47 protein-coding genes (1 of these 47 running past the window's edge) are annotated in these 56,137 nt (G+C 63.8%); 20 read left to right on the top strand and 27 right to left on the bottom strand.

Annotated elements, in window-relative coordinates:
* From WG900_RS16750 to WG900_RS16765, 4 genes are all read right to left on the bottom strand, one after another.
* A protein-coding gene (locus WG900_RS16750) for a translocation/assembly module TamB domain-containing protein (RefSeq protein ID WP_339968940.1) crosses the window boundary here: on the bottom strand, positions 1-1,636 show its 5' end (the start). The gene continues 2,600 nt to the left of window position 1, outside the view; only the first 1,636 of its 4,236 coding nucleotides appear in the window; the start codon lies at positions 1,634-1,636; its stop codon lies off the left edge, out of view.
* Positions 1,636-3,849 carry a BamA/TamA family outer membrane protein gene (locus WG900_RS16755; protein ID WP_339968942.1) on the bottom strand — a complete coding sequence of 738 codons (2,214 nt, stop codon included), beginning with the start codon at positions 3,847-3,849 and terminating at the stop codon, positions 1,636-1,638. The genes WG900_RS16750 and WG900_RS16755 overlap by 1 nt, the downstream gene beginning before the upstream one ends.
* A 147-nt stretch (positions 3,850-3,996) precedes the next feature.
* Entirely contained in the window at positions 3,997-4,884 is an 888-nt protein-coding gene (locus tag WG900_RS16760) for an MBL fold metallo-hydrolase (protein ID WP_339968943.1), read from the bottom strand.
* A 114-nt stretch (positions 4,885-4,998) separates the two neighbouring features.
* Positions 4,999-7,422 carry a TonB-dependent receptor gene (locus tag WG900_RS16765; protein ID WP_339968945.1) on the bottom strand — a complete coding sequence of 808 codons (2,424 nt, stop codon included), beginning with the start codon at positions 7,420-7,422 and terminating at the stop codon, positions 4,999-5,001.
* 760 nt (positions 7,423-8,182) lie between these two features.
* On the opposite strand from WG900_RS16765, the gene WG900_RS16770 reads away from it, so the two are divergent.
* Genes WG900_RS16770 through WG900_RS16810 form a run of 9 tightly spaced genes read left to right on the top strand, consistent with a single transcriptional unit; the run spans position 8,183 to position 19,166 of the window.
* Complete coding sequence (locus WG900_RS16770) at positions 8,183-9,277, top strand: putative urea ABC transporter substrate-binding protein (protein ID WP_339968946.1); 1,095 nt, start codon at positions 8,183-8,185, stop codon at positions 9,275-9,277.
* A gap of 40 nt (positions 9,278-9,317) precedes the next feature.
* Entirely contained in the window at positions 9,318-10,133 is an 816-nt protein-coding gene (locus WG900_RS16775; RefSeq protein ID WP_339968948.1) for an ABC transporter permease, read from the top strand.
* Positions 10,130-10,909 (top strand): ABC transporter ATP-binding protein, encoded by a 780-nt coding sequence (locus tag WG900_RS16780; RefSeq protein WP_339968950.1) that lies wholly within the window; start codon positions 10,130-10,132, stop codon positions 10,907-10,909. The genes WG900_RS16775 and WG900_RS16780 overlap by 4 nt, the downstream gene beginning before the upstream one ends.
* Positions 10,906-11,373, top strand: coding sequence for a CopG family ribbon-helix-helix protein (locus WG900_RS16785; protein ID WP_339968952.1), 468 nt, complete (start codon positions 10,906-10,908; stop codon positions 11,371-11,373). The genes WG900_RS16780 and WG900_RS16785 overlap by 4 nt, the downstream gene beginning before the upstream one ends.
* Positions 11,370-12,194 (top strand): urea amidolyase associated protein UAAP1, encoded by an 825-nt coding sequence (locus WG900_RS16790; RefSeq protein ID WP_339968954.1) that lies wholly within the window; start codon positions 11,370-11,372, stop codon positions 12,192-12,194. The genes WG900_RS16785 and WG900_RS16790 overlap by 4 nt, the downstream gene beginning before the upstream one ends.
* Positions 12,195-12,210: 16 nt before the next feature.
* Positions 12,211-12,846 (top strand): urea amidolyase associated protein UAAP2, encoded by a 636-nt coding sequence (locus tag WG900_RS16795; RefSeq protein WP_339968956.1) that lies wholly within the window; start codon positions 12,211-12,213, stop codon positions 12,844-12,846.
* Positions 12,843-16,439 (top strand): urea carboxylase, encoded by a 3,597-nt coding sequence (gene uca / locus WG900_RS16800; protein ID WP_339968958.1) that lies wholly within the window; start codon positions 12,843-12,845, stop codon positions 16,437-16,439. The genes WG900_RS16795 and uca overlap by 4 nt, the downstream gene beginning before the upstream one ends.
* Complete coding sequence (atzF, locus tag WG900_RS16805; protein WP_339968960.1) at positions 16,436-18,220, top strand: allophanate hydrolase; 1,785 nt, start codon at positions 16,436-16,438, stop codon at positions 18,218-18,220. Before uca ends, atzF begins: the two co-directional genes overlap by 4 nt.
* A gap of 13 nt (positions 18,221-18,233) precedes the next feature.
* A complete protein-coding gene (locus WG900_RS16810; RefSeq protein WP_339968962.1) occupies positions 18,234-19,166 on the top strand; it encodes a Vgb family protein in 933 nt (310 codons plus the stop codon).
* A 44-nt stretch (positions 19,167-19,210) separates the two neighbouring features.
* On the opposite strand, the gene WG900_RS16815 is transcribed toward WG900_RS16810, so the two are convergent.
* The 11 genes from WG900_RS16815 to WG900_RS16865 all read right to left on the bottom strand — a co-directional run bounded on the left by WG900_RS16815 (position 19,211) and on the right by WG900_RS16865 (position 27,986).
* Complete coding sequence (locus WG900_RS16815; RefSeq protein WP_339968964.1) at positions 19,211-19,543, bottom strand: UrcA family protein; 333 nt, start codon at positions 19,541-19,543, stop codon at positions 19,211-19,213.
* Positions 19,544-19,669: 126 nt separating this feature from the next.
* Positions 19,670-20,065: a hypothetical protein gene (locus WG900_RS16820; protein WP_339968966.1), complete on the bottom strand. Its 396-nt coding sequence runs from the start codon at positions 20,063-20,065 to the stop codon at positions 19,670-19,672.
* An 11-nt stretch (positions 20,066-20,076) separates the two neighbouring features.
* Complete coding sequence (locus WG900_RS16825; RefSeq protein WP_339968968.1) at positions 20,077-21,654, bottom strand: tetratricopeptide repeat-containing sulfotransferase family protein; 1,578 nt, start codon at positions 21,652-21,654, stop codon at positions 20,077-20,079.
* The gene (locus WG900_RS16830) at positions 21,651-22,592 is read right to left on the bottom strand and encodes a sterol desaturase family protein (RefSeq protein ID WP_339968969.1); all 942 of its coding nucleotides are present in this window, start codon (positions 22,590-22,592) and stop codon (positions 21,651-21,653) included. The genes WG900_RS16825 and WG900_RS16830 overlap by 4 nt, the downstream gene beginning before the upstream one ends.
* Positions 22,593-22,679: 87 nt before the next feature.
* The gene (locus WG900_RS16835) at positions 22,680-23,618 is read right to left on the bottom strand and encodes a LysR family transcriptional regulator (protein ID WP_339968970.1); all 939 of its coding nucleotides are present in this window, start codon (positions 23,616-23,618) and stop codon (positions 22,680-22,682) included.
* A gap of 129 nt (positions 23,619-23,747) precedes the next feature.
* On the bottom strand, positions 23,748-24,350 hold the full coding sequence (locus WG900_RS16840; RefSeq protein ID WP_339968971.1) for a hypothetical protein: 603 nt from the start codon (positions 24,348-24,350) through the stop codon (positions 23,748-23,750).
* A gap of 38 nt (positions 24,351-24,388) precedes the next feature.
* On the bottom strand, positions 24,389-25,387 hold the full coding sequence (locus tag WG900_RS16845; protein WP_339968973.1) for a sterol desaturase family protein: 999 nt from the start codon (positions 25,385-25,387) through the stop codon (positions 24,389-24,391).
* Between the two features lie 388 nt (positions 25,388-25,775).
* A complete protein-coding gene (locus tag WG900_RS16850) occupies positions 25,776-26,057 on the bottom strand; it encodes a hypothetical protein (protein WP_339968975.1) in 282 nt (93 codons plus the stop codon).
* 34 nt (positions 26,058-26,091) lie between these two features.
* Positions 26,092-27,096 (bottom strand): NAD(P)/FAD-dependent oxidoreductase, encoded by a 1,005-nt coding sequence (locus tag WG900_RS16855; RefSeq protein WP_339968977.1) that lies wholly within the window; start codon positions 27,094-27,096, stop codon positions 26,092-26,094.
* 7 nt (positions 27,097-27,103) lie between these two features.
* Positions 27,104-27,700, bottom strand: a complete 597-nt coding sequence (gene folE, locus WG900_RS16860; protein ID WP_339969027.1) for a GTP cyclohydrolase I FolE — start codon at positions 27,698-27,700, stop codon at positions 27,104-27,106.
* Between the two features lie 52 nt (positions 27,701-27,752).
* On the bottom strand, positions 27,753-27,986 hold the full coding sequence (locus WG900_RS16865) for a hypothetical protein (protein WP_339968979.1): 234 nt from the start codon (positions 27,984-27,986) through the stop codon (positions 27,753-27,755).
* Between the two features lie 144 nt (positions 27,987-28,130).
* Here WG900_RS16865 and WG900_RS16870 point away from each other — a divergent pair, with 144 nt between their 5' ends.
* Genes WG900_RS16870 through WG900_RS16880 form a run of 3 tightly spaced genes read left to right on the top strand, consistent with a single transcriptional unit; the run spans position 28,131 to position 30,428 of the window.
* On the top strand, positions 28,131-28,721 hold the full coding sequence (locus WG900_RS16870) for a PAS domain-containing protein (protein WP_339968981.1): 591 nt from the start codon (positions 28,131-28,133) through the stop codon (positions 28,719-28,721).
* A gap of 16 nt (positions 28,722-28,737) precedes the next feature.
* The gene (locus tag WG900_RS16875; RefSeq protein WP_339968982.1) at positions 28,738-28,902 is read left to right on the top strand and encodes a DUF2256 domain-containing protein; all 165 of its coding nucleotides are present in this window, start codon (positions 28,738-28,740) and stop codon (positions 28,900-28,902) included.
* A complete protein-coding gene (locus tag WG900_RS16880) occupies positions 28,899-30,428 on the top strand; it encodes a cryptochrome/photolyase family protein (RefSeq protein ID WP_339968984.1) in 1,530 nt (509 codons plus the stop codon). Before WG900_RS16875 ends, WG900_RS16880 begins: the two co-directional genes overlap by 4 nt.
* Before the next feature lie 78 nt (positions 30,429-30,506).
* Here the strand turns inward: WG900_RS16880 and rsgA are convergent, their stop codons facing one another.
* From rsgA to WG900_RS16910, 6 genes are all read right to left on the bottom strand, one after another.
* Positions 30,507-31,439, bottom strand: coding sequence for a ribosome small subunit-dependent GTPase A (gene rsgA, locus WG900_RS16885; RefSeq protein ID WP_339968986.1), 933 nt, complete (start codon positions 31,437-31,439; stop codon positions 30,507-30,509).
* Between the two features lie 366 nt (positions 31,440-31,805).
* The gene (locus WG900_RS16890) at positions 31,806-34,517 is read right to left on the bottom strand and encodes a glycoside hydrolase family 2 TIM barrel-domain containing protein (protein ID WP_339968988.1); all 2,712 of its coding nucleotides are present in this window, start codon (positions 34,515-34,517) and stop codon (positions 31,806-31,808) included.
* A gap of 24 nt (positions 34,518-34,541) precedes the next feature.
* Positions 34,542-35,618, bottom strand: coding sequence for a Gfo/Idh/MocA family protein (locus WG900_RS16895; protein WP_339968989.1), 1,077 nt, complete (start codon positions 35,616-35,618; stop codon positions 34,542-34,544).
* A gap of 34 nt (positions 35,619-35,652) precedes the next feature.
* Complete coding sequence (locus tag WG900_RS16900) at positions 35,653-37,263, bottom strand: carboxylesterase/lipase family protein (RefSeq protein WP_339968991.1); 1,611 nt, start codon at positions 37,261-37,263, stop codon at positions 35,653-35,655.
* 63 nt (positions 37,264-37,326) lie between these two features.
* Positions 37,327-40,251 carry a TonB-dependent receptor domain-containing protein gene (locus WG900_RS16905; RefSeq protein WP_339968993.1) on the bottom strand — a complete coding sequence of 975 codons (2,925 nt, stop codon included), beginning with the start codon at positions 40,249-40,251 and terminating at the stop codon, positions 37,327-37,329.
* Between the two features lie 136 nt (positions 40,252-40,387).
* Complete coding sequence (locus WG900_RS16910) at positions 40,388-41,287, bottom strand: LysR family transcriptional regulator (protein WP_339968995.1); 900 nt, start codon at positions 41,285-41,287, stop codon at positions 40,388-40,390.
* Between the two features lie 163 nt (positions 41,288-41,450).
* On the opposite strand from WG900_RS16910, the gene WG900_RS16915 reads away from it, so the two are divergent.
* From WG900_RS16915 to WG900_RS16935, 5 genes are all read left to right on the top strand, one after another.
* Positions 41,451-43,328 carry a sulfatase-like hydrolase/transferase gene (locus tag WG900_RS16915; RefSeq protein ID WP_339968997.1) on the top strand — a complete coding sequence of 626 codons (1,878 nt, stop codon included), beginning with the start codon at positions 41,451-41,453 and terminating at the stop codon, positions 43,326-43,328.
* Between the two features lie 342 nt (positions 43,329-43,670).
* Positions 43,671-44,192: a PepSY domain-containing protein gene (locus WG900_RS16920; protein WP_339968999.1), complete on the top strand. Its 522-nt coding sequence runs from the start codon at positions 43,671-43,673 to the stop codon at positions 44,190-44,192.
* Between the two features lie 15 nt (positions 44,193-44,207).
* Complete coding sequence (locus WG900_RS16925; protein WP_339969001.1) at positions 44,208-45,392, top strand: carbohydrate porin; 1,185 nt, start codon at positions 44,208-44,210, stop codon at positions 45,390-45,392.
* Positions 45,393-45,438: 46 nt separating this feature from the next.
* Positions 45,439-45,735 carry an isocitrate/isopropylmalate family dehydrogenase gene (locus tag WG900_RS16930; RefSeq protein WP_339969002.1) on the top strand — a complete coding sequence of 99 codons (297 nt, stop codon included), beginning with the start codon at positions 45,439-45,441 and terminating at the stop codon, positions 45,733-45,735.
* Complete coding sequence (locus tag WG900_RS16935) at positions 45,728-46,984, top strand: glycerate kinase type-2 family protein (protein WP_339969004.1); 1,257 nt, start codon at positions 45,728-45,730, stop codon at positions 46,982-46,984. Before WG900_RS16930 ends, WG900_RS16935 begins: the two co-directional genes overlap by 8 nt.
* Before the next feature lie 82 nt (positions 46,985-47,066).
* On the opposite strand, the gene trxC is transcribed toward WG900_RS16935, so the two are convergent.
* Genes trxC through WG900_RS16960 form a run of 5 tightly spaced genes read right to left on the bottom strand, consistent with a single transcriptional unit; the run spans position 47,067 to position 52,449 of the window.
* Entirely contained in the window at positions 47,067-47,516 is a 450-nt protein-coding gene (gene trxC / locus WG900_RS16940) for a thioredoxin TrxC (protein ID WP_339969006.1), read from the bottom strand.
* Positions 47,517-47,521: 5 nt separating this feature from the next.
* On the bottom strand, positions 47,522-47,833 hold the full coding sequence (locus tag WG900_RS16945; RefSeq protein ID WP_339969008.1) for an ArsR/SmtB family transcription factor: 312 nt from the start codon (positions 47,831-47,833) through the stop codon (positions 47,522-47,524).
* Positions 47,830-51,051 (bottom strand): efflux RND transporter permease subunit, encoded by a 3,222-nt coding sequence (locus tag WG900_RS16950; protein WP_339969010.1) that lies wholly within the window; start codon positions 51,049-51,051, stop codon positions 47,830-47,832. Before WG900_RS16950 ends, WG900_RS16945 begins: the two co-directional genes overlap by 4 nt.
* Positions 51,048-52,073, bottom strand: coding sequence for an efflux RND transporter periplasmic adaptor subunit (locus WG900_RS16955; protein WP_339969012.1), 1,026 nt, complete (start codon positions 52,071-52,073; stop codon positions 51,048-51,050). Before WG900_RS16955 ends, WG900_RS16950 begins: the two co-directional genes overlap by 4 nt.
* Before the next feature lie 40 nt (positions 52,074-52,113).
* Positions 52,114-52,449, bottom strand: coding sequence for a rhodanese-like domain-containing protein (locus WG900_RS16960; protein ID WP_339969014.1), 336 nt, complete (start codon positions 52,447-52,449; stop codon positions 52,114-52,116).
* Between the two features lie 194 nt (positions 52,450-52,643).
* On the opposite strand from WG900_RS16960, the gene WG900_RS16965 reads away from it, so the two are divergent.
* Genes WG900_RS16965 through WG900_RS16975 form a run of 3 tightly spaced genes read left to right on the top strand, consistent with a single transcriptional unit; the run spans position 52,644 to position 55,429 of the window.
* Positions 52,644-53,924 (top strand): NAD(P)/FAD-dependent oxidoreductase, encoded by a 1,281-nt coding sequence (locus tag WG900_RS16965; protein WP_339969016.1) that lies wholly within the window; start codon positions 52,644-52,646, stop codon positions 53,922-53,924.
* 11 nt (positions 53,925-53,935) lie between these two features.
* On the top strand, positions 53,936-54,139 hold the full coding sequence (locus WG900_RS16970; RefSeq protein ID WP_339969018.1) for a YgaP family membrane protein: 204 nt from the start codon (positions 53,936-53,938) through the stop codon (positions 54,137-54,139).
* A gap of 12 nt (positions 54,140-54,151) precedes the next feature.
* A complete protein-coding gene (locus WG900_RS16975; protein ID WP_339969020.1) occupies positions 54,152-55,429 on the top strand; it encodes a TolC family protein in 1,278 nt (425 codons plus the stop codon).
* A gap of 170 nt (positions 55,430-55,599) precedes the next feature.
* Here the strand turns inward: WG900_RS16975 and WG900_RS16980 are convergent.
* Positions 55,600-56,137: IS6 family transposase (locus WG900_RS16980; RefSeq protein WP_339969022.1), on the bottom strand; the 538-nt coding region annotated here is incomplete at its 5' end.

Here is a 56,137-nt window from a genome sequence, read left to right on the forward strand (position 1 = left end):
CCGAGGCGTTGCCGCCGAGAAAATCGCGCACTGCCGGATTGACCAGACTGGTCGAACGCGCGCGCACGGTGCCGGTCAGCACAAAGCCCTGCCCCGTACGCTTGAGGTCCGCCGTGGTGCTGACCGCGAAAATGCCGACGCTATCGACGACATAGCGATTGATGCGGCCTTCGAAGGCCCCGGTATAGAGCCCGCGCGCGGTATCGGCGAGGAGTACCGCTTTGGCATCGATCCGGTCGGAGCGGATTTTCATGTTGTCGGAAAGAATGCGCGTGCCGTCAAAGGCAAGGTCGCCGGCCAGCCGGACATTGTCGAGCCTGCCGCCTGCCACCGCATCCAGCCCTTCGATCCGCGCGACCCGCGCCGCAACCGGCACGATCGCCTGCCGCCCATCGATCCGCGCGGTCCCGTTGGCGTCGAGGCCATTCAGCACGACAGTGCTGATGGTGAGCTGCCCCGCTTGCAGGCGGTAATCCACCTTCGGCCGGGCGAAGGCTTCGTTCAGCGTCAGCTGAGCCCGCAGCGCGCGGCCCGACAGGTTGGGCGCGAGCGCGGCGGGGCGCAGCAGCAGGATGTCGAGCTTGAGGTCGTCGAAGGTGTTATCGGTGAAATCGGCGATACCGTTCGGGGTGATCGAAAGCGCCGCTGAGCGCAGCGAGCCTGACAGCGCGGCGCGGCGGCGCTCGAGCTTGGCAGTCAGGTCCATCTGGGTAGTGGCGTCAAGCAGGACGGCCGGCACGCCGCCGAGCAGGCGGCCGAGTTCCGCCGGGCCTTTGACCGCGAAGGTCCCATCGCGCGCGCTCAGGGCGAGGCGGGCGAACGGTTTACCGGCAAGATCGGCATTGAACGCGCCGTTCCACGCGGCCCAGTCGCCTGCACCGTCGAGCTTCAGCGACAGCGTTTCGCTGATCCCCGCTAGCGCGCCGATCACTCCGCCCTTGGGCGCGTCGAGCGACAGTTTCAGCGCGAGCCGGTTTGCCTCGGGCACGGCATCAAGCACGAGGTCGAGCCGGTCACCCGCAAGCCCGCCCGGCGCGGCGATGGTGACGGCCTGTGCAGCCAGCCGCGCGCGGCGGTCGGCGATCCGGGCGTTTCCGACAAGCCTCAGTTCGCGCCGCTCGCCCGAGACGGCGGCTTCGGAGACCAGCCGGTCAATTCGCAGCGCGCCGATGTCGATATCAAGATCGGGCAGGAGCGGCCCGGCACGGGTTGACGGCTTGAACGCGGGCACTCGCATCAACACCACTTCGGCGGCGCTGGCCGAGCGCAGGTTGATGTGATTCTTCAGATAGTCGAGCGGCCGCCAATCGACCTCGATCACCGGCGCGCGCAGGAAGGCGCCGCGGGTATCATAGGCAACAACATCTACCAGCCGCGCCTTGCCATAGAGCGAACCTTCGATCCGGCCGACGCTGATTCGCAAGCCATTGGCGAAGGTCGTGCCCGAAATCTGCCGGGCGACATAACCGCGCCCCGGCCCGCTGTTCACCCAGACCACCAGCGCAGCGGCGAGCAGGACCAGCGCCGCCAGTCCAACCGCCGCCCAGCGCAAGGCCCGCCGCAGGACCGGTCGGCGAGCGGCCTGGGGGGCCTGCTCGGGCGCGTTCTCAGGCAGGGGCGGCGTTTCGGCTGCCATCAGAAGGCCTGCCCGATCGAGACATAGACGTTGAGCCAGCCCTCACCCGGCCGGCGCGCGAGCGGCATCGCCAGATCGACGCGCATCGGCCCGAAATTGGTATAGAGCCGCGCGCCCAGCCCTACGCCGGCGCGCAGGTTGGAGAAGTCGGGAAGCGAGGTCGCATAGGACTGGCCGACATCGGCAAAGGCGACCACGCCGTAATCGCCGAAACGGTAACGCACTTCGAACGCCGCCTCGTTCAGGCTGCGCCCGCCGGTGGGATCGCCTGCTGGATCGAGCGGCCCGAGCTGCTGATAGGCAAAGCCGCGCACCGATCCGCCGCCGCCCGCAAAGAGCCGGCGCGATGGCGCGAGGTCATCGAGGTCAACCCCCTGGATCGAAGCGACGCGCACCCGGCCTGCCACGACCAGGTTCTTGCCAACCGGGTAGTAGGCCGAGCCATCCAGTTGAACCCGCGCATAGGGGGAAAATCCGCGCTGCAGCGACCCCTCGGGCTCGACCAGCGCCGTCACGCGAAAGCCTTCCTTCGGGTCGAGCAGGCTGTCAGTGGTGTCCAGCCCGATCTGCCCCGTCAGTCCGGCGATCGCGTATGTCCGCCGCTCCCGCGCGCCGAGCGTGAAGTCATAGACGCTCTCGTTCGTGCCGATGATCTGAGCGCCATAGGCAAAGGTCAGCCGCTTCTGCCACAGCGGGGTGGAGTCATAACTCACCCGCGCCGCCAGCCGCCCGGTATAGGCGGAGAACGCGTCGTAACTCGAATGGTTGAGGTCCAGCCCAAGTTCGAAACTGCGATCGCGCTGGCCCGCGTTCGAGCGGCGGAAGGTGACGCCCGCGCCCTGTTCCTGCGTACCCGCCACGCCGCTGACGATCAGCGCGCCTTCGGGCGGGAACAGGTTGCGGTGCGTCCAGCTGCCCTCGATGCGGAAGCCCTCACCCGTGTTGTAACCGGCGCTGGCGGCGATCACGCGCGGCGGGCCGGCTTCCTGCTGGACTGCCAGATCGACGACTTCGGTGCCGTCCGATCCAGGCTTTCCGGTGCCCTTCGGCTCCACGCCGATGGAGCGGAACAGGCCGGTGGCGATCATCGCCTGGCGCAGGTCATCGACCTTGCGGCTGTCGTAAAGTTCGCCAGGCTTGAATCGGGCGAGCACCTCGACATGGGATGCGCCAAAGGCCTCCTTGCCGCTGCTGACAATCGCCCCGAACGAGCCACGCGCACCAACGGCGACCGGCAGGGTATAGTCCGCCCCGCCGGTGTCCTGATCGAGCAGCACGTCGCGCTGGCCGACGGTGGCGAAAGGATAACCGTTCTCAGGCAGCGCCAGCGCCACCTTTGCCTCTGCCCCCAGCACGCGTTCGGCGATCACCGGTTCGCCCACCTGCAGGGCCAGATTGTCGCGGATGAGCGTGGCAGGGATAGTCGGCGCGGCATCGATTTCCACGCTGGTGAAGGCGAAGCGTTTTGCGGGCACCACATCGAACACTACGGTCAGGGGCTTGCCGGCTTCGGCCTGCGGCTGTTCGATGCGGCTGGTGACGCGGCTGTCCATCCAGCCTTCGGCGGCGAGCAGCTTTTTCAGGAGGACAATGTCTTCCCCGGCGCGGCTCGAAACCTGCGCGGCGTTCGCAGCCTTGCCCTTGCCGCCCTTCAGCGCCGAGGCACCGTTAAACCTGCCCTCCAGCCCGTCGGCCACGGCAGCATCGCCAAGGCCGTTGACCTGGACAAGGTAGGCGACTTCTACATCGCGCGTGTCCTTCTCGGGTTCGGCAAAAGTGGTCGGCTCGACTTTGAAGCTTTCGAGCGGCGCGAGCGGTGCCACAAGTTCGGCATCGCGGACCGGTGCGCTGCCGATTGGCGCAGGCGCGGTCGTTGCGGCCTCGGCGGCGGGGACAGCAATCGTGGTGGGTGCAGGGTTCGTTTCGCCGGGCTGCTGGGCGGCCAACCGTCGCTCGAACTCATCGATCGATTCCAGCGGGCGCGAAAGCTCGGGATCGTCGGCAGGCGAAATGGCGGGGATCGCCTTTTCGAACTCGGCGTCAGGAACGATAGGCTCGGCGACGGGCAAATTGGCCCCGGGCGGCGGCGCGGGAACCGTGATCGGTCCACCGGCTGGAGGTATTGCCTGAGCGGCCCGGGCCACCGGCACGGCGAAATGCGCCGCGCCTGCAAGCAGCGAGATTGCTAACAGCCGGGTGTGCCCCAAAGTCATTCCGCCCGCCGGTGTTCGCTTTCGAGCGCCAACGGCGCTGTCCGGCAGGGGCCGGACCCGGTTGCAATGCACCTGCTTTCAGATTGTTCCAACCCCCGGTAAGATAATTCGGGTGTCCTGCGGGCTCTCTAGAGTTGCGCGGAACAGCTATTGCGGTCGCGGCGCGACTGGCATGATGATGAAGTCCGGGCCGATTTGCGGGACATCGGGCTTGTCCAGCGGCGCTTTCAGACCCGCCCGCAGCTGGCCAATGCTGGCCCCGGGAAGTTCCAGCGCATGTTCGTCCGGATGGCTGGGTGCCTCGTGCCCATAGTCCTTGCCGGGGGTGCGGGTCATCTCGATATGCGCGCCGAGCGCCCAGCGAACCGGGTGCCGCGCGGCAAAGCGGACGAGCCGATCGATGCTGGCGCGATTTTCAGCCATGAAATTGACCGGCACGTAGAGCCGGCCCGGATACAGCGTATCGCCCGACAGCAGGATCTTGAGCCGGGGGTCATAGACCATGATCGCCGCTGACTGGTGCCCCGGCGTGGGAATGATGCTGAGCGCGCGGCCGCCAAGGTCGAATTTTGCGATCTCGTCCGGCCATGACTTGATGGCAAAGAAGCTGGCAACCTCAGCTGGCTTGAGACCGACGACAGTGGTGTCTGCCCGCTCGCGGAATGCGGCATCGCCGGCAACGTGATCGCCGTGGCTGTGGCTGTGCGCGACGACGAGCGGGATGGACTTGCGCCCGCGCGCCGCCAGCCAGCCCGCGATAAGGCGGTCAACGGTCGGCCGGATCTGGCCATCCTTCGCGCCGCTATCGATCAGCAGCGCCTTGTCACGCCCGAACAGCAGATAGAGAAAGGGCGCCTCGAAATTGGTCTTGATCGATTGCCGGATGACGAACGTGTCCGCGTCCAGGGCCTGGACCTGCGTGACCGGCTCCTGATCGAGCGTGCCACCGATCCAGCGTTCGGCAAACAGGGGCGGAGACGCGGCTTGGGCGGTAACCGGGGCGAGGAGAAATAGGGCAGTGGCTGCACGCAACATGGCGCTTGTGGCACTCAATCGGAACTGCGCCGGAAAGAATGCCATCATGGTTTCGTCTTTCCGTCAAAAGGAAGGGGCCTGCACCCAGGCAGGCCCCTTAGTCGGCAGGTCTCGTCAGTAACGGAAGCGGAAATCGACGCCCACGCGCCGCGGCGTCAGGATGCCGGTGGCGTAATAGCGTTCGACCACGCCGGTGCGGACCACGTTGTAAGAGCTGCGGTCGTTGCCGATCGAGGTGATCGCGTACTTGTTGAAGATGTTGTCGGCATAGAGGCCAACGTCGAAGTGCTCGCCGTGGTAGGTCAGCGATGCCCGGTGGGTCGTGTATCCGGGGATCACTTCGCCGTTACCGCGCAGACCAACGCGCGAGTAGATATCGCCCGTATAGGTCGTCGCCCAGGTCGCCTCTATGTCGGTACTGTCGCTCAGCGGCTGGGTGTACGAGATCTGCGCGCTCGCCGAATGCTTGGTCGAACCCGGCAGGCGGTCGCCCTTGAAGGCATCGGCTTTGCCGTCTGGCTGGGTGGAGTCCGACACGATGTTCGGCGCATTCTCTACCAGATGGGCATCGGTGTAGGAGTAGGTTGCCTGGAACTTAAGGTTTGAGGTGATCTTCGCCCGGGCGGTGAACTCGAAGCCTTGCGATACGGCATCGTTGGCATTGACCGTGATGCCAACGGCACCATTGACCGTCTGTGAAGGCAGCTGCAGCCCGGTCCAGTCGATATGGAAGACCGATGCGGTGAGCTGCAGGCGCTTGTCCAGAACCGAGGCGCGGACACCCAGTTCCATATTGCGCGTCTTGTCCGGATCGTAGGCCAGCTCGTTGGGCAAGGCGCAGACATTCTGACCGGCGGGCAGCGGCAGGATGCAGGGGGCAACGCGGTTGACGTTGCCGGTGCGATAGCCGGTGCTGTAGGTGAAGTAGGTCATCAGGTCGTCGCTGAACTTGTAAGAGGTGTTGGCCTTCCACACCATGCCATCGGCTGCGGTCGAACCTGACTTGATTCGGCTCGGGTCAAACTGGATCAGCGGATAAGGCGTGCGCCGACGACCGCCGCCGGTCAGCGGCGTATCGGTGCCGCCTTCGGCAAAGGCATCGTATTTGAAGTAACGCAGGCCGCCGGTGACTTGCCACTTGTCCGAAATTTCGAACGTCGCTTCGCCGTAGGCGGCCTTTTCCTTCAGCTTGGTATTGACGAAGGAAATGTATTCGAGGTCATCCGGGCGGAAAACGCCGAAAAAGTTGGCCATGCCAGGGGTATATTCCTGGTAGTTCTGGTTGCGGCGCAGGTTGTTGTAGAACCCGCCGATCACCCAGCTGAGCGGCCCGCCGTGGGTTGATACGAGGCGCACTTCGCCGTTGAACTGGCGGTATTCGTTGACCGACTGGTTGAACGAGGAAAATGTCGGGAACGCTTCGTAGCCATAGTCAAGGTCGAGCAGCAGGTCGGTGTTGTCGCCCTTGTTGTTGGAGGTCTGCTTGGTCCAGGCCGCCGTGGCGACGAGCTGGGCAAAGCCGAAGTTGAAATTGGTCTCGACAGCCATCAGGTCCGAAACGCGCTTGGTCGGTTCAGTGTAGCGCTTGGTGGATTCATACGGACCCGAACCGAGCACGCCGGCCTGGGTCGACTGGCCGCCTTCGGTCTTGGTCTGCTGATGCGCGTAAGTGAGGTAGACCTTGAAGTCGGGATTGAGCTGCAGCAGCAACTGGTTGCGCGTGGTGAAGGTGCGCTCGTAGTTGAGGTCCTTCTTGGAATAGAAGTTGGCGTCGCGCTGGGCCTGTGTGCCGAAGCCGCCCTGAGCCGCGGTGGTGCCGCGCACCGGCTGCGGGTTGGAAATGCCGGGGGTCCTCAGCAGGTAGTTGTAATCGATGAAGCCCGGGTTGTCGTAATAGCCGACGGTCGAGCGCAGGGCGATGTGGTCTGAAATGATCGGGATGTTGATCGTGGCGTCCGCATTGACGCCGGGATCGGAGCTCTCGGATTGGGCGAACATGCGCATGTGCGCGGCAATCGACCAATCGCTCGAATTGGGGCGATTGGGCATGTAGCGCACCGCACCAGCCAGAGTTCCCAGGCCATAAAGTGTGCCTTGCGGGCCTTGAAGGACTTCAACGCGGCTGATGTCGAGCAGCTTGAAATCAAGGTAAAGCGGCACTTCGCCCATGTAGACGCCGACCGCGTTGTCGAAGTTCGAACCGACCGTGCTGGTATCGGCAGAAGAGATACCGCGCATGATGATCGTGCCGGTCGATTTCGGACCGGTATCGGTGACGGTCAGGCCAGGCGTGAAGGCCGCGAGTCCCTTGACGTCGTCAATGCGCTGCTTTTCGATGTCTTCGGAGCTGACCGCGCTGATGTTGATCGGCGCGTCCTGCAACGATGTCTCGCGACGCGTCGCGGTGACGACAATCGCATCGTCATCGCCGACTTCGGTCGCGGTGTCTTCAGCCGGAGCCGTTTGTGCAAAAGCCTGCGTCGTCCCCATGCCCATCAGCATGGTTGCGCAAAGCAAAGTGTGGCGAACAAGTTTCATAAGTCACTCCGGCCCCAAGAGGTTTGAGCCTTTCCTGAAGTGACATCCCCCCCGTTGACGCTCTGGCCCTTTAGCTAGGCCGGCACCTTGTCGGTCGTTCTGATTGTCGTCGTCTTCGGTATGCTGCGGTTCGGGATGCCGTGTAGGACGGCCCCAACCGGTTCATGCAGTCTGGAATTGTGCCATGGAAAGGCCAGCCGGTTCGCCAGACAGACGCTCCCGACGAGTGCCGGTGCGGTGCCGTTGGCGGCATTACGGGTGGTCAGCCTACGATCCACGAAACCCTCATTATCGGCCAGCGAGCGCCGGCATGTGCTTCCCTTCGTTTCGCCGCTTCATCGAGCGACGACGATCAAGGTATGGATATTACGGAATGCGTCAAGCGTAATAATTCCGCACCTGCTCAGTATGATTCCAAATCGTGCTGCACTGCACAAATTCGTGCTTTTTTAGGTTTTGTGGCGTGCTGGTCCGGTTGCAGATTCGAGCTGGCCCCCGTTCGATGCACCTCAGCAGATGGCGATGAATTTCGAATCGCAACCCGATTCGTACGGTAACGTTGTTGGGCCAAGGGGGCAGGAAACGTCAGGATTCTCGCTGGACACTCAATCATTCGGGCTGCCCGTGAGCATCAACCCGGCAGATTCGCCGCCTGATACCCCTACCCAAGAAAAATATTACGAGACGTTCAAAAGGTAATATTTTCGATGGACAAGCGATTCGATCAGCGCAATGCTGCAGTGCGAAAGGGGATCGAATCATGATCACGAAATTTGGCAAGCTGATCGCCAGGACGAGTGGAATGGCGCTGATGGCAGGAGCGCTCGCGCTCGCCTCGTGTTCCCCTTCAACGCAGGCTCCGACAGAGCCCAAGACCGAGTTCAACATCGGCTGGTCGATCTATGCCGGATGGATGCCTTGGCCCTATGCCCAGCAGTCCGGGATCGTGAAGAAGTGGGCCGACAAGTACGGCATCAAGATCAACATCGTGCAGGTCAATGACTACGTAGAATCAGTCAACCAGTACACGGCCGGCAAGTTCGACGGCGTGACCCTTGCCAACATGGATGCGCTGACCATCCCGGCGGCCGGCGGCAAGGACACCAGTGCGATCATCGTCGGCGATTATTCGAATGGCAACGACGGCATCCTCCTCAAGGGCGCGGGCGGCCTCAGCGCGATCAAGGGCCAGTCGGTCTATCTCGTCGAGCTTTCCGTCTCGCATTACCTGCTGGCGCGCGGCCTTGAAAAGGCGGGCCTGCAACCGGCCGACGTCAAGACGATCAACACGTCGGACGCCGATATCGTCGGTGCCTTTTCCAGCCCCGATGCGAAAGCCGCCGTCGCCTGGAACCCGCAGCTTTCGGTGATGAAGGGTGGCGCAGGCGTGAAGGAGGTCTTCAGCTCGGCCCAGATCCCCGGCGAAATCCTAGATCTGCTGGTCGTCGATACCGCCACGCTCAAGGCCAATCCGAACCTTGGCAAGGCGCTCGCCGGCATCTGGTACGAAACCGTCGCGCTGATGAAGCGGCAGGACGCGCAAGGCAAGGCGGCGCGGGCCGCCATGGCCAAGCTGGCCGGCTCTACGCCCGAGGACTTTGACAGCCAGCTGGCGACGACATTCCTCTATGACGATCCGAAGGCAGCCGTGGCGGCAACCTCGTCTCCCACGCTGATGCAGAACATGAAGCTGGTGCGTGATTTCAGCTTCACCAAGGGCCTGTTCAAGGGGGCGGCGAGCGCCGATGCGGTCGGCATGTCGTTCCCGGGCGGAAAAACCCTCGGCGATCCGGCGAAAGTCACGCTGCGCTTCGACGAGAATTTCATGAAGCTCGCCGCAGACGGCAAGCTCTGAGCGATCCTGACGCGAACTCTGGCCGAAGCACGATGACAGTATGCGCTGGGTAAACCGCCAGGTCCGACGAGGGGAAGGCATCCTGCTCGGGGCGCTGCCGATCCTGCTGCTGGTGCTGCTTTACCTGTTTTTCGCAGCGCAGCGCCACGCCATCAATCCGGCCGACAAGATCCTGCCGCTGCCCGGCGCCATGGCGCAGGCCCTGTCCTCGCTGCTGTTCGTGCCCGACCAACTCAGCGGCAAGCTGCTGTTCTGGGCGGATACCGGGGCGAGCCTTTACCGGCTCGGCATCGGGCTCGGCATCGCGACGCTGACCGCGCTGGTCGTTGGCCTCATCCTCGGTGTCCTGCCGACCGTGCGCGCGACTTTCAGCCCCTTGGTGACCGGGATCGCCGTCATCCCGCCGATCGCCCTGCTGCCGATCCTGTTCATCGCGCTTGGCCTTGGAGAGACCGCGAAGATCGCGCTGATCGTCATCGGCATCACCCCGGTCATGGTCCGCGACATCATGGCCCATGTCGCCGCCCTGCCGCGCGAACAGATCGTCAAGGCGCAGACGCTGGGGGCAAATTCATGGCAGATCATCATCCGGGTCGCCTTGCCGCAAGCCATGCCGCGCCTGCTCCACGCGATGCGTCTGGCTCTGGGTCCGGCATGGGTATTCCTGATCTCGGCCGAGGCGATCGCCTCCGATGTCGGGCTGGGCTACCGGATTTTCCTCGTCCGCCGTTATCTGTCGATGGACGTGATCATCCCCTACGTCGCGTGGATTGCCTTGCTGGCGATCATCATGGACGTGGCCCTGCTGGCGCTCAGCCGCCGCATGTTTTGCTGGGCACACGAGGCGGGCCGATGAGCGCGCTGCTTTCCCTCCAGAACGTCTGGGTCGAATACGGCGACAAGGTCGTGCTCGAACAGATGGACCTTGATGTCGAGGCCGGATCCTTCGTCTCGATCATCGGGCCATCAGGCGCCGGCAAGTCCAGCCTGCTGCGCATCATCCTTGGCCAGGAAGCGCCGACGCGCGGGACCATCCTGCTCGATGGAGCGCCGCTGGCACCCGAATGCGGACCCGACCGGGGGGTGGTGTTCCAGCGCTATTCGGTGTTTCCGCACCTGTCAGTCCTGCGCAACACGGTGTTCGGGCTCGAATGCGAAAAGGCGCCACTGCTGGCGCGGCTGTTCGGCCCGGCCCGGCGCGCCGCCGAAGCCGAAGCCGCCGCGATGCTCGATGCCGTTGGCCTGGGTGACAGTCTGCATATCCACCCCGCGCAGATGTCGGGCGGCATGCAGCAGCGGCTGGCGATCGCACAGGCCCTGATCAAGCGACCGCGCATCCTTCTCCTCGACGAGCCCTTCGGCGCGCTCGATCCCGGCATCCGGGCGGACATGCACGTGCTGATCCGCCGGCTGTGGCAGGAATATTCGCTGACCGTCATCATGGTCACGCACGACATCCAGGAGGCCTTCAGCCTCGGCACCCGGGTGCTTGCGCTCGACAAGTGGCGACACGATCCGCACGCGCCGCACCGCTTTGGCGCGACCGCTGTCTATGATCTGCCGCTGCGCCGGAATGGCGCAGGCAAATCGGCTGGAGAAACTGAAAAAATGGAAGAGAGGATTGGGGCATGAGCGAAACAACCAGTCTCGCCCGACTCAGCATGAGCCTGCCGGGCGAACTGTTCCGGCAGCTCGACATGATGGTCGAGGAGCGCGGCCTACCATCGCGATCACAGCTGATTGCCGAGCTGATCCGTCATGCGCTGGCCGAGCACGAAGCCTATACGCGGCCTGACGAGATGCTCGCCGGCACGATCACCATTGTCTATCGCGGCGATCGCGGGCGGGTGCGCCATCAGCTGGCCCAGACCCAGGCCGACTACCTGCGGGAAGTGATTTCCTCGCAGCACGTCTTTCTTGAGGACGATCAGTCGCTTGAGGTCCTGCTGGTTCAGGGGCCGGCGTCCTTGCTCAAGGAACTGTGCGACGCGCTGCGCCGGGTGCGCGGCGTGCACCAGCTGCAACTGGTCACCACCACCGCCCTGTTGCCCCCGCTTTACGAGCAGGACGGATCCGAAAAGGGAGCCGCTGCATGAGCGAAGTGCTCGCCAATCCGCTGGCTGCCCGCGATCACGCGCGGCGCATGGCCGGAACCGTGGTCGAGGCCATGCCGGTCCTGCCGCCGATCGCCGACGATCTGCCGGAAGAGGCCTCGCCCGCCGACCTGCTGTGGGAAGAGACCATCGCGGCGGGCGGCTATGCCACCCGGCGGCTGGCCCGCGGCGCGCGGCTGCGGCTGATCGACGTGCAGGGCGATGCCTGCGCCTCGCTTCTGCTGTTCAATGCCGAAATGCCGACCGAGCGGCTCAATGTCGCCGATACGGTCAAGATCCAGTGGAACGCCTATATTGGCGCGGGCAAGCTGCTGCTGTCCGACATGGGCCGGGTGCTGATGTCGATCACCGAGGACAGCGCCGGCACGCACGACACCTTTTGCGGCGCCTCGAACGCGGCGACCAATGGCGCGAAATATGGCGACGGATCGAACAGCGGGCCGCATCCCAACGGCCGGGATCGCCTGCTGCTCGGCGCGGCCAAGCATGGCCTGACGCGCCGTGACGTCCATCCCTGCGTCAACCTGTTCAAAGGCACGCGGATCGAAGCGGACGGCACGATCACGCCGCTTGTCGGGCCGTACGAGCCGGGCCGCAGCGTGATCCTGCGCGCCGAGATGGACGTGATCGCGGTGATCGCCAACTGCCCGCACGTGCTCGATCCGCGCGCGGATTGGACCGTGACCCCGCTGCGCGCAACGGCGTGGCGCGGGCCAGTCACGCCCGCACACGACGCTATCCGCAATGCGACGCCCGAAGGCCTGCGCGCCTTCGAGAACGTCGACGACTATTACCGCCGTTAACAAGGAACAGGTCCGCATGAGCGTCGATCCCCACCTCTCTGGTTTGACCGGCACGATCCTGCACGACGTGACCGTGCCCGCCCGCGCGCCGTGGCTGCACCATGTCGCGGCCGGGCAGACGCTGCGTATCGTCGATCTGGAGGGGAATCAGGCGGTGGATTTCCTGCTCTACAGCGCCGCTGACGATGCCGAGCGCTACAGCGCGCAGGATACCGTGGCTGCGCAGGGCAACCTGTTCCTGCGCCAGGGCACGGTCCTGCGATCGAATGAAGGCCGCGCGATGATGACTATCGCGGCAACCTCGGTCGAATATCATGACACCATCGGCGGCGCTTGCTCCTGCGAGTCCAACACCCTGCGCTATGGCCATCACACCAAGGCGCAGCACGCCTGCGTCGAGAACTTCCTTGAGGCCAACCTTGCCGAAGGGCGCGGCAAGCGCGACATGGTGTCGAACATCAACTTCTTCATGAACGTGCCGGTTGAGGCGGACGGTTCGCTGGGCATCGTCGACGGCATTTCCGCGCCGGGACTGACAGTCGATCTCAAGGCCGAGATGGACGTCGTTGTTGTTGTTTCGAACTGCCCGCAGATCAACAATCCCTGCAACGCCTTCAACCCCACGCCCGTCCGCATGATCGTTGCCGGATGAGCTTCGACACGGTCCTGATTGCGAACCGGGGGGCGATTGCAACTCGGATCATTCGCACCCTGCGGCGCATGGGCCTGCGTTCGGTTGCGGTCTATTCCGAGGCCGACGAAGGCTCGCTGCATGTCTCCGAGGCCGATGAGGCGGTCTGCATCGGCCCGGCACCGGCGGCGGAGAGCTACCTCAACGTGGCCGCGATTCTCCAAGCGGCCCGCGCCACCGGCGCCGGGGCCATCCACCCGGGCTATGGCTTCCTGGCAGAGAATGTCGATTTTGCCGAAGCCTGCGCGGCGGCCGGAATTGTCTTCATCGGGCCGGCGCCGGACAACATCCGCACCTTCGGGTTGAAGCACACGGCCCGCGCGCTCGCCGCTGCCCAAGGCGTGCCGCTGGCCCCCGGCACCGACCTGCTGACCGGCGAAGACGAAGCCGTGACTGCTGCGCGGGACATCGGCTTTCCCGTCATGCTGAAGGCAACCGCCGGCGGCGGCGGCATCGGCATGCGGATCTGCGAAGACGAAGCGGCGGTGCGCGAGGGCTTTGCCGCCGTCGCCCGGCTCGGTCAGAACAACTTCGGCGATGCCGGCATCTTCCTGGAACGCTACATCCGCCGGGCGCGCCATATCGAGGTGCAGATCTTCGGTGACGGCGCCGGGCGGATCATGCCGCTGGCCGAGCGCGACTGCTCGCTCCAGCGCCGCAACCAGAAGGTCGTCGAAGAGGCCCCCGCCCCTCTGCTGCCCGAAAGCGTGCGAAGCCAGTTGATCACCGCCGCGACCCGGCTGGGACAGGCGGCAAACTACCGTTCTGCCGGGACTGTCGAATTTCTCTACGACGCCGAGCGCGAGGAGTTCTTCTTCCTCGAAATGAACACCCGGCTGCAGGTCGAGCACGGCGTTACCGAGGAAATCCTCGGCATCGACCTTGTCGAATGGATGATCCGGGGCGGCGCGGGCGACTTTGCCTTCATGGAGGCTCCGCCGCCGGTACCAACGGGTCATTCGATTCAGGTGCGCCTCTACGCCGAGGACCCGGCGCTCGACTATCGCCCGACGACCGGCACGCTGACGCGGGTCGAATTCCCGGCAAATATGCGGGTCGAGACGTGGTGCATGGCCGGCAGCACGGTTTCTGCGTGGTACGATCCGATGCTGGCCAAGCTCATCATCCATGCCCCGACCCGCGATGAAGCGGTGGCGGCCATGCAGGCCGCGCTGGACCAAGCCCGCGTCGATGGCATCGAGACCAACTTGCGCTGGCTGCGCGAGGTCGTGCGCTCGCACGCCTTCGTCAGCGGCGAGGTTTCGACCCAGTCGCTCGCAGCGATTGCCTATAACCCCCGCAGCGTCCGCGTGATCGCCGGCGGAACCGCAACCACCGTGCAGGACTGGCCGGGGCGGCAGAAATACTGGGCGGTCGGCGTCCCGCCCTCTGGCCCAATGGACGACCAGTCATTCCGCATCGGCAACCGCCTGCTCGGCAATCCTGAGGGCACGGTGGGACTTGAAGTCACCATTTCCGGACCGACGCTCTTGTTCAACGCGCCGGCGCGCATCTGCCTGACCGGGGCTGACTTCGGAGCGACGCTCGGCGGATTACCGGTGCCCCCCGGACAGGCGCTCGACATCGCCGCCGGGCAGACGCTCGCCCTCGGCCGCGCGGGCGGCGGCGGCATTCGCGGCTACATCCTGTTTGCCGGCGGGCTTGATATTGCACCCTACCTCGGCAGCTGCAGCACGTTTGAGCTCGGCAAGTTCGGCGGCCATGCCTCGCGGCGCTTGCTGGCCGGGGATACGCTGCACATGGGTGATGAGGTTCCGGGCCAGGCCCTGCCCGCCGCGGCCCTGCCCAGCCTGTCAAACGAGTGGACCCTGCGCGTGCTTTATGGCCCGCACGGCGCGCCCGATTTCTTCACCGATGGCGATATCGAGGCCCTCGTCTCGGCCAACTGGCAGGTGCATTACAACAGCAACCGCACCGGCGTGCGGCTGATCGGCCCGAAGCCGCACTGGGCCCGCAAGGATGGCGGCGAGGCGGGGCTGCATCCGTCGAACATCCACGACAATCCCTATGCCATCGGCGCGGTCGATTTTACCGGGGACATGCCGATCATCCTCGGCCCGGACGGACCATCTCTGGGCGGCTTTGTCTGCCCCTTCGTGGTCATTGCGGCGGACCGCTGGAAGATCGGCCAGCTGGTCCCAGGTGACACCCTGCGCTTCGTCCCCGTTAATGCCGGCGATGCGGCGCTGGCCCACATGCTCCAGCAAAAGCTGGTCAGTGAAGGCACTGCACATTCCGAAGGACCGGCGCGCCCGATTGAAATCCTGTCGCCGATCCTCGCCGAAACCCCGGCCGGTGGCGGGCGGCCGGCAGTGGTCTATCGCCAGCAGGGCGATCGCAACATCCTCGTCGAATATGGCCCGATCGTGCTCGATATCGAGCTGCGGATTCGCGCCCACGCCCTGATGTGCGAGCTGGAACGACTGGCCCTGCCCGGGGTGATCGACGTGGTGCCGGGCATCCGTTCGCTGCAGCTGCATTTTGACGGCACCAGCCTGGACCAGAAGGCGGCGCTGGCCGCGCTGATCGCCTGCGAGGAGCGGCTGGGCGACCTTGGTGATTTCTCGATCCCCTCGCGCGTGGTCCACCTCCCGCTCAGCTGGCGCGATCCCGCGACGGTCGAGACGATCGAGAAATACATGAGCGCGGTGCGCGATGACGCGCCGTGGTGCCCGGACAATATCGAGTTCATCCGCCGCATCAACGGCCTGCCCGATGCCGATGCCGTGGAGAACCTGATCTTCGAGGCGAACTACCTCGTGCTCGGACTGGGTGATGTCTATCTGGGCGCCCCCGTGGCCACGCCGGTTGATCCCCGGCACCGGCTGGTGACCACCAAGTACAACCCCGCGCGCACCTGGACCCCGCCCAATGTCGTGGGCATCGGCGGGGCCTATATGTGCATTTACGGCATGGAGGGGCCGGGCGGTTACCAGTTGTTCGGCCGCACGGTCCCGGTGTGGAACACCCACCGCCAGACCGATGCCTTTATCGAGGGCAAGCCGTGGCTGCTGCGCTTTTTTGACCAGATCCGGTTCTATCCGGTCAGCGCCCAAGAACTGGCCGACTGGCACCGCGACCTGCCCAACGGGCGGCGATCGCTGCGGATCGAGGAGTCGGAATTCCGCCTTTCGGAATACCGCGCCTTCCTCGCCGCCAATGCCGGGGACATCAGCGAATTCGAAGCCCGGCGGCAGTCCGCTTTTGAAGCCGAGCGGGCCGAATGGCAGCGGCGCGGCGAATTCGACCGGGTCAGCGCGCTGGTCGAAGCCGATGTTCCCGAAGTGACGGCCATCGAAGTTCCCGACGGCGCGGACCTTGTAGAGGCTCCGTTTGGCGGCAGCGTCTGGAAACTGATGGTTGCCGAGGGTGACGAGGTCGAGGCCGGGGATGTCATTGCAGTGATCGAGGCGATGAAAATGGAATGTGCGGTGGAAAGTCCGGGCAGCGGCACGGTTGCCGCGCTGTACCTCAAGGAGCGTCAGGCGGTGCAGCCCGGCGCGCCGATGATGGCCTTGCGGAGGCACCCGTGAGCGGTTCGGTGCGCGACCCGCTCGCCCGGCGGAGTGTTTCGGCCATCGCTGCGGGGGTGAACGCGGGCACCGTCAGCGCCGCCGAGGTGGCGCAGGACACACTGGCGCGGCTGGCGGCCTATGATCCCATCCAGCCGCAGGTCTGGATCAGCCGGCCCGCGCCGGAACAGATCCTCGCGGCGGCGCGCGCTGTCGATGCGCGGGTGGCAGCGGGCGAAGTCCTGCCGCTCGCCGGGGTGCCATTCGCGGTGAAGGACAACATCGATGTTGCCGGCATGGAAACCACCGCGGCCTGCCCGGCCTTCGCATTCCAGCCGGAAGAATCCGCAGCAGTCATCGAACGCCTGCTCGATGCGGGCGCTATATGCATCGGCAAGACCAACCTCGATCAGTTCGCCACCGGCCTTAACGGCACGCGCAGCCCGCACGGTGCGCCGCGCAATGCCTATAACCTGGCCTATGTCAGCGGCGGATCGAGCTCGGGATCGTCGGTCGCCGTGTCGGCAGGTCTGGTGGCTTTTGCCCTGGGGACGGACACGGCAGGATCGGGCCGCGTGCCGGCTGCTTTCCAGCACCTGATCGGGCTCAAGCCCACCAAGGGACGCTGGTCAACGCGCGGCCTGCTGCCCGCTTGCCGCACGATCGATTGCATCACGGTGTTTACCGACGATCTGGCCGGCGCGCGCCTGATCGACAGCGTGATCGCCGGCTATGACCGGGCCGACTCCTATTCGAAGCCGCTGGCGGACAAGCCGCTCGGCCGCAGAAGGATCGGCGTGCCCCGGCGCGAACAGCGCATGTGGTTTGGCGATCTTGAGTCCGAATATCTCTATGACCGGGTGCTTGAGACGCTCGGGCAGGACGCCGAGGTCGTCGAGATCGATCTGGCGCCGCTGCTCGAGGCGGCACAGTTGCTTTACGGCGGGCCATGGGTGGCAGAACGCACGGCAGCTCTCGCAGACCTGCTCGCCAACAATCCGGGCGCGATCGATCCCACCGTGCGCGAAGTGGTCGAGCCGGGTCTGGCAATGAGCGCGGTCGATCTGTTCAACGGCATCTACCGCATGGCCGAACTGAAACGCCACGCTGACGAGCAGTGGGAGTCGGTCGACCTGCTGGCCTTCCCGACAACAGGCACCACCTACCGCGTCGCCGAACTGCACGCCGCGCCGATCGCGCTCAACAGCGCCTTTGGCCTGTACACCAACTTCGTGAACCTGCTCGACATGGCCGCCGTCGCCGTCCCCGCCGGGACGCGGGCAAATGGCACGGGCTTTGGCATAACGCTGATCGGACCGGCGGACACCGACCTCGCCCTGCTCGATGCGGCGGAGGCCTATCTTGCAAGTGCGCAGCTTCCGTCACCACCGCCGTTAGACTTGGAGGGCAAAATGCAGACCGTGAAACTCGCCGTTGTCGGGGCGCATCTGGAGGGTATGCCGCTGCACTGGCAGCTGACCTCCCGCGATGCCAAGTTCGTCGGCGCCTTTGAAACCGCGCCCGATTACCGGCTCTATGCCATCGCGGACAGCGTGCCGCCCAAGCCGGCGCTGGTTCACTGCGCAGACGGCGCGGCGATCAAGGTCGAGGTTTACGAGCTGGGCGTCGCCGAATTCGGCAGCTTCGTGGTCGAGGTGCCGCCGCCACTGGCGATCGGCACGGTTACCCTGTCGGATGGCACCAGCGTCAAGGGCTTCGTCGCCGAACCGCGCGCGCTTGATGGCGCGCGTGACATCACCAGCCTTGGCGGCTGGCGCGCCTATATCGCCGAAATCAGCTAGGAAGGAACTGGCCATGTCCAAGTCGCATATCATGTTGGCAGCTGCCCTTCTGGGCGGCGGCACGGCACATGCTGCCGCCGCTGATGCCCCGCCCGAGCAGGTCATTCCGGTGCCCGGCTTCGCCGATTTCATCGCGGTGGACGGCAAGTCCATCTGGGTCACCAACCGCACCAAGGTGGAGCGCTGGTCGCGCGAGGGCAAGCTGGCGGAATCGGCGATGACGCGGGCCTGCGGGGCGATGACGGTGTTCCAGAAATCGCTGTGGGTGGCCGATTGCAAGGACGGCGCGGTCATCCGCATCGAATCGAAAACCGGCAAGCGACTTGCCGCCATCCCCACCGGAATCGCCAACCGCGCGGGTGAGCTGAATGTCGTTTCCGGGGCCGGATCAATCTGGATCGCCAGCGACGATGCCGGCGTGGTTTCGCGCATCGATCCCAAGACCAACACGGTCGTAGCCACAGTGAAGGTCGATTCCGGCACTTGGTATCTGGCCTACGGCTTCGGGGCGCTCTGGGCGGTCAGCAGCAACCAGCAATCGGTCCAGCGGATCGATCCGAAGACCAATTCGGTGACCAAGCGGACGGCGCTGGGCAAGACGCCGGGCTTTCTTGCGGCCGGTGTCGGCGGCGTATGGGTTCAGGAGCAGGGCGACGGTACGGTCGCGCGCGTCGATCCGCGCAGCGGCGAGGTGACGGGCCGCGCCAAGGTCGGCGAAGTTCTGAAGTACGGAGACATCGATACCGGCGGCGGCAAGGTCTGGGTGCGAACGACCGAGGAGCAGACCTTCGTGGTAATCGACCCCAATCGCATGACGACTGTCGCTCGGCTCGGAAAGCCGGAGGGCAGCGGGGCGCTGCGCTATACCTCGTCGGGCATCTGGACTTCGGCGCATGACGTGCACACCATCACCTGGTGGCCGGCGCCGGCAAAAATCGCGAAATGAAATTTTCCGCGCGGTGCCAGCGCACCGCGCGGAAATTCAATCGCTTAGCGGGCAGCCAGACGGACCGCCGAAGCGCCCGATGCCTTGGCAAGGCGGGCTTCAACCTGCGAGCGCACATCGGCAACCACGCCTGCACGGCAAGCGGCAGACTTGGCTTCGAGCGCAAGGTGCACGCCGGCAAGACGGTCACCGCAAACGGCACGGGCGGCTTCGTCCATGCGGATGGCGAGGCGCTGCTGACCATCGGCGGTGCCGAGATCAATGCCCTTGAGGCTGAGAACAGCCGAGTCCTGGGCGAGCGGATTGTCGGTGGTAGTTGCGGCAGAAGCCGAGGTCGCGAGTGCGAGAGTGGCGAAAGCCACGAGGCCGATTTTCATCATCATCTCCTGTGAATGGAATGGGGCATCGCTCTTCGGCGACTGCCCCTCACATAGAGAGAGTCGATGAAACTTTCAATAGATAACACAATATTGGAATATTATTACTTACGTCGGACTTGGTTATTACTTCACCCGGACTTCGAGCAGGGCCAGATTGGTCGTTCCGCCAAGCAATCCGATTGGCAAACGCGCTTCCGCAGAAGTCTGCACGGCCCCCGCCGCATCGATAGTGGAAACCTCAATGGTGCGGGCATAGCGCTGCGACCAATCGCGGATCTGGTCGACCGGCAGGCTGACCTTCCAGTTGCGGTTGCCCTGCACCGATACGGCATGGCCATTGATCAAAACGGCTTCGGAGCCTCGCTCGCGACTGCCCGAGATCATCAGGCAGTTGCCCGCCTCGCAGGACACCACCTTTGTTGTGGGAGCCGAAGCGGCGAGTGCGGGGGCGGCCATTCCACCGGCAATGATGGCGATCGCCGGCAGCGCGGAACGGGCCAGGAATCCGGGGAGAGGCATCGGCTTTCCTTTCATTCGACCGGAATTCCGGCCTGTTCGAAAAATGCGCGAACGGGTTCGAGCACCGCCGCATGGCGCTTCCAGCGGGCGACGGAATCGGCGTAGATCGGCCGCCGAACCTGGGCCGCGCTGGGGGTGGAAACCGGGGCGCTGTTGGTGTGGAATTGCAGGCAGACATCCGACCAGCCCAGCCCGCAATGGGCGAGCAGCCGCCGGGTCTGGCCTTCCTGATCTGCCACCAGATCTTCGTAGCGCACTTCCAGCAACCGCTCGGGAAATGCCGCGCGCCAGGTGGCCATCAGCCGGTCGAAACGGACGTAATAGGCAGCGATGTCGAGCAGGTTGTAGCTGTAGTCGTAGTACCGCGAACTGACGGCAAAGAGATTGCGAAAGTTGCTCAGCACCGTGTCCATCGGGCTGCGGCGCAGGCAGACGATACGCGCTGCGGGGAGCGCCTTGGCGATGAACCCCGCGTACTGGAAATTGCCGGGAAACTTGTCAGTAAAGCGCGGCTTGGCATTGCGGCGCAGGTGCTGCGCGCGGCCCAGATAGGCGCGGCCGATATCGCCCATGTCGCAGGCGGCGGCGGCCAGGATCGTCTCGGGATCAAGAACGGTCCGGCTGCGCGTGCCCGACGCCAGCTTCACCGCGAGCGGCATGGCCTGCAATTCGCCCGCGCTCTCGACATCGGGATGCGAGGACAGGATGCGATCGACCAGCGTCGTGCCGGTGCGCGGCATGCCGATGATGAAGATCGGCGCCTCATCTGGCGCGCCGCTCGCGGAAGTTTTCGCCAGCGCCGGCCAGCTTTGTTCGATGGCATCGAAGGCGGCCGCATCGCGCGCGAAGCTGTAAGGGAGCGAACGGCGGTGTTCGGCATTGGCGGTGCAAAGCCGGTCCAGCGCGGCGTCAGCCTCGCCGATGTCCTCAAGCTCCTTGGCCAGTGCGTAGCCGAGCAGGAGCTTTGCGTTTCCGGGGGCCGCCTTGCCAATCGCCGCCGCCAGCCGCTGGGTATGGTTGCGACCCGGCGTCTGCTTGCGCAGGCTGGCCAGCAGGTGGTGCGCGCGGGCATCGCCGGGGAACAGCCCGAGCAGTTCTTCGAGCGCCGCTTCCGCATCGTCGACCCGGCCCAGGAAGTTCAGTGTCGTCGCCAGGTTGTAGCGGTACTCGGCGCTTTGCGGGACGAGCCGGACGGCCTCTTCGAAGTGCGGCAGGGCGGCGGCATGATCGCCCAGCCGCGCATAGACGCAGCCCATGGTGTCCCGGCTGAGGGCATCGCTGGGCGGCGTCCGCTCTGCCGCACGCATGGTATCGGCAGCATCGCCTTCGCGGCGGACGAGCGTGAACAGCTTGGCGAGCTGGGCCTGATATTCGCCCTTCGGAGCGATGGCGACGGCGCGGCCCACATGTTCGATGCCGGCATGGATCCGCCCTGCACCCGATTCGGCGATGCCCAGCAGGAAATGCCCTTCGGCGTCCTCCGGATGGTCCGCCACCAGCGTTGCGGCGAACTGGTGTGTCGACTGGAGATCCCCGCGAGACAGTGCGCTGCGGGCGGCGCTGATCCTGGAAGATCGGCTGGCGATCATGCCGGCGCCGCGCCTCCCGTATTATTCCGGCGCGCCTTGTAGCGATCGATCAGCGGCTGGAACGGGAACATCGTCTGCTCCCAGATGCTCAGCCGCTTGCGATCGTCCTGACCGACCAGAACGCCCTCGCCTTCGCGGTACGTGCCGAAGATCCGGTCGAGCAGGATCAGCGAATTGCCGTAATTGCAGCGGGTGTTCTCGTAAGCGACCGAATGGTGCAGGCTGTGGTGGCGGATCGTGGTGAGGAAGAACGAATACCAGATCGGCGGGTTCGCCCGGACATTGGCATGGGCGAAGGTGGAAACCACACCGCCGAGGTTGAAGGCGGCGAACATCGCGGTCTTGTCGAAATCGAGCAGGGCAATCACGCTGAGGCTGATCAGGAACAGCTCGATCGGATTGCCCACCGCGCCCTTGGCGGCATTGAGCTGGGTAATGTGATGATGCGGCGCATGGGTCAGCCAGAACGGCGTCCAGTTGTGCATCAGCCGGTGCATCCAGTACTGGCCGAATTCGATGATCGTGAAGACCAATACGACCTGCACCAGCCACGGCAGCTGCGTGATGGCGGGGGTGGCAATCCCGAGCCAGGCCTTGGCGGCCAGCAGCGGATTTTCAGCCAGCCGCACCGTCAGCCACGAAATCACCGTGGCGCTGAGCACGACATAGAACAGGTCGGTGAAGAATTCCTGCCGGTTCAGCCGCCAGCCCGCGTGCCGCTCGTGCACCTGTTCGAGCCCCAGCACGATGAGCATGATCAGCGGCGATGTGACCGTCAGCGTCCACTCGTTATCAAGGATCGGCTGGGGAGCCTGCGACCAGAACAGCAGGACTGCCGCCACCATCAGCGGCGGCAGCAGATCAAACATCTTGTCCTTCAGGGTTTGAGCCGCGGCAGGGGTGCTTTCTGCAGGGGCTTCGATTTCCAATGCTGGCATGGCGCAGCTCCGTTGCTCACGGCAAGTCTGCGCTGCGCTGCAGCATGAAGGGAGGGGCAATTAATCGATGAAAGGCATAGATCAGGCCTATGACCTCTGCTTCGCCCGCACCCGGCGGAGCACTTCGTCCCAGAACAGCTGCGTCGCGGTGTCGCGCGCAGGCTCGCTGCGGGCCAGCAGGAAGATGTCATAGCTCGGCTCGAAATCGGCATGGAGCAGCGGCCACAACCGGCCCCGCGCCACTTCCGCTTCGGCAGCAAGAACCGGCAGAAACCCGATGCCGACGCCGTGAAGGATCAGTCGCCGCGCCTCGTTGATGTCCTCAGCCACGCCGCTGACATTGGTGCCCAGTCGGTAGCGGCGGCGAAGGTGCGTGATCAGTTCGATCTCGTCCTCGCCGGTCAGCACGAAGCCCTCGTCCTTCAGCTCGCCGAGCCGCGTCACGTGGTAGCCGAAATAGGGATTGGTGCGCGAGCAGTAGAGCTGTTGGCGTTCGACCAGCAGCGGCTCGTACATCAGGCTGCCCCGCACGCTGCTGTCATAGCCGACGCCAATCTCGACCTCGCCCTGCTCAAGCGAATCGAGCACCCCGCGCCAGGGCGAGACGCGGATCTCGATATGGATCGCCGGGTTGCGCCGGTGAAAGCTGGCGATGGCTTCGTCAAATTCGGGCGAGACGAGGCCCGAGATGATCTGGATGCGGACAATGCCCTCAACCCGGCGCGTGGCCTGGGCGATCTGGTGCGGCACCATCCGCGCGGCCTCGAGCATTTCCTCGCACAGCGCCATCATCGCCTTGCCGGCGGCAGTCATTTCCACGCCGGTCGCGGTGCGGTGGAGCAGTTCGGTGCCGACATGCTCTTCGAGCCGTTTGAGCGCCGCGCTGATGCTGGGTTGCTGGCGGTTGAGCTGGCGCGCCGCCGCGCCGATGCCGCCGGCGCGAACGATGTCGACGAAGGTCCGCATCAGGTTCCAGTCGACCCGGCTGGCGAACTTCCTGTCGATCACCGGTATCCGGTCACTCATGCTGGCTTCCCTGTCGCCGGCCACGAGTCAGTTACGGCCGCTGCAACCGGATTAGCATTGCCAGCAGGCCGGGGCATAGATCGAATTGATGCACGGACCGCACTTTATCATAAAGTCGCTTATGACCTGTCAGTCCGGCTGGTCTTCCAGGCGCCTGAGGAACAACCGCTTTACCAGCCATGCCTCGAGAATGCGGCCGATCACGTAAAGCGCGGCGAAAATTCCGGCCAGCACGTAAGCAGCGGTCGACGATGGCTTCCTGCGGCTGGGCTCGCCCTGCTTGGGCTTTTCAGGGGCCGGCGCGCCGAGGAACTTGTCGATCGGATGCAGTTCCGGCAGCGGCTTTGCCTCGGCCTCCTTGGCCTTTGCCGCCGCCTCTGCCGGCGTTGGTTCCGGCTTCGCCGTCCAGATGGCGAGCTGACCGAAAAAGAGGAACAGCAGCGGGGCGAGGAAGCTGAACAGCAGGAACCGGCTGCTCAGGTGGTAATGCAGTACGCCGTCACCTGCGACCGAGTCCACCTTGAGCACGCCCCTGTCAAAGACCGCCATCTTGTCCTGCGAGGCCGGATCGGTCTTGGTGAAGGTCAAGGTGTCGCCAGAGCGATCGTGCCAGGTATAAGGCTCGAGAAACAGCGGGCTGAGCTTGGCCAGCGCCTCTTCGCCCGATTGCCCCTTGGCGAGCGGCAGGCTGCCCCGGACATTCCAGATCCAGTCGATGAAGCGCGTGTTCATCACGGTTCCTGCGGTGTTGCTGAGCGGAAGGCTGGCCATCATTCTGCCGCCACGGCTGAAGTCGGGGTGCCGTACTTGTCCCTGCCGTATTTTTGCTTGATCGCTTTCCAGCCCTCAGTGAACGGAAAATGCATGACCTCGCGGATCGACATGCGGCGGCCGCCTTCCATTCCCAGCAGCTCGGCCTCGCCATCAACACAGGTGCCGAACATCCGGTCGATGAAGATGAACGTGCCCGAGTAATTGCTGCGGGTCGCTTCATAGTCCTGCGAATGGTGCACGCTGTGATGCTCGGTCGTGTTGAACAGGAAGCGCCACCATTTCGGCGTGTTGAAGCGCACGTTGATGTGCTGGTACGTGCCGATGGCCAGACCGAAGGCGCCGGCGATCAGTGCGGCGCGGGGCAGGAAATCGAAGAAGCCGCCGATGCCCAAGCCGATCAGGAACAGCTCGGTCGGGTTGCCCACCGCGCCTTTGTTGATGTTGAGCTGGGTGATGTAGTGGTGCGGCGCATGGCTCAGCCACAGGGGGTGCCAGTTGTGCATCCCGCGGTGCATCCAGTACTGCCCGAAATCGAAGATGAAGGCGATCAGGAAGGCCTGCAGCAGCAGCGGCAGTCCGGTGAACCACGCAACCTTGTCGAAATCGAAGCTGCTCTGGATCAGCTTGATCATGGCATCGCTGCCGATGTAGCTGCCGACGATGCGGAGCACGGTGTAGCCCAGCCCGACATAGAACAGGTCGGTGACCAGTTCCTTCCACGTCAGTTGCCAGCTTCTATAGCGCGGGTTGACCCATTCGAGGCCGAGCAGCAGCACCTTGAAACCGATGCCGATGCCGATGGCGGTCGATGCCTTGGCGATCGAAGCGGGCGCGTAATACCAGAAGGCAATCAACCCGAAGAGCACCGCCGGCTGGAACCAGGTAAAGAAGAGCTGCTTGAATGGCCCGCCTTCGACTCGGGGGATGTTTTCCCAGCCGACCGTCACCGGTGCCTCGGCACCTATGATCCGCTTACCAACGCGAACTCCGTTCATGCCCTTGCCCTCGCATGTTTTCTTTCCGGACCACCTGCGGTAGACCTGAAGAAACCCTGAGGAGCGGTACGCTTTGCACCAGCTCCGTGATGCGACACAGCATTGGGAATGCGCCCCCATCATGCCAGATGTCAAATTTCTATTGAGGGCATAGACAAGGTCTATGGGTTGTGTGGAATTGCGGGTTCTAGGCGATTGGGGCCGCACCAGATGCGGGGAGCATCAGACGCAAGGCAAGCGGCGTTTCCGATCAAAGCCGGAAACGCCGCGAAGTGTGATGACCTCAGGTCAGGACCATCGACAGCAATCCCACATGGGCCAGAAGCGCAACCATCGAGGCAAGGGTGACCTGCCGGGAAACCAGAATACGGTTCATGGCCGACGTCCCTTACTTGCGGGCCAGCGGCGCGAAGAGCTCCGGCCGCTTGCTGGCTGCGATGTAGGTTGAGGCGGTAATGGCAAAGGCAGCAATCAGGACCAGATGCCCGATCACGCTGAATGCGAAAACCGTATAGCTGCCAATTGCCAGCGAGAATGAAACCGCCCACATCCAGCCGAGCATTTGAAATACCATGTGCCGGACGCCAAAATCGGGAATATGCCGAAGTGGGCTGCGTTCGTGATCGAATATGAAGGCCCAGGCCCGAGCAATTTGACTTTGCATTTCCAAGATCCTCCAAGAACTATTCGGAGAGCCTAGGCCTTCATGGCAAGATGGGAACATGACCTTTAGGGCATGTTATGCCAGTCAACTGCACGCTCCCGATCACCGGGCCCGCGCCCTTACACATGGCGGCGAGCTTTCGGCCGGACAGCCACGCGCTTTCCACCCGCGGACCCATCAGCCAGTCGCCGCAGGCGCCAAGGCCAAGGTCCGGGTTCCACAAGGCCCCGTCGCCCGTGCCGACCGAGAGTGCGTAGCGCCAGCGATGCGCTGTTGCGACAAGTGGCTCGGGGATGATGCAGCCTGCCGCCTGCGCCAAGGCACGGTGCAGCAGACCGGCAACTTCGTCCGCAGGGGCTTCGAGCCAGGCAGCGGACCAGGTCGCGCTGGCCTGAACCACCCATGCCTCGGGACCGGATCGCCCGGGCTTGGCGCTGTTGCGGGCGGCCCAGGCAATGTCGCCCCGATTGCGCATAACCGGGGGCACGCCTGCAAGCGGGTGATCGAAGACGAACATACCGGTCCAGCAGGGCTGCGAGCGCACCATCAGCGCCTTGCGCGCCATGGCAAAGTCGTGAAGTGAAAGCAGCACTGCGGCCTGCTCTGCCGGAATGGCCAGCACCGCCGCATCGTACGGGCCGGTCTCGCCAGCGGGACCTGTCAGCCACCATGAACCGGCCCGGCGGACCATTGCCGTCACCTGATGTCCCCAGGCCACATCGTGAGCAGCGGCCATCTGGCGGGTTACCGCGTTCATCCCGGGTACGCCGACCCAGGCATCGGTTCCCGACTGCGGCCAAGGTGCCGCCACGCCCGAACGCTGCCAGCTATCGACCAGCCTCTTGAAGCCCGGATCGCGCGCGGTGAAGTATTGCGCGCCGTGATCGAAAGCCGCCTCGCCCAGCGGGGTTTGCACCCGCCGGGTCGACATGCGGCCACCCGGCCCCCGTCCCTTGTCGAACAGCACCGGGCAATGCCCTGCATCCTGCAACGCATCGGCGCAGGAGAGGCCGGCAATACCAGCGCCAATGATTGCAATGTTCACTTGGCCATCAACACTTGTTCATCAGCGCCAGCACTTCCTTGCGGCTTTCCGGATTGTCCAGAAAGCAGCCAAGCATCCGGCTGGTGACCATGCCGACGCCGTGCGTCTTGACCCCGCGCCCGGTCATGCAGCCGTGCTGCGCCTCGATCACCACGGCCACGCCCTGCGGCCTCAGGTTGTCCCAGATCGCCTGGGCAACCTGCGCCGTCAGCCGTTCCTGCACCTGCAGTCGCTCGGCATAGCCATGCAGCACGCGGGCGAGCTTCGAGATGCCGACAACGCGGTCCGTGGGCAGATAGGCGATCGAGGCGGTGCCGGTGATCGGCGCCATGTGGTGTTCACAGTGCGACTGGAACGGGATGTTCTTGAGCACGACAATCTCGTCATAGCCGCCGACTTCGGCGAAGGTGCGCGACAGATGCTCGCCCGGATCCGCGTCATAGCCCTGACAATATTCGCGCCACGCCCGCGCCACGCGCTTGGGCGTATCGGCCAGCCCCTCGCGGTCAGGATCGTCGCCGGCCCAGCGGATCAGAGTGCGGATCGATTCCTGGATTTCTTCGGGAACGAAGATCTTGCGCTCGTCGGGATCGAACGCGTCCATTTTAGTCACGTAGTTCACTGGCTCTTCCCCTTCATCTTCGATCTGGAAACTGTCACTTCGACCCGGCCAGCGCCCCGATCAGCACGATCAGGAGCACGGCCACGGCCTGAAAAAGCACCCGCTGGGTCATCAGCCGGTTTTGCTGCACGCCAAACGCTTCGCCTGTCGCCTTGTCGGGCCGGTTCAGATTCTCGGCATCGCGCAGGAAGGCCCCCAGCCCGCGAATAAGCGCGGTTGCGGCGGCGATCAGGAAACCGCCGATCAGCAGGATGATCACGAATGTCATGGCAAGGGCCTTTGGATGCCGCGAACCGCCCGAGGATTCAGGCGGGTCTGGGACTATCCTCCTTCTCGCAGGAACTGCCGCCGGGCCAACCTGTCCAAAAGGGCACTTTGCGAGCATCGGGCCTTCGGCTAGACCAGTGTCAGCATGTCACTCTCCACCATGATCGGGACCAGTCCCATAGCGGCCGTGATCAGCAATCCGCGGCTGCCGGACAATCCGATCGTGGAATGCAACGAATCCTTCGTGGCGCTGACGGGCTACAGCCGCGAGGAAATCGTCGGGCACAATTGCCGCTTCCTCTCAGGTCCGGGCACCGAACCCTGGCTGACCGAAATGCTGCGCAACGGCATTCGCCGGCGCCAGCCAGTCATGGTCGAGATCCTGAACTACAAGAAGGGCGGCACCCCTTTCCGCAACGCCGTGATGGTCGTGCCGATCTTCGATGCGGCCGGAGAGCTGGAATATTTCCTCGGCTCGCAGGTCGAAATTGCCGACGATGTTGCCCGCGCCAATGAAGCGCGGCGCGAGGCGGCGCACAACCGGGTGGCGGCCCTCAGTCGCCGCCAGCGCGAAGTGCTGATGCAGATCGCCGCCGGCAAGTTGAACAAGCAGATCTCGTTCGACCTGGGCCTCAGCGAACGCACCGTAAAGATGCACCGCGCGGCGGTGTTTGCCGCGCTTGGCGTGCGGACCAGCGCCGATGCGATCCGGCTGGCGATCGAAGCCGGCTACTGAGACCGGCGCCGACAGAGTGAAAACCCGCAAGAAGTCCGACTTCCCGGCCAAGACCTGCGCCACCTGCCAGCGCCCGTTTGCCTGGCGCAAGAAATGGGCGGCCGTCTGGGACGAGGTTCGCTATTGCTCTGACCGGTGCCGTGGAAGCCGTCCGAAGTCCGGTGCGGGCCAGCCTGAATGACAGAGCTGCGCCTGGTCCTTGGCGACCAGCTGTCGCCGCGCCATTCGTGGTTCGATGCCGCCGCGCCCGATGCGGTCTACGTGCTGATGGAGGTGCGGCAGGAAACCGATTACGTCCGCCACCACGCGCAGAAGATCATCGCGATCTTCGCCGCCATGCGGGACTTCGCGCGGCACTTGCGCGAACAGGGCCACCGGGTTGATTACATCGCCATCGATGATCCGGCGAACCGGCAGTCGCTCACCGCCAATCTCGACCTGTTGATCGAACGCCACGGTGCCACCCGGCTGGCATGGCAGGCCCCCGACGAATGGCGGCTCGACCGGCAACTCGCCGACTATGCCGCCAGCCAGACCATCCCGGCGCAGATGGTGGACAGCGAACATTTTCTCTCCGCGCGTGACGAGGTTGCGGAACAGTTCGCGGGGCGCAAGCAGTGGCTGATGGAAAGCTTCTACCGCCGGATGCGCCAGCAGCACGGCGTGCTGATCGACGGTTCCGGCAAGCCGGTTGGCGGGCAATGGAATTTCGATGCCGACAATCGCAAGCCCTGGGCCGGCGATCCGCCCGAGCCGCAGGACACACGCCCGCGCCATGATCATTCGGCCTTGTGGCAGGCGATCAAGGCCAGCGGCGCGGGCAGCTTCGGCGCCCCGCACGAGCAGGATTTGCGCTGGCCGCTGAACCGGGACGAAGCGCTGGCGATGCTGGACAGCTTCATCCACCACGCCCTGCCGCGCTTTGGCGATTTTCAGGATGCGATGAGCAGCAAGGCCGCGCAGCTGTTCCATTCGCTGTTGTCTTTCGCGCTCAACGTGAAGATGCTGCACCCGCGCGAAGTCATCGATGCGGCGGCATCGGCTTATCATGGCGGCCACGCCCCGCTGGCGGCGGTCGAGGGATTTATCCGCCAGATCCTCGGCTGGCGGGAATATGTCCGCGGGGTCTATTGGGCGCGAATGCCGGACTATGCATCGGTCAATCATTTCGGCCACGACCTGCCCTTGCCGGACTGGTTCTGGACCGGGAAGACCCGGATGCGCTGCCTTGGCCATGCGCTGGAACAATCGCTGGACCGGGCCCATGCCCATCATATCCAGCGATTGATGATCATCGGCAATTTCGCCCTGCTGGCCGGCATCGATCCGCAGGCGCTGCACCGCTGGTATCTGGGCGTCTACATCGACGCTTTCGAATGGGTTGAACTGCCCAATACGCTGGGCATGAGCCAATATGCCGATGGCGGACTGCTGGCGACCAAGCCCTACGTTTCATCCGCCGCCTATATCCACCGGATGAGCGACTATTGCCGGGGCTGCCGCTATGACCGCAAGGCCCGCATCGGCAAGGACGCGTGCCCGTTCAACGCGCTTTACTGGGATTTCTTTGAGCGCAATCAGGCCAGATTGGCAGCCAATCACCGGTTGGGGCATACTTATCGCCAGCTGGAAAAGATGACCCCGCAGGACCGGTCAGCCATCAGGCAACAGGCGGACTATGTCCTGGCCAACATCGAAGTGCTCTAGGTGCGCAAAGACCTCTGGCGTTTTTCCTGCCACTGGAGACGTGGCTGGCCCGACCGGTCAGGGCGTTTCAGACACCGGCTATCTCCTTCGTCGTCCCTTTGTCATTCGCACGCGTCTGGCCTCGGCGATGTCACTGTTTGTGCTGTCTTCAAGGGACAGCTTGCGCCATCGGTCGAAGCGGATGGGTGTGAGCTGTCCACTCTCCATGGCATCGCGCACCGCGCAAGCGGGCTCGTCGGAATGCGAGCAATTGGTGAAACGGCATTCGAGAGTCAGGGCAACGATGTCATCAAACACCTCGGCCACGCCAGCGGCAACCTCAGACATCTGAAGCTCACGCATGCCGGGCGTGTCCACCAGCCAGCCGCCGCCCTCGGCACCAGAGCCGAGCCGATGCATCGTGCGGACCGACGTGGTGTGCAGCCCTTTGCCGTCGCTTTCGCGCACTGCCTGGGTCTCGATTTCGTCAAGATTTCTCAGAGTGTTGATCAGGGTGGATTTCCCGACACCCGATGATCCCACGAGGGCAACAGTCTCTCCCAGCCGGCAGAAATCGGCGAGTTGGGCGACACTCTGGCGATCGCGCCCGTTGATCAGTTCGACCTGCAGGCCGCTTTGAATCGCACTGGCCGCCTCCACAAAGTCTGCGGGGCTATCACTCAGGTCAGCCTTGGTCAGCACCACAACCGGGCGCACGCCCACCTCCCGCGCGAGCACGAGGTAGCGCTCGATGCGCGCAATGTTGAAGTCTGCATTACACGAGGTAACGATGAAGAGCGTATCGACGTTGGCAGCGATAAGCTGGATCCGGTTGTCGTCCCCCGGCGCGGGCCGTTTGAACAGGCTGCTGCGTTCGAGCAGGCGCACGGGTGCCAATCCGTCTCGCTCGGCCAGCAGCCAGTCGCCCACGGTGGGCCGGTCTTCGGGGCCGCTGGACGCCGGGAGAATCGAGGGTATCGATGCCTCCAACCCTTCGCCAGCGACACTGATCTTCCCGCGGTGGACGGACATGACCCGAACGGGCACGCATTCCCGATGGTCCTCACCAGACAGCTGATCGCTGAAATGGCGATTCCATCCCAATTCCAGAAGAGTCAGTTTCGATCCTTGGCTTGGCATTCAGATCGACGCTCCCGACTGGTGATGCAGCCCTGATAGGCACTGGTCCGAGGTTTTACCAACCTCCAGTGCAATCTCTTCATCAAAGGGAATGATCGTCAGGACCGGGCCGTCGGCGCGGGCATTTTCTGCCCACGGGTTCTCATCGTTGGCGATCTGGGCCGAAAACCCGGGGACAGCTCGATGCCCGGCGGGAATTGCCCCCAGCCGCAGTTACCTTTCCGGGCTGCGGCAAGGGCATACGCACCTTTACCGCCGCTAAGGAACAGGCTCGATGGCAATCGCCGATACGATTGCGTCCCCCTTCACCGGCCAGAAGGCGATAGCCAATTGGCCTGATGTCACCGTGGCATCGAATGTCCGCTTCACAGCGTTCATCGTCCCGCCTGCGTCTTTGGCGATGTCGATGCCGCGCAGCACAGTTGCGCCATCGGCGGCAACATCGAACACCCGCTCGCCCGGAGCGCGGGCGGGTTCAACGAAGGTCAACCGCACCCGGTAACGTCCGTTCGCCAGTGGCACGCTGTATGCGAAGTTGCCCGAACGATAGGTCGCGGCGATGTCACGGTCCGGCGTATTCTTCACCGGCGTCAATTCCTGCGGGCGTCCGTAGTTGGCCGGTCTGTCGATCGAGCCGGCCTCACCCCCGACGAAGAAATTGTCAGAGCCGAACTGCCCTTCGGCGCTATTCCCGGCAACCAGCGCGCCGGCATCGATGCGGAAGGCGCGGGCAGATTCCGCCCCCAGTTGCCAGATCACCCGGTCGGCCACCTGCCGTCCGGCAAAGCGACCGCGAGTCATGATGGTGTTCGAACCCGCAGCAAGCCGGACTGATTTCCACACGCAGACACTGTTCGGACAGGCGGGAAGCTTGCCATAGGTCTTGCCGTTGACGACCAGCTCGGTCTGCGGGGCATTGCTGTAGATCCGCACGTCCGTCACCGGATAGGCGCGGTTGACATAGCGCCGGCCGGTAATGTGGACCGTAGGATTGGCTGACCAGTTGGCTTTGTAGAAGAAGTAGGCGTCCTTGCGGATCTTGCGGTCGAAGGTGATCAGGCCCTTGGTATTGATGTCTTCGGCATCGCCTTCCTTGCGGACCGTGCTGGCAAAATCGAAGCCCGACCACAACCAGGTCGCCCAGAGGTACTTGCGGTCCTTCAACTCAGCCCAGTTCACTTCGTGGATCAGGCTTTCGACTTCCTCTGGCTGCTTGCGACCGCGCGAATCGGGCGGGGTCGCTTCGGGGTTGTCGGTGTGGACAGTGGTCGCGCCGCCAGCGCCGTATTCGGAGATAGACAGCGGCTGCTCGGGCCGCTTGGCATGAAGCGCGTCCATCGATGCGCCAAGCTCGCCGGGCTTGCCGTAATACCATCCGAAATAGCGGTTCGCCCCGGCCAGATCGGCCGCCGGCGCGGTGATCGGCACTTCAACGCCGGACGCGAACAGGCGTCCTTCGCAGCAGGTGGCAAGCGCGGTGGGCCGCGAGGGATCAAGGCTGTGAGCCAGCGAGTTGAGGTCGTTCAGAATCGGCAAGGGATCGGGAAGCACCTTCGATGCCTCTGTCAGGAAGCCGGGGAGCGAATTGCCGAAATCGACCTCGTTGGCGATGCCCCAGGTCACCACTGATGCGTGGTTGCGGTTCTGGGCGATCATTTCCTGCAATTGCTGCCGCGCGTTCTGCACCAGCGGCTCGGTCGGCGTTGCCGCGCCGCCCAGCGTCCATTGCGACACCAGCGGAATTTCATCCCAGACCACCATGCCATAGCGATCGGCGAGGTCATGAACCGGCTGGCCATGCTGGTAGTGCGTCAGGCGGATGGAGGTGGCGCCCATTTCACGCAGGGCGAGGATGTCGCCCTCGGTGTCCTTGGCATCGATCGCCCAGCCCTTGCCCTCGAAGTCCTGGTGATAGCCGACACCGCGCAGGACATAGGGCTTGCCGTTGAGGAAGAAGCCCTCACGGGGATCGATGCGCATCTGCCGGATGCCGAACGGCTGGCTGACGCGGTCAATGATCGTCCCGTCCGCGCGCCTGATCTCTACGTCGAGCGTGTAAAGATAGGGGTCTTTCACCCCGTTCCACAGGCGCGGCGAGGACACCTTCAGCGCCGCCTTGAATTCGGTGTCCACGCCGCTGGGCAGGACAAGGTTGCTGGACTGGCGTGCTGCCACCCGTCCGGCGCGATCGAGCAGCTTTGCCACCGCAGTCACCGCGGCGGGCCGGGTACCATCATTGCGGAGCCGAGCGGAGACCCCGACCTCGGCCTTGCCTCCGGCGATCGACACGGTTTCTGCCCGCACGCCGCTGCCGCCGTGATCGCGCATCGTCACGTGAACATCGCCAGTCACGATCAGCGAGGCTGGCCGGTAAAGCCCGCCATGCACAAAGAAGTCGCCGGTAAGCGGCAGGACATCTGCAGTGGTTGCCCCCGGCGCAGGCCTGGAATTGTCCACCCTGACCGCGAGCAGGTTCTGGCCGGAGGGCTTCAACGCGCTGGTGACGTCGAAGCGGAACCGCGAGAAACCACCCTTGTGCTCGCCGATGCGGATGCCGTTCACCCAGATCTCGGCGATCCGGCTGGCGGCATCGAACTGCAGCCACGCGCGTTTGCCCGTCAAAGCACCCGGGCTGGCGAAATTCAGGCGATACCAGCCCACGCCCATCGTCTTGTCGATGGTCTCTGCCCGGTTGATGTGCGTCTGGGGATCGGGGATGTAATAGCCCACCCGGTTCCAGGTGTGCGGGACGCGCACGGCTTGCCAGCCGGAATCGTCATAATCCGCCAATTCGGGGCCGGTCTGTGCCGGTTCCAGCTTGAAACGCCACCCTTCCGCCAACGGCACCGTGGAGCGGATTGCAGCTGCGGCGGGTGCCGGGCGCGCAGGCTTGGCGTAAGCGACTTCCAGCGGGTGAAGCAGCGCGATTGCTGCTGCAAGGCCCACTGTCTGTGCGATTCCTCGTGCCACTGTGCATTCCTCCAGTTTCAATTTTTAGCGTCCCGCCATGCCTTGCGAAGCGAGGTCAGGGGTGAAGCTTGCCGCTTCGAGAATTTCGTTGATCAGGCGCTGCGTGGCGAGCGCTTCGTCGCCCGAACATTCTGGCTCGCGCCCCGAACGCACCGCGCGGACGAAGTCGGCGATCAGGTCCCGGTGAGGGCCGTGATCAAAATCCATCGGGCCGGTCGGAGCATTGAAGGCACTGTCGCCAAGTTCCTCGGTCCGGCCGTCGAGCCATGTCACCGCAAGATGATTGCCGCTGAGCCGGGCGGCGCCCGTTGCGCCGAAAAGTTCAATTGTCTCCGGGCCGGGATGGATCGCTGCGGTTGTCGCCATCATGGTGGCGCATCCGCCGCTCGGCAGGTCGAACAGCGCTGTCGCCATGTCCTCAGTCTCCATCCGGTGCAGCGCAGTGCGGCTGGCATGGGCAGAACGCACCCTCAACTGGCCGGCAAGCGCGCGGAACAGATCGAGCGTGTGAATCGCCTGAGTCATCAACACACCGCCGCCGTCGCGCTCCATCGTTCCGCGTCCCGGCTCGTCGTAATAGCTCTGCGGCCTCCACCAGGGGACGGACATTGCGGCCCCCGCAATTTCACCCACTTCTCCCGAGCGCGCCAGTTCCAGCAGGCGCCGCGCGGCAGGGCGGAAGCGGTGCTGGAGGACGACGCCAAGCCTTGTTCCGGATCGCTTGGCGGCGGCGACCAATTCCTCGGCAAGGTCCATCCGCGCATCGAGCGGCTTTTCAACCAGGAGGTGCCGGCCGCTCGCCAGGATTTCGATCCCCAGTCTGGCATGGGTGTGCGCTGGTGTGAGCAGGATGACGGCTTCGACCCGGTGGTCAGTGATGGCGGCGGTCACGTCATTGGTCACCGGCCATTCGGGGTATTCGGCGGAAAACGCCTGCGTGCGTTCGGGCGATGGACTGCAGGCCCAGACCACATCGATGGTTTCGGCAAGATCACGAAGCGCCGCCAGATGTGGCTGGGCAGCCATGCCGAGGCCGACAACCGCGATCCCGAGCGGCCGATCCGGCCCTGCCTGCGCGCCTTGCGGCAATTCAGTCCTCACCACGATCTCCCGCTTTTCCGGCTGCCAAGGGATGCTAGTCCCGCAGCGCACCGCCGGCCATAGATGGGCGGGGCACGTTCTGGAAAAACTCGAACTTGCGGCGGTCTGGCCAGGGCGCGGTGCGCACCGTTGTGCCCAGCTCGATCAGAGTTGGCGCCTTGGGATCATAGGCTGGCCACTTCATCTCCGCCGCATCGGGATTACCGGTTCGGGCGAAGGCGACGAGCGAGCGGGTCATGGCCAGGCTGAAGGCGCGGTCGGCGCTCGTCCAGTTGCGGGTGGTGCGATAGCGGTTGAAGCTGTCGAGCGTCCCCAGCCAGAACGGCACCTCGGACGTGTGATAGGCACCCGCCGTCGCCGGATCGAGGTCGGTAAGCTTCACTCCCGGCGCATAGCTGTGTGCGCGGCTGAACTGGTACGTGAACACGCGGTTCTTGCCGTGACTGAGCTGCGCTTCGGCCCAGCGGGCCATGGCCGAGGCCATCGTGCTGTCGCGGTCGGCGGCGCGGGCCTGCGCCTTTGCCTCAACGTCGGTCGCGGCCGGGTAAAGATCGAGGAAGTCCTTTGCCCTGTCGCCAAAACGGGCGGCGGCCTTGGCGCGGTAATCGTCGAGGCCCCGGACCTCGCCGAAGCCGCCGAAGGATTCATCGTGGGCAAAACCAAGCATCAACGGCACATCGTTCTGCGCGCCTTTGGCGAACAAGTTTTCGAGCGTGTCGGGGAGGAAATAGCCGTCCTGGTTCGCGCCGACCTTGGGGCCGTCGGCAATGCGGGGAACCACGATGCGGTCGGCCGGCATGGCGCGCAGTTGCTCGATATCGGCGGCTTTCAGGAATTTCTGCAGCTTGACGCCCTCGCCTTCGGCCTCTGCCAAAGTCATTGTCGCTCCGGGACCTGCGCCCAGCCCTCCGCTCATGCCGACGGCGCGGTGGAACAGGCCTCTGGTCAGCGGGCTCGCCTGCTGCATCAGGACCGACATCGAGCCGGCGGATTGGCCGGCGATCGTCACGTTTTCCGGATCACCACCGAAGCGGGCGATGTTGCGGCGAACCCATTTCAGCGCTGCGACCTGATCCAGCAATCCGTAATTGCCCGAGGACTTGTGGGGCGATTCTGCGGAAAGCTGCGGATGCGCCATCAGGCCGAGCGCGCCGGTGCGGTAGTTGAAATTGACAAAGACCGCGCCTTGCCGGCTCACAGCTTCACCGCTGTAGATCGGCATGCTCGACGAGCCGATGAAGAAACCGCCGCCATGGATATAGACGATGACCGGTGCCTTCTTCAGACCCGGCGCAGTCCAGACATTGAGATAGAGGCAGTCCTCGCTGGTGATCTCGGCGCCCGAATACTGGTTGGTCAAAAGGCCGCGCTGCGGCTGCATGCACTGCGGGCCAAAGCGGTCGGCGTGGTAGGTGTCCTTCCAGGGGATGACCGGCTGCGGATCTTTCCAGCGCAGATCGCGCACCGGCGGTGCGGCAAACGGGATGCCGAGGAAGGCGGTGGCTCCGCTGTTAAGCCGCTTGCCCTCGACAGGTCCGGAATCGAGAGTGACGCGGGCCGGACCCGCGGCGAGCGCCGCGTGGGAACTGGCCAGCAGCAGGCCAAGGGCAGTGAGGATCCGGAACTTCTTGCGCATCATGGTCATCCTCGCATCGCCCCCCGGCAGAAGGAACGCCGGGCAGGATGGTCCCGCCCGGCGCGGTCTTGATCAGAACCGGAAGCGGACGCCGCCCTTGTAGGTTCGTCCCATCAGGTCGTAGTAGGCGCTGCCGTTGGCAGGCAGCGGCGGGTCCTTGTCGAACAGGTTGTCGACATTGAAGTAGACCTGGAACCGCTTGTCCGGACCGAAGTTGTAGCGCAGGCCGAGATCGACATAGGCCACGGCAGGGATATTGTTATCGGTGATGCTGGTGGCCAGCGCCGTGTTGTAACCGGCCTGATCAGGCCCGAAAAGGCCGTTGTTCTGGTGTGACTTGGACACCCAGCGGAAGTTCGTGTTGAGGCCGAAACCGCCGATTTCGTAGTCCATCGTCAGGTTGACCAGCCACTTCGGCAGGCCGGCAGGACCACCGAATGCCGCGCCGGTCTGGCCCGCTCGGTCGATACCAGTTGGGAACAGGGTCGAGATGTCGGTCGACGAGCGGAAAGCGATGACGTGCGTCGCCAGCAGGTTCATCGAAAGCGTGCCACTGGCGATTGGCTGGCGATAGCTGGCCTGGAAATCGAGGCCCTTGGTCTTGAACTCGGCGACGTTGGCGGTGATGCCCTGCGCCCCGGTCATCTGGCCCGCGACCGGATCGTTGTTGGCGAAGGTGATCAGCGAACACCACGAGTTGCCGGTATAGACGCCGCCAATGAAGCAGTTGTTCACCACGCCTTGCGTACCGGTCGAGGTGATCGCGCCCTTGATACTGATATTGTAGTAATCGACCGAGAGGCGCAGCCGGTTGAGGAACGACGGCTGATAGCTGACGCCGATCGTCTGGGTGATCGCCTTTTCCGGCTTCAGGTTGGGATTGCCGCCAACGATGAACCCGGCATTGTTGGTTGGGCGAGCGACGCCGACGCGCGGATCAGCCGGCAGAGGCAGGGATTGCGCCTGCGGAGTGAACAGTTCAATCAGGTTGGGCGCGCGGATGTCACGTGAACGCGTCGCGCGGAACATCAGTCCGTCGACCACTTCCCAGGTGCCGCCGACCTTCCAGGTCGTGACGCCGCCCGAGGTACTGTAGTCGGTCGCGCGGATGGCCCCGTTGAATTCGATCTTCTTGGCAATCGCGATATCCTGCGCGAGCGGAATGATCGTTTCGAGATAGGCTTCCTTGACGTTCTGGCTGACAGTCGCGAGCGTGGCGCCGGTGCCGGTCAGCCAAGAGTTCGACTGCGACAGCGCATCAGTATCGAGCTTGATCGATTCCTTGCGGTATTCAACGCCAACGCCGATCGAGACCGGCCCGGCCCAGGTCGAGAACGGCTCGCCCTGAAGGTTGGCCGCCAGATCGTGCAGCTTGGTCAGGCCCGTGCCCTTTGCCGTGCCAAGGATGTAGCTGCGCGCGGCATCGGATGCGTTCGCCTTGCCCAGGATGTTGATCGGCACGCAGCCGGCGGCAACTGCTGCCGCGCTGCGGCAGACGATCTGTCCGCCGACTGAAACCGCATCGAGCGCATTGCGGAAATTGCCGTTGTTGAAGTTGTTCGAGATCGACACGTTCGAGGTGTTCTGCCCGTAAACGTAGGAGGCATCCCACTTCCAGGTGTCTCCGAACTTGCCGCGCAGGCCGGTCTGGATGCGGATCAGCTCGTTCTGGACCTTGCGCACGTTGGGGCCGAAGTCCTGCCCCGAATAGCCGATCGACAGCCCGCCAGCCGGAACCAGCGCGAGCTGTGCCGGGGTCAGCGCCTGGGCGAGGAACGCATTGTCCCTGGCAATCGTCAGGCCCGGACCTGCACCCGCGCCGTCACGGCGGATCAGGATGATGCCGGTGTTGGTGACGTTTGAGTAGAGCGGTGCAAGATAGAACGAGAGGTTGTCGCTGAAGTCGAAAGTCAGCTTGCCCATGCCGTTGTAGCGCTTCTGCGCCGGGCGCAGTTGCTGGGTGTTGAGGTTGACGATGCCCGCTGCAGCGTTCGCCGCCAGCGAGGTTGGCGTGAAGAAATCGAGGCTGGCGGTCAGGTTGCTGAGGCCACGATTGAACGTCGTCGTGGTGACGCCGCCCGATGCGGTCGGAACGAAGGCAAGCCCCTGAAGCGCGCCGGCGGTGAGGATCACGCCGCCGCTGGAAGCCGTGCCGAAGTAATTGCCATAAGGCCCGAGAACGTTGGCGGGCGTGCCAGCCGGGCGATTGGTGATGACCGCAATGTTCCACGCATCACGGCCCCATTCGCGGACATTGTTGTAATAGGCCGTGCCGCCATCGTCGTTGTATTCGAAACCGGCGACAATATGGCCGCGCCCATCGGCGAAGCTCGTGCCACCGGCGATCGAGGCGAACTTGTTCTTGGCGTCGTGATAGCGGGTCTCGCGGTACTGGACCGAGCCCTTGATGCCTTCGAAACGGTCATCCATCTGCAGGTTGATCACGCCGGCAACTGCATCCGAACCATAGGCCGCCGATGCGCCGCCGGTGACGACGTCGCTGTTCTTGATCAGGCCGGTTGGAATGACGTTGAGGTCGGTCGTGCCGGCGGACGTGGAAACGCCCGGAATCATCGTCTGCGGCAGACGCGCCCGGTCAAGCAGGACCAGCGTGCGGGCAGGGCCGAGGCCGCGAAGATCGGCCAGGAATGCACCTGTATTGCCAAGGCCGCCGGCGCTGGGCGAAACAGCGGCGCGGAACGAGGGAACCTTGTTGAGCGCATCGCCGATGTTGTTGATCGCGCGCTGCTGGATGAAATCCTGCCCAACAACCGTGGTGGGGGTCGGGGCGGTATAGCCATTGCGCTCGATGCGGGTCGCGGTGACGACAATGCCGGCCTCTTCGGACTGCTCGGCTTCATCCGCTGCGGCGCTGGCCGTGTCCTGCGCATGGGCAGAACCACCCATCATGGCGATCGATACGCCGGCCAGCAGCGCAAGCCTGATGGCTTTCGAAATACGGCTCGCGGAATCGCTGGAACTGAGTTGCACTTTCATTGGTCGCCCTCCCATGGACACGCCTATTGGCTGAATCTGGCCTGTGCCTGAATTTGGTTAGACCAATTTAGAGGGCCAGCATGATTAGGGACAACGATTTTTACAGCTGATGACCTATCACTTGAAATGATGATATTCAGGCGATCGCTGCAGCTTCGATCAGCTGCGCCCGCAGCCAGGCGATTCCCTGATCTTCGGCACGCGACTGGTGGTATTGCATCATCTCGCGCATCGGCGGGAGTTCGAACGGCAGATCGCAGATGCGCAGCGGCAAAAAGCCGGCAAAAATCTTCGCCAGACGTTCGTGCATAAGCGCGAGTCGCGCGGTCCCGGGAAGCATCCACGCGACCTCGCCAAAAGCCGCGCACGTCACTTCGATACGCCGCTTGTCGCTGTGTTCGCGCAGGTAGTTTTCGGCAAAAGTCCCTTTGCTGGTCACAGAGGCTGCGACATGGCCGCAGGATTCATAGGCTTCCCGGGTGAGCGGCTGATCGAGCACGGGGTTGCCCGTCCAGCCGACTACCACGTGCCGTTCCTCGAACAGGAGTTCGCGGGGATGCTGGCCTTCGAGGAAGCTTTCGGGCGAGATGATCAGGTCGATTTCGCCGTCTTCCAGCCTTTCGCGGACGCCGGGCTGGGGCAGCGCGATATCGATCCGGACATTCGGCGCCACTTGCTGAAGCCGCTCCAGCAAGGGACCGACGAGCACGATCGCGATGTAGTCCGACCCAACGATGCGGAACAGCCGCTCACTGGTGAAGGGATCAAACGACAAGCCCTTGGCGAGCAGGCCGCGCAGATCGGACACCATCGCCGAAATCTCGGGCGCGAGCGCCAGTGCCGCCGCCGTGGGCAGCATTTTCTTGCCCTGCTGGACAAGGATTTCGTCGGAAAATGCCTCTCGCAGCCGGCGCAGCGCGCCGCTCATCGCCGACTGGGTGAGGTTGAGCCGCTTGGCCGCGCGAGTGACGTTGCGCTCTTCGATCAGGACGTCGAAGGCGACCAGCAAATTGAGGTCAAACTTGTCGAGCCGCAACTGACGAACGCTCCCGGTGATTGTCTTGTAACATTTCAGTCAATTTTACTGGCTGCACAACCTGTGTCACCCATGCGCCAGATATTGCAAGCAACTCTTGACCGGCCTGCCGTTGCCACGGACGTCCGGAACAGGAATGCAATCGCTTTGAGAGGGAATGTCCATGCCGATTTCCAGGCGCACCGCGCTGGGTGCCGCTGTCACTGGGGCTCTTGCCGGAGGAGCGACAGGACTGCGCGCAGCGACAGGTCCGGTATCGCACCCCAACATCCTGTGGCTCGTCAGCGAGGACAATGGCCCCTTCATTGGTGCCTATGGGGATCGTCATGCCCGTACACCCAACATTGATGCTCTTGCCCGGCGCGGCGTGCTTTACCGGAATGTCTATTGCCCGGCGCCCGTTTGCGCGCCGACCCGCTTCGGCATCCTTACGGGCCTCTATCCGGAGACATGCTCACCCGCGCAGCACATGCGGGCGAGCGCCAAGTTGCCGCCACACTTGCGCACTTACCCGGAATACCTGCGCGGCGCGGGCTATTACTGTGCCAATAATGCCAAGACGGACTACAACTGCGATGTCGATCCGGCGCGCATCTGGGACGATTCCAGCGGCAAGGCCCATTGGCGAGGGAGGCGTGAGGATCAGCCCTTCATGGCGGTCTTCAACTACATGACGACTCATGAATCGTCCCTTTTCCGGCCCGCTCCCGGCCGGGAAAACTTTCAGGACCTGCGGATTCCGGCCTATCTCCCCGCCACCCCGGCCGTGCGCAGCGATTATGCCAGCTATTATGCCTTGATGAGCGCCATGGACGCCCAGATCGGCACGCGGCTGAAGGAGCTTGAAGACGATGGCCTCGCCGAGGACACCATCGTCATCTACTATTCCGATAACGGAGGCGTGCTGCCGCGAAGCAAGCGCTACTGTTATGACGAGGGCCTGCGGGTTGCACTTGTGGTCTACGTCCCGCCGAAGTGGCGCCACCTGTGTCCCGTGCCGATGCGCAACGAAGTGCGTTCACCGGTAAATCTGGTCGACCTTGCGCCAACGCTGTTGTCTTTGGCCGGCATTCCTGCGCCGAAAACCATGCAGGGCCGCGCATTCCTTGGGCGGCACGCCAAGGGGCCCGCCAAATATGCCTTCGGAATGCGTAACCGGATGGACGAGCGCTATGATTTCGTGCGCACCATTACAGATGGCCGCTACCGATACATCCGCAATTACATGCCGCATCGGATCTGGGGAATGCGCGGCGATTTCGAATGGAATCTCAAGAGCTATCAATCGTGGGAGGCCGAATGGCTGGCCGGCCGCCTTGACGCGGATCAGCGGCGGTTCTTCGGACCCAAACCCTTTGAAGAGTTCTACGACCTCTCGGCAGACCCGGACCAGCTGACCAATCTCGTCGCTAGCCCCCGCCACGGCCCCCGCCTTGCCGTCATGCGCCGCGCCCTTGACCGGCACATGATCGAGATCGTCGACAACGGGTTCATTCCCGAGGGCAGCCCGGCAGAGGGATATGCCAGCTCTCGCAGTTCCGAAGTCTATCCGCTCAAATCGGTTATGGCACTTGCACAGGCAGCCGCCCGCAGCGATCCGCGCAAGCTCGGACTGCTCACCGCCGCCTTGCGCCATGCAAATGGCGTGATGCGGTACTGGGCGGCGACCGGCCTGCTCATCCTGAAGGACCGGGCCGCACCCGCCGTCCAGCCTTTGCTGGAAGTCGCGAGAAATGATCCCTGGCCCTCGGTAAGGGGCGTCGCCGCCGAAACCCTCTGTCATATCGGCCGAGGTGACGAAGGCGTGGCCATCCTTGCCGAACGGGTGACGGCACCCGGCCCCGTTCCGCCTCGCCTGATGGCAATCAATGCGCTCGATTCCATAGGCGACCTGGCAGAGGCTGCGATGCTGGCACTGGTCGCAGCGTCAAGCGACCCGAATGAATATATCGTCCGGGGTGCCAAACCATTGGTCGCCCGCCTCAATGGCAGCTACCGGCCGGACACGGTCTTTACCTCGGGCAGGCCGCAAGGTGTCTGAGAGGGCTGCCAGTCCAATCGCAACCAGTCTCCGTTCCGCGCAGTTCTGGTCAGGGTGCAAGGCTTCAACTGAAGATTGATGGCAAACTCGTCCAGCGCGGAAAGCGCGCGGTGGCCTGCGGCATCGGACCCGGGGGCCCGCGCGAGGCGATGCGGAGCCGACGATCTTGGCTTCCGTCTGGCGGGCCATCTGGGGAACGATCCGGCTTACGTCAGGCCGATCCACGATGAACTGACCAGGTCGGTCAGGGCCACCCCCAAAGCAGCATTCTGCAAGCGGGTCCCAGGTGCCGCTGGCTAAGCGTCCCTGCTTGCGAAGATATCCTTCCGGAGAAATACCTTGATGCGCAAACTCCGTCGCTGGGTCAGCTTCCCGCTGATCCTCTTGCTTCTGCTCGTGAGCGTTACCGGTGTCGTCCTGCAAGGCGAAGAGATCGCCAAGATCGGAGCCGAGCAGAGCCCTCCGCCCCGTTCAGACCTGCCCGAAGAAGCAGCGCTTGCGGCCATGGTCCAAAAGGCGGCTGCAGCCGCGCGGCAGTTGCTGCCCGACCTTCCGGTCCAGTCGGTGGCGCTGGATTTCTCGCGCGGCCAGCAAAAGGCCCGCTTCGGCGTGACGCCGCGCGGCGGCCCTTCGGTAGAAGTCGACATGAAGTCCGGCGAAGCCAGATGGCTCCCGTCGTCACCGCCCCGCATGAATGTCACGATGATCCAGCTTCACACCGGAAAGTTCGGTCCCTTCGGGCTTGTCCTGATGGGCATCGCAAGCCTGGTGTTTCTGGTTCTTACAGTAACCGGCTTCAAGGTCTATTACGACATGTGTAAGCACCGCAGGAAGCTCGGCAAGCCGCGCCTCTTCTGGAAATAGGGCAGGCAGAACCTCATGCGCATTTCAGCTGGGCAAAACAGGCAGGCAATCCTTGCCGCGGCGCTGGTCCTGTCCAGTCTGGCCACCCCCGCCCGGGCGGAAGGGGTCCCGGCGCAAGAAACCGATGATCCGCTGCAGGTCGAACTTGTCTATACGGCAGAATTGAACAGCAACCTGAGCGGCGGGGTGCAAACCGGCAGCCGGTATCTCGACAACCTCGACATCACCGCAGATATCGATCTTGAACGGCTTGCCGGTTGGAGCGGAGCCCGGGCGCACGTCTATGGCCTCTACAACAATGGCACCGCTTTTTCGCCACTGGTTGGCGACAGTTTCGTCACCAGCAACATCGAAACCGGCGTTCGGGCCTTTCGGCTTTATGAGGCCTGGGTGGACAAGACGATCGGTCAATCCGTGTCCGTCCGCGCCGGGCTCTATGATCTCAACTCGGAATTTGATGCGCTCGAAACATCTTCGCTGTTCCTTTCGAGCGCCCACGGCATCGGCACGGACATCAGCCAGACGGGAGAGAACGGGCCTTCGATCTTCCCGGTCACGTCTCTGGCATTGCGTTTGGCGATCGCGCCGGCGGATGGCTGGAAGGTTCGCCTCGCGGTTCTCGACGGGGTTCCGGGCGATCCTGCCAGACCCGCGCGGACAGCCATAAAAATCGGCAAACAGGATGGTGCCCTGATCATCGGCGAGGTGGAGCGGAGCCTGGGCGGGGGGCGCATTTTCGCCGGATACTGGCAATACACTGCCGAATTCGATGACCTGTCAGGCAGCCGGCGGAAAGGCAATCGGGGCCTCTACCTGCGCGGCGAGGCGCCGCTGCATGACGAGTCCGGAGACACGGATCAGGGTCTCGCGGCATTTTTTCGGCTTGGCGTCGCCAATGGCGAAATCAATCCGTTCAAGGCTTTTGCCAGCGCCGGCCTGGTCTGGACCGGACCGCTGCATGGACGCGACGAGGACCGCCTTGGCCTTGCCTATGCCCGGGCATTTTCGTCCGCCTCCTTCATTCGCCAATCGCTGGCGCGTTCGTCTGAATCCAGCGTCGAACTGACGTACCGCGCTCCGATCAACGGATGGCTGACCATACAACCGAGCCTGCAGTATGTCATCAATCCTGGAGCCCTGCCCGGACCGCGCAATGCGGTGGTGGCGGCACTGCGCCTCGAAACTGCCCTGGGATTCTGATCAGCCTCAGGCTGCGTAGCGTGCCAGGTTTTCGGTCACCAGTTGCATGAGCTTCGCCCGCAGGGGGTCCTGCGTTCAGCGCCGCTACCCATCGATGGTCGAGCCGATCCATGGCTCCGCCTTTGACATTGTCGGCAAGGGCATCGCCAATCCGGTCGCCAGCTTCTGGTCGACCTCCCAGATGCTCGAGCACCTTGGCGAACGCGAATGTGCGGCGAGGCTGATGGATGCGGTAGAACGCACGACTGGTGCCGGCATCGTCACGCCCGACGTCGGCGGCACCGCCACGACGCAGGAAGTGACGCGCGCCGTGGTGGAGGCTATCTACGCCACCAATGCCTGATTGCCCGCCAAGGACCGACGCCGCTGCGCGCAGCTTTCTGCGGGGCTGTTTCGATGCCGCAATCGATGCGGTCCGCCCCGGACCTGCGGTTCTCGCCAACCTCCCTGACAAGCCAGAGGGCCGCTGCATCGTGGTCGGTGCCGGCAAGGCTTCTGCGGCCATGGCCGCCGCGATCGACGCCGCCTGGCCGGATGTCCAGCTTTCGGGCGTCGTCTCCACCCGGCACGGCCACGCCGTTCCCGCCGGCCGTGTACGGGTGATCGAGGCCGGCCATCCGGTGCCCGACGAACATAGCGTCGAGGCGGCGCAGGCCATGCTTGCCGCGGTAGCCGGCCTCGGCCCCGATGATCTTGTCGTTGCCCTGATATCGGGAGGCGGCTCGGCCTGTCTGGCGCTCCCCGCCCCCGGTCTGACCCTTGCTGACAAGCAGGCAATCACCCGCGCCCTGCTGCGCAGCGGTGCGCCAATCTCGGACATGAATACCATCCGTCGGCATGCCTCGGGAATCAAGAACGGACGGCTCGCGCTGGCGGCTGCACCCGCGCGAGTGGTCAGCCTGGTGATCAGCGACATTCCGGGTGATGATCTGGCAGCGGTTGCTTCTGGCCCCTCTATTGCGGATGCAACGACCCCCGCCGATGCCTTGGCGATCATCGACCGTCGGGCGATTCCGGTTCCGCGCGATTTTCGCAGGCACTTGTTATCAGCCCCGCCAATTCTGCCGGCCGGCTCAGCCGAGGCAATCCTGATCGCATCTCCGGGGCAGGCGCTCGACGCCGCCGCCGACTATGCCCGCCGATGCGGAATAGCGCCCTTATTGCTGGGCGATGCTCTGGAAGGCGAGAGCAGTGCGCTGGGCGCCGCGATGGCAGCAACGGCGCTTGCCGAAACCGATCGTCCGCGCGTGCTCATTTCCGGCGGTGAAACGACTGTCACCATCGGTCCGGAAGGCGCGGGTCGGGGCGGACGAAATACCGAGTTCCTGCTTGCCTTCGCCCTTGCCGCAAAGGGGGCGGAGGGCATCTGGGCGATCGCGGGAGACAGTGACGGCATCGACGGCACCGAAGATGCCGCGGGCGCATTCGTCTCGCCAGACTCGCTGGCGCGGGCCGATGCGGCCGGCTTCGATGCGCTGGCCACACTCGCGCGTCATGACAGCTACAGCCTGTTCGCCGCAACGCGCGACCTGATCGTGACGGGGCCGACCCTTACGAACGTGAATGACATCCGGGCCGTGCTGGTCTGTTGATCGCCAGACAAAGGCTACCAGCCAGAGCCCTCGCCGCGCCATTGCCGCAATGCCTCCCCTGACACCTTCTGGCCGCGACTTTTCAGCGCACAGCAAGTGCCTGCCTGGCCCAATTCACTATTGCCCCTTGAGGCAAGGCCCCGGATTGACGGGCAATCTCACTGCCGCTGGCGAAGAGAATCATCGTTGGAATGGAACGGATAGCGAAACGGGATGCAATTGCCTGCTGGGCTTCGGTGTCGACCTTGCCTAGCCGCACATAAGGCTCAAGTTGGGAAGCCGCCGCTTCAAAAGCGGGTGCCATCTGGCGGCAGGGTCCACACCAGCTCGCCCAGAAATCGACCAGCAGCGGTATGCCGCTCTTGTTCAGATGGGCGTCAAAATTGGCGGATCCCAAGGTTACGGGATGGCCGTCGAACAGGGCGGAAGTGCAGCGACCACACTTGCCACCAGCTCCCAGCTTGGCTCGCGGCACGCGATTGGCCGTAGAGCATTTCGGACAGATGATCAGGACCGGATCGGTTGTGTTCATCGCTGTCACTTGCCGGTTTCGCTGCACAGCTCGCACAGGGTATGGATGACCCCGCGCACGATCGGATCCTTGAGACTGTAAAAGCGGGTTTGCGCTTCTCCCCGAATGCTGACGACGCCCTCTTCGCGCAGCATTGCCAGGTGCTGCGAGACGGAGGACTGCGAAAGCCCGGCCAGTTCCACCAGTTCGGTTACCGAGACTTCGCCTTCATCCATCCGGCAGAGCATCAGCAGCCGTTCGGGGTGGCTCATCAGCTTGAGCCGCCCCGCCATCATTGCAGCATTGGCCTTGAGTTCGGAAAGATCGGTCGGCTTCATGCAAGAGGTTCCGGCAACGGGCGACCATCGTCGCGCAAGACTATGTAGATGGCTGGAATAACAAGCACCGTCAGCAAGGTCGAGGAGGCAAGGCCAAACAAAAGCGAAATTGCCAGCCCCTGGAAAATCGGATCGCTCAGGATCACCGCCGCGCCAATCATCGCCGCCGCTGCGGTAAGGACAATCGGCTTGAACCGGATCATGCCAGCTTCGAGCAAGGTTTCCCGCAAGCTCTTGTCCGGACTTCGCGTGTGGCCGATGAAGTCGACCAGCAGGATCGAATTGCGCACAATGATGCCGGCCAAGGCGATGAACCCGATCATCGAGGTTGCGGTAAATGGCGCCTGGAACAGGATATGTCCCAGCACGATGCCCACCAGCGTAAGCGGGATCGGGGTGAGGATCACCAAGGGGATCGTGAAGCTGCGGAACTGGCCGACCACCAGAACATAGATGCCGAGCAGCGCCACCATGAAGGCTCCGCCCATATCCCGGAAGGTCACCCAGGTAATCTCCCATTCGCCGTCCCACAGCAGCGAGGTCTTGCTCTCGTCCTCGGGCTGGCCGTTCAGGATCACGGTTGGCTTTTCCAATCCGTGGGCCTTCCAGTTGAAGTCTTCGATCGCCTTGTCGACTGCCAGCATACCGTAGATCGGTGCCTCGTATCGTCCGGCGAGTTCGGCGGTCACCATGGTCGCCCCGCGCCCATCGCGGCGGAAAATGACTTGTCCGCCCGGGTCCATTTTCGCGGTGACCAGTTCGCCCAGCGCCACCAGTTGACCGGTGGGCGTGGCGGCGACGGGTGTGGCGGCCAGCGAGGCGGACCAGCTGCGCTGCGACTGGTCGAGCGCAAGCTCGATCGGCAGCGGATCGCGTTCGTTGCCACGCGGCGCATAACCGACCACCTGCCCGCCGAGCAGCGCGCCGATGCTGTCGAACAGCTGGCGTTCGGACAGGCCATAGTGATCGAGCTTGGCCCGGTCGGGGATCAGTTTCAGCGTCGGGCGCGGCTGCCCGAAGCTGTTGTCGACATCGACGATGTAGGGCACCGCCTTGAAGATCGCCTCGACCTGCACGGCGGTCTTCTGGCGGGTGGCTTCGTCGGGGCCATAGATCTCGGCCAGCAGTGTTGCCAGCACCGGCGGCCCCGGCGGAGTTTCGACCACCTTGAGCGATCCTCCGGCAGGCAGCGGGATCGCTTTCAGCTTTTCACGCAGGTCCACCGCAACATCGTGGCTGGAGCGCGAGCGATCGCCCTTGGGCAGCAGGGTGATCATCAGGTCACCCATTTCGGGCGCGTTGCGCAGGAAATAGTGGCGGACCAGGCCATTGAAGTTGAACGGCGCGGAAGTACCCGCATAGGCTTCCATCGAGGTGACTTCGGGGACGGTCCTCGCGACGGATGCAGCCTGCTCCAATACCCGCGATGTCGTCTCGAGACTGGCTCCCTCGGGCAGATCGGCGACAAGCTGGACCTCGCTCTTGTTGTCAAACGGCAACAGCTTCACCGTTACTGCCTTGAAGTAGAACATCGAGCAGGCGACCAGCGTTGCGACGCCGACAATGATCAGGAATCGCTTGGCGCTCTGCGGCGTGGCAATGACCTTGCTGGCGTAGCGCTTGTAAAGCGCGCCCAGCTTGCCGCCGTGAGCGTCGTGTCCGCCATGAGCATCTGTTTCCAGTGTCTGCCTCGCAAAGCGGATCATCAGCCACGGCGCGATGATCACCGCGACGAAGAAGGAAAAGATCATCGCTGCCGAGGCGTTGATCGGGATCGGCGCCATGTATGGGCCCATCAGGCCCGATACGAACAGCATCGGCAGCAGGGCGGCAACCACGGTAAGAGTGGCAATGATCGTCGGGTTGCCGACTTCGGCCACGGCATCGACCGCTCCATCGATCCGGCTGCGGTCATCGTTCATCGCCCAGTGCCGGGCAATGTTCTCGATCATCACGATCGCGTCATCGACGAGGATGCCAATCGAGAAGATCAGCGCGAACAGGCTCACCCGGTTGATGGTGAAGCCCATGACGTTCGAGGCGAACATCGTCAGCATGATCGTGGTCGGAATGACGATGGCGGTGACGCCCGCCTCGCGCCAGCCGATGGCGAAGCCGATCAGAACGACGATCGAGACCGTCGCCAGCGCCAGGTGGAATATGAGCTCGTTGGCCTTTTCATTGGCGCTTTCGCCATAGTTGCGCGTGACGGACACTTCTACGCCCGCCGGAATCAGCGTTTGCTTGAGCCTTTCCACGCGCTCAACGACGCCTTGGGACACCGTAACCGCATTGGCCCCGGCACGCTTCGCCACGGCGAGGCTGACTGCTGGACCCATGTTCCAGCCATTTTTCTCATCCTTTGCCCAGCGCCAGGCGCGGGCCTGATTCTGGGTCGGAGCTTGCTCGACCTTTGCGACATCGGACAACAGGACCGGCGCGCCGCTGGCGGAGCGCACGGTCAGGCTTGAAAGCTCTTGCGCATCGCGCAGTGTCTGGCCGGCGACAACCAGCGCAGCCTGTCCGCCTTCGCGCACGGTTCCAGCCGGGAAGGCGCGATTGGCCTGGCTCACGGCCTCGATCAAATTGCCCAGCGGAACGCGGTAGAGCGCGAGCTTGGCCGGATCAGGCACCACGCGAAGCGCCATGTGCTGGCCGCCCGTGATAAATGTCAGGCCGACGTCATCGACCTTGGCGATCTCGGTCCTCAGCTTGCCCGACAGTTCGGCCAGCGCCTGATCGTTCCACACGCCTGCCGCGCCCGGTTTGGGGGTCAGGGTCAGAACCACGATCGGCACGTCATTTATGCCGCGCACGGTCACTTGCGGCGCGGGTATGCCGACGGGAATCCGGTCCTTGTTCGCCTCGATCTTTTCGTTGATGCGGATGGCGGCGTCTTCGGGGTTCGACCCCACAAGGAAGCGCGCGGTCACCAGCGCGCCATTATCCTGCGCCTGTGTATAGACATGTTCGACGCCATCGACGCTCTTGACGATCGTCTCGAGCGGCTTGGCCACCAGTTCGACCGCTTCTCGCGCCGACAGACCCGGTGCCTGGACCATGATGTCGACCATCGGCACCTTGATCTGCGGTTCTTCCTCACGCGGGATCGTGATCGTCGCCAGCAGGCCGACAAGAATGGCCGCCAGCAGAAACAACGGCGTGAGCGGCGACATGATCGTCGCCCGGGTGAGCTTGCCCGATATGCCCAGATTCACTTGGCCGTCCCGATCAACGTATCACCGGCGCTTGCGCCTGACAGGATTTCGACCTTGCCCGGCTCGACCGAAGCGGCGGCCTGGACGGGCACCTGCGCTGCCGAACCGTCCTTGGCGAGGAGGGTAACGTAATCGATGCCGTAGCGGTTGGTGACGTAGCCGGCCGGCACCAAAAGTGCCTTGCGCGAGCCAGTCTCGACCTTTGCGGCAACGCGGCGGCCGATCAGGCGGTTATCGATACCCGGCATGTCGACATCGACCGAAACCTGTCCGGCAGTGACGGAGGGGTAGAGCTTGATCACCGTGCCGACGCCCGAGCCGCCGCCGATACTGCTTGCGGTCACACGCGATCCGGCGTGGACCTTGTCGGCCAGCGATTCAGGCATTTCGAGGCGGACAATCGTGGGGCCTGCCGTGATCACCGCGATCGCCATGCCGGGCGCAACTGGTGAGCCGGCCGGGACATCGGCCCTGAGCACGCGGCCACTGGCCGGCGCGGTCACGGCGCCTTGCCCTGCCACGGCCCCGACAGCAGACTGTTGAGCCTGTGCGGCACGGATCTGGGCATTGGCCGCTGCGGCCGCGGCCTCTGCCTGTTCAAGCCGGGCCTTGGCGTAAACGCCGTTCTGATAGAGGAAGCGGATGCGCGACAGCTCGCCTTGCGCTTGTGCCGCCTGCGCTTGCGCCGCGGCAACCTGAGCGCCAAAGGCTCCGGCCTGATAGCCCAGCTGGCTATCGACGATGCGCCCGATGACCTGTCCTTTGGCGACCATGTCGCCTTCCTTGACTGTCAGGGTGGTCAAAATGCCGGGAATGCGGGCGAGAACCTGCGCCTGATCGACCGTGGCGATCTCTGCGCTCACGTCTTGCCAGTTCACGGTGTCACTGGCGGCAAGGACAAGGCGGGGCCCCGAAGGCGCCTTGGCCGTCTGCGCAGTGTCTTCTGCGCTGCTGCAGCCAGCGAGTGGCAGACTGAGAGCCACCGAGCTGAGCGCGGTCAAGGCCAGAACGTATCCCCGCATCGTCATTTCCCTTGCTGACGCATTTTATCGTTCGATCGACTTATCGTTCAACCGGCAGGCCAGCCGATTGCCAGGCGCCAAAGCCGCCTGCGAGGTGCGTATCGACTGCGGCCTGAGCCACGCTGCACTTGTCGAGCGCCATGCCCGAGCGTTTGCCGCCAAGACAGGTGAGCACCATTTTCCTGGCACCGACGTCCGGCAGCTTCGAAGCCTGAAACGTCGATAGCGGCATGTTGATTGCGCCGGGAATGTGCCCTGCGGCGAACTCGTCGACTTCGCGCACATCGACGACGACCGCAGCGCCTTCGCGCAGCATCGCATCGAGTTCCTGTGCAGAAAGTTCTGGATGCTTTGACTTGCCGAACCCAAAAACCATTTGCCTGTCCTTTCCTCGGAGAGACCGCCCGCGGCGGCCCTCTGCAAACTTTGTCGCTTGCTTATATCGTATTTACCTTATATGCGTCAATGACGATATAGTGACGTGGATCAATGACGCAACATGAACGGTGTGTGCTTTGTGATGCGATGCCTGATTGTAGATCAGCCAAGTTAGAATGCGGGAGCGCGCAAATGTCTTTGCCCCAGATCATAATTCTCGGTGCCGGCCTTGGCGGAACAATCGCTGCCTATGAAATCCGCGATGCCGCAAAGGGCAAGGCGGACGTCATGGTGGTCAATGACCAGGAGGATTACTGGTTCGTGCCGAGCAATCCCTGGGTGGCGGTGCGGTGGCGAGAACCCGATGCGATCAGGATTCATTTGCCCCCGATCATGAAGAAGAAGGGCATCGGCTTCACCGCAGTGGGGGCAAAGCGGGTGCATCCCCAGGAAAACCGGGTCGAGCTCAAGGATGGAACCTCGCTCCCTTACGACTACCTGGTGATCGCCACCGGCCCCGAGCTTGCCTTTGACGAGGTCGAAGGACTTGGCCCTGACGGCTTCACGCAGTCGGTCTGCCGCACCGACCATGCCTCTCATGCCGCCGATGCCTTTGACCGCTTTTGCGAGAATCCGGGGCCGATCGTGGTCGGCGCTGCCCAAGGCGCGTCATGCTATGGCCCGGCCTACGAATTTGCCCTGATCCTCGATACCGAGCTCAGACGCCGCAAGATCCGTGATCGCGTGCCGATGACCTATATCAGCCCGGAGCCCTATATCGGTCATCTGGGTCTCGACGGAGTGGGCGATACCAAGGGCCTGCTCGAGAGCGAACTGCGCAACCGGCACATCAAGTGGATCACCAACGCCCGCATCACCAAGGTGCAGGAAGGCACCATGCATGTCGAGGAAGTGGCGGACGACGGATCGGTCAAGTCGGCCCATGATCTGCCATTCGGCTATTCGATGATCCTCCCCGCTTTTCGGGGCATCACAGCCGTCCACGGCATTGAAGGGCTGACCAATCCGCGCGGGTTCATTCTCGCCGACAAACACCAGCGCAACCCGACCTTCAAGAACGTCTATTCGCTGGGCGTCTGCGTTGCGATCCCGCCGATCGGGCCGACACCGGTGCCGGTTGGCGTGCCCAAGACCGGCTTCATGATCGAATCGATGGTCACCGCCATTGCCGCCAATCTGAAGCTGGAACTCGATGGCAAGGAACCTGCCGAGGAAGCTACCTGGAACGCGGTGTGTCTTGCCGACTTCGGCGATGGCGGCGTTGCCTTCGTCGCCCAGCCGCAGATCCCGCCGCGCAACCTCAACTGGTCGTCGAGCGGCAAATGGGTGCATTTCGCGAAGATCGGGTTCGAGAAGTATTTCCTCCACAAAGTCCGGCGCGGCACCAGCGAACCCTTTTACGAAAAGCTGGCGATGCATGCCCTCGGCATCCGCAAGCTGCGGTTCAAATGAGGAGAATGGCCATGAAACTTGATGCTGCGGTATTCCGCTTCGCCGGTACGGTCGTCCTTGCCAGCCTTGCGCTGGCACATTGGGTCCATCCGGGATTTCTCTGGCTGACCGCTTTCGCGGGAGCCAACATGCTGCAGGCCAGCTTTACCGGCTTTTGCCCAGCGGCAATGATATTCAAGAAACTGGGTGTCAGGCCCGGTAACGCCTTCAATTGAATCGGGACTGACATGCGCCGCCTGATCGTGCCCCCAATCATGCAGTTGCTTGCGCTTCCCGGCCTTGCCGCCGCCGTTCCGGCATCGGCACAGGATCTCGCCACCTCGATCGCCGAGGCTTTGGCGAACACCCCCTCGCTTGCCGAAGCAAATGCTGGCGAGGCAGCGGCGAAGGCCCGGCTTGACCGGGCGCGTGCCGAGCGCAACCCGCTTTTGCGGGTTGAAGGCTCATACGGGGTTGGGCGGATCGACAACGGAGGGTTCTTCGGGATTACCGCCGACAATGTCTCCCCGCTTGCACTGCAGGCCACGGCAGAAATGCCGCTCTATGCCGGTGGCCGGATTTCCTCTGCCATCGATCAGGCCCGCGGCGGTGCGGATATGGCGCGCTTCGGAGCAGAGCAGGCACGCCTGCAAACCATCGTCCTTGCCGTCAGCACCTACACCGAGGTCCTGACCGCCCGCAAACTTGAGGCGCGTTACGGCCAGCTGGTCCGGGCGCTGACAGAGACCGAGCGGCAAGCGGGGCTGCGCTTTCGCGCTGGAGAGATTGCCAGTTCGGATTTGGCGCAGGCCCGGGCGCGATCTGGTGAAGCCTTTGCTGGTCTGGCGCAGGCGCAGGGCCGGCGCGCTTCGGCCGAGGCTGCATACCAGCGATTGACCGGAAAGCCTGCGGGCGATCTGGCAGCCCTGCCGGAATTGCCGAGTGTCCCGCCATCGCTCGATCAGGCGCTGGACATGGCCCGCACCTCCAATCCCGCGCTTCGGCAAGCAAAGGCCGGAGTCGATGTTGCGCGTGCCGGGGTGCGTTCGGCCAAAGGGGAAGGTATGCCCACCGTCGGCGCCTTTGCCGAGGCCGCGCATGTGCGCGATCAGTTCTTCCCGGGTTACAAGGCGGACTCGGTTGCTGTCGGTGTGCGCGGGCGCTGGACCTTGTTTGCCGGCGGGCGTGTCGCGGCGCAGACGCGAGTGGCAGATGCCGATCTGGATGCCAGCGAAGCAAGGTTGCGTCAGGCCGACCAGACACTCGCGGGTATGGTGATCGATGCGTGGCAGGGTCTGATTACCGCGCGGCGCATGGCCGAAGCTTCGCAGTTACGGACCAATGCTGCTGCCGAAGCCCTGCGCGGGACGCGGCTTGAAGCACAAGTCGGGGCCAAACCGACCCTCGCCGTGCTTGATGCAGAGCGCGAAGCAATCGAGGCCGAAGCAGCCCTGCTTCAGGCAGAGGGCATGCGGACGGTTGCAGCATGGCGGCTCAACGCCCTGACCGGGAACATTGCCCCGTGACCGACCAAGACTGCAGTCGGAGATGTCATCTGTGGATAGCCCCTGCGCTGCAAGGGGTAAATTGAGTTGATGATCTGATCTGTCGGGGTGCGGTCATCTGTCCGGCCGGCGCTGTCAGTCGGACCGCAACTCGTCTCCGATAGATGCGGCGAGACCCAAAGTTGCGACCGTCAACTGGCAAGCGACTGCCACTCGGCCAGGCAGGCCGAGCGACGTTCGCGGTAAGTTTCACGGTCGACGAGATGGCGTTCGGAATTGAAATGGTTGTGGAAGGAAGCGTGGACGGAAGCGAACTTTTGCAGCGTCTTCATCTGCCTGAATCTCAGCATCGCACGCTCTCGTCGTCGGAACGGAAGGTGGCTGTTTTCCACCTGATTGTTCTGCCAACGCCCCATCTCTTGGCGATCGAGATTGCCCAGCTCACACATCGCTGCAGGGTAGGATCGTAGTCCGTCAGTGACGATCGCCTCGGGCTTGCCGTGGCGCTTCAGCGCCTTCTTCATGAACGCCAAAGCCTCAGATTTGTCCCGTTTCTTGGTGACGTAGCTCTCCAGGATCTCCCCCTCCTGATCGACCGCACGCCACAGGTAGACCATCTGGCCGTTCAGTTTGACGTACATCTCGTCGAGGTGCCATTTCCACTGGCGGAAGCCGCGCATCTGGCTCACCCGCCGCCGCCGGATGTCGGCTGCAAACATCGGACCGAAC

Source organism: Novosphingobium aquae, from assembly GCF_037572715.1.
GTDB classification, from domain to species: Bacteria; Pseudomonadota; Alphaproteobacteria; order Sphingomonadales; family Sphingomonadaceae; genus Novosphingobium; species Novosphingobium aquae.

Bases quoted from the DNA above. Each gene is read 5' to 3' on its own strand.
- WG900_RS16755 (WP_339968942.1), bottom strand. From the start codon at position 3,849: ATGACTTTGGGGCACACCCGGCTGTTAGCAATCTCGCTGCTTGCAGGC.
- WG900_RS16760 (WP_339968943.1), bottom strand. From the start codon at position 4,884: ATGTTGCGTGCAGCCACTGCCCTATTTCTCCTCGCCCCGGTTACCGCC.
- WG900_RS16765 (WP_339968945.1), bottom strand. From the start codon at position 7,422: ATGAAACTTGTTCGCCACACTTTGCTTTGCGCAACCATGCTGATGGGC.
- WG900_RS16770 (WP_339968946.1), top strand. From the start codon at position 8,183: ATGATCACGAAATTTGGCAAGCTGATCGCCAGGACGAGTGGAATGGCG.
- WG900_RS16775 (WP_339968948.1), top strand. From the start codon at position 9,318: ATGCGCTGGGTAAACCGCCAGGTCCGACGAGGGGAAGGCATCCTGCTC.
- WG900_RS16780 (WP_339968950.1), top strand. From the start codon at position 10,130: ATGAGCGCGCTGCTTTCCCTCCAGAACGTCTGGGTCGAATACGGCGAC.
- WG900_RS16785 (WP_339968952.1), top strand. From the start codon at position 10,906: ATGAGCGAAACAACCAGTCTCGCCCGACTCAGCATGAGCCTGCCGGGC.
- WG900_RS16790 (WP_339968954.1), top strand. From the start codon at position 11,370: ATGAGCGAAGTGCTCGCCAATCCGCTGGCTGCCCGCGATCACGCGCGG.
- WG900_RS16795 (WP_339968956.1), top strand. From the start codon at position 12,211: ATGAGCGTCGATCCCCACCTCTCTGGTTTGACCGGCACGATCCTGCAC.
- uca (WP_339968958.1), top strand. From the start codon at position 12,843: ATGAGCTTCGACACGGTCCTGATTGCGAACCGGGGGGCGATTGCAACT.
- WG900_RS16810 (WP_339968962.1), top strand. From the start codon at position 18,234: ATGTCCAAGTCGCATATCATGTTGGCAGCTGCCCTTCTGGGCGGCGGC.
- WG900_RS16815 (WP_339968964.1), bottom strand. From the start codon at position 19,543: ATGAAAATCGGCCTCGTGGCTTTCGCCACTCTCGCACTCGCGACCTCG.
- WG900_RS16820 (WP_339968966.1), bottom strand. From the start codon at position 20,065: ATGCCTCTCCCCGGATTCCTGGCCCGTTCCGCGCTGCCGGCGATCGCC.
- WG900_RS16825 (WP_339968968.1), bottom strand. From the start codon at position 21,654: ATGATCGCCAGCCGATCTTCCAGGATCAGCGCCGCCCGCAGCGCACTG.
- WG900_RS16830 (WP_339968969.1), bottom strand. From the start codon at position 22,592: ATGCCAGCATTGGAAATCGAAGCCCCTGCAGAAAGCACCCCTGCCGCG.
- WG900_RS16835 (WP_339968970.1), bottom strand. From the start codon at position 23,618: ATGAGTGACCGGATACCGGTGATCGACAGGAAGTTCGCCAGCCGGGTC.
- WG900_RS16840 (WP_339968971.1), bottom strand. From the start codon at position 24,350: ATGAACACGCGCTTCATCGACTGGATCTGGAATGTCCGGGGCAGCCTG.
- WG900_RS16845 (WP_339968973.1), bottom strand. From the start codon at position 25,387: ATGAACGGAGTTCGCGTTGGTAAGCGGATCATAGGTGCCGAGGCACCG.
- folE (WP_339969027.1), bottom strand. From the start codon at position 27,700: ATGGACGCGTTCGATCCCGACGAGCGCAAGATCTTCGTTCCCGAAGAA.
- WG900_RS16865 (WP_339968979.1), bottom strand. From the start codon at position 27,986: ATGACATTCGTGATCATCCTGCTGATCGGCGGTTTCCTGATCGCCGCC.
- WG900_RS16870 (WP_339968981.1), top strand. From the start codon at position 28,131: ATGTCACTCTCCACCATGATCGGGACCAGTCCCATAGCGGCCGTGATC.
- WG900_RS16880 (WP_339968984.1), top strand. From the start codon at position 28,899: ATGACAGAGCTGCGCCTGGTCCTTGGCGACCAGCTGTCGCCGCGCCAT.
- rsgA (WP_339968986.1), bottom strand. From the start codon at position 31,439: ATGTCCGTCCACCGCGGGAAGATCAGTGTCGCTGGCGAAGGGTTGGAG.
- WG900_RS16900 (WP_339968991.1), bottom strand. From the start codon at position 37,263: ATGACCATGATGCGCAAGAAGTTCCGGATCCTCACTGCCCTTGGCCTG.
- WG900_RS16905 (WP_339968993.1), bottom strand. From the start codon at position 40,251: ATGAAAGTGCAACTCAGTTCCAGCGATTCCGCGAGCCGTATTTCGAAA.
- WG900_RS16915 (WP_339968997.1), top strand. From the start codon at position 41,451: ATGCCGATTTCCAGGCGCACCGCGCTGGGTGCCGCTGTCACTGGGGCT.
- WG900_RS16920 (WP_339968999.1), top strand. From the start codon at position 43,671: ATGCGCAAACTCCGTCGCTGGGTCAGCTTCCCGCTGATCCTCTTGCTT.
- WG900_RS16925 (WP_339969001.1), top strand. From the start codon at position 44,208: ATGCGCATTTCAGCTGGGCAAAACAGGCAGGCAATCCTTGCCGCGGCG.
- WG900_RS16930 (WP_339969002.1), top strand. From the start codon at position 45,439: ATGAGCTTCGCCCGCAGGGGGTCCTGCGTTCAGCGCCGCTACCCATCG.
- WG900_RS16935 (WP_339969004.1), top strand. From the start codon at position 45,728: ATGCCTGATTGCCCGCCAAGGACCGACGCCGCTGCGCGCAGCTTTCTG.
- trxC (WP_339969006.1), bottom strand. From the start codon at position 47,516: ATGAACACAACCGATCCGGTCCTGATCATCTGTCCGAAATGCTCTACG.
- WG900_RS16945 (WP_339969008.1), bottom strand. From the start codon at position 47,833: ATGAAGCCGACCGATCTTTCCGAACTCAAGGCCAATGCTGCAATGATG.
- WG900_RS16955 (WP_339969012.1), bottom strand. From the start codon at position 52,073: ATGCGGGGATACGTTCTGGCCTTGACCGCGCTCAGCTCGGTGGCTCTC.
- WG900_RS16960 (WP_339969014.1), bottom strand. From the start codon at position 52,449: ATGGTTTTTGGGTTCGGCAAGTCAAAGCATCCAGAACTTTCTGCACAG.
- WG900_RS16965 (WP_339969016.1), top strand. From the start codon at position 52,644: ATGTCTTTGCCCCAGATCATAATTCTCGGTGCCGGCCTTGGCGGAACA.
- WG900_RS16970 (WP_339969018.1), top strand. From the start codon at position 53,936: ATGAAACTTGATGCTGCGGTATTCCGCTTCGCCGGTACGGTCGTCCTT.
- WG900_RS16975 (WP_339969020.1), top strand. From the start codon at position 54,152: ATGCGCCGCCTGATCGTGCCCCCAATCATGCAGTTGCTTGCGCTTCCC.